The following is a 54,531-nucleotide window of genomic DNA, read 5'->3' on the forward strand; positions in this document are numbered from 1 at the left end:
AACACCAGCGGCTACGGGGAAGAGGTTCTTCTGACGGCGGAACGCCCAGGTAAACAGCCCTTCGTCGTACGCTGCCTTTTACCGTCTGCCACCGGGCACTCCACCAGCGGCGATTGCCAACGGGATGTACATATCGGCAGCGACCTGACCACTCTTTATCGATTCTCGAGCAGCCTTTTGAAGGACTGGGATCACATTGATGCCGCAGTTCACTCGTTTGTCGACGCGCGGCTTGACGCCACCGGCAGCAACTCCGCTTCGAAAGGCGACTAAAATGCTTCAAATCGAAGTAAGTGGCCGTTCATCATAAACCTCTTGGTAACGCTGTTCTCCTAGATTGCTTCACTAGCAATCCGGGGTGGGGGCACGTCCGGATCTATTGAAAAATGACAGAATCGATGAGTGCGGCAGTGTTGAAAACCATGTTCCCGGCGTATCTTCCCAAGGGTGCAGTGAAAGCGCAGGCAAAACGCCTCGGATACTTCTTCGCAATTGCGTTGTCGTTATCCGCAGTTGCGCAGCCGGCGCATGCGGATCCTAAATATGCGGGCATCGTTGTCGACGCGAAGTCGGGCAAGGTGCTTTACGGTGAAGATCCGGATGGCCTGCGCTATCCGGCATCGCTCACGAAGATGATGACCCTCTATCTCACATTCGAGGCACTTGAAGCAGGTCGCTTCTCGATCGATTCGAAAGTGCCAGTTTCGGCCAATGCCGCCAAAGAGCCCCCGTCCAAGCTCGGCGTGCGCGCCGGCGGCTCGATCACCGTAGACCAGGCGATCCGTGCCCTTGTAACTCGCTCCGCCAATGACATGGCGACGGCACTCGGTGAATATGTCGGCGGCTCGGAAGAACGTTTCGCACAGCTGATGACCAACAAAGCCCGTGCGCTCGGCATGACCCGAACGACTTACCGCAATGCAAACGGCCTGCCGAACACGGCACAGATGACGACCGCCCGCGACCAGGCCCGCCTTGGAATTGCACTGCGTCAGCATTTCCCGCAGTATTACGGCTATTTCAGCATCCGCACCTTCCAGTTCGGCAAGCAGACGATCGGCAATCACAATCGCCTCGTCGGTACGGTCAAGGGCGTAGACGGCATCAAGACGGGCTACACCCGGGCTGCTGGCAGCAACCTTGCCACTTCAGCACAGCTCGACGGACGCTCTATCGTTGCCGTCGTGCTCGGCGGCCGCTCCAGCGCCGCCCGCGATGCGACAATGCGCAAGCTGGTTGCAGAATATCTGCCCAAGGCTTCTCGCGGCGGGAGTTCCAACCTGATCGCGCAGACCGCTCCCTCCGTCCCCGCGACACCGGTTCCGCGCACCCCCGCAGTCATGGCCGAGGTATCGGAAAGCCGCCAGGTGGCTGCACTCGACCTGCCCAATAGCGGCCCGATGCCCGATGCCCGTTACGAACAGCGCGAGCAGCGTCCGACTGCACCACTTGCCGTGCCGAAAGTAGCAGCTTCCGCCTCAGCCTATGCTGGCGAAAGCGCGCAGAGCAAGTCCGCCACCCAGGCCCTCGCAGCAGTCACTCCTCAGGCATCGCTGCCGAAGCGCGAAGCCGCCGCAACCAGGCGTGACCAGCCTTCGGAACCTGTCGATCAGGTCACCACGGCTTCGACCCGCACTAGTGCATCGGCTTCCGCCATGTCCGGCTGGGTTATTCAGATTGGCGTTTCTCCGAGTGAGAAGATGGCTCTCGATCTCCTGCAGAATGCGCAGGATAAAGGCGGCAAGGTATTGCGTTCCGCCAAACCCTTTACGGTCGCCTTCAGCAACAAGGGCGAACAAATTTACCGCGCCCGCTTTGGTGGTTTCGACGATCAGAAGACCGCGGTGGATGCCTGCAACGTCTTGAAGAAGAAGGGCGTGAGCTGCTGGGCGTCCATGCAGTACCGGTGAGGGCCTATGGCCCTCGCCTCAACACCGGGCCGCAAATGGCCCGGCGAAATCTCGAAATGTAATGTGTAAACGGGGTTTCCGATGGGAATGAATGAAAACAGCGCCAATCTCGGAACGGCTCATTTGTCCAGGGCCAGGGGCGTGGCACTCAATCCGCTTCACGAAGCGGCTATGCGGCTGGCCGGTCTCGGCCTGACCCGCTCGAAGGAAAAGACCCGGGATCTGGTCTCTCTTCTCCTGAGCCATGGCGCACGTGCCTGGCGCCAGTCGCAGCCGGAAGCAGGTATCCACCTGCATGTGGCAGCACATTCCGGCCGTGTACCGGTCAGAATGAGGCTTCCGGCTAAAACTGAAGTTTAAAGCAAACCCAGATCAGACAGTTCGCGGCGCAGGTCTTCGGGAAGCGCCGCGACATCGTCGCCCAGCGCACCGAGATCGCGCGGCTTCTCCTCATCCTTCAGATAACGCCAGCCCTGAAACGGTCGCTTCGGCTGCGACGCGGTCTCTATCACTTCCGGGCCTAGAACCAATTCGCATCTCTGAATGCCGTCACCACCGGTAAAGGTGCGCAGGTCGAGCAAATTTTGCCGGGCGGAAACCTGCCCCTTGATGACCCAATAGAGAGAACCGCCGTCGAGCAGTTCTTCCACGCGCTTGGGAACCATGCGGGTCGTATGTATGCTGTGCGGCTCGAGGCCGGCAGCCATCGCGGTCAGGGATCGCTCGGAAACCCAGTCTCTCAGATCCTGGATACTGTCGGCGCCGACGCAGAGCTTGATGAGATGAAGAGCCATAATTGGCTTGAAGACCCGCCAAGGCCGCCAGTCAAGTCAAATCCCGACCGGGTCCACAGCGATAAGCGCGTTCAGCACTCCACCACATTGACGGCAAGGCCGCCGGTAGACGTTTCCTTGTACTTCTCGCTCATGTCGTTGCCGGTCTGGCGCATCGTCTCGATACAGGCATCAAGCGGCACGAAATGCGTGCCGTCGCCCTTGATGGCAAGCGAAGCGGCGGTCACGGCCTTGACCGCACCCAGCGCGTTTCGCTCGATACAGGGAACCTGGACAAGACCGGCGATCGGATCGCATGTCATGCCGAGATGGTGTTCGAGCGCGATCTCGGCGGCGTTCTCGATCTGCTCCGGAGAGCCGCCCATCACGGCGGCCAGCCCCGCTGCGGCCATGGCCGCCGCAGACCCCACCTCGCCCTGACAGCCGACTTCGGCGCCGGAGATCGAGGCATTATGCTTGATGATGCCGCCGATCGCAGCAGCCGTCAGCAGGAATTCGCGGATATCGTCTTTCGTCGCATCCTCGTGGAAATGCAGGAAATATTTGAGCGTTGCGGGAATGACGCCGGCAGCGCCATTGGTCGGCGCCGTCACGACGCGACCGCCGCCGGCATTTTCCTCGTTCACCGCCATGGCGTAAACCGAGAGCCAGTCATTGGCGAGGAGGGGATTAGGCCTGTTGCTGCGCCATTCCTCGTTGAGACGATCATGGATCGCCCTCGCCCGCCGCTTGACCTTGAGTCCGCCCGGCATGATGCCATCGACCTTGAGGCCACGATCGATACAGCCGTTCATCGCCTCCCAGATCGCGTCTATACCCTCGTCCAGCGCCTGCGCGCTCGTGTGGGTCAATTCGTTGGCCCGCTTCATCTGCGCGATCGAAAGACCGGCGCCGTGGGACATATCGAGCATCTGCCGGGCAGTCGCGAACGGATAGGGCACGCGATCGCCGCCGCCTGCGTCCTTCGTTGCGCGCATTGCCTCAAGCTCGGTATCGGTAACCACGAAACCGCCGCCGATCGAGTAATAGATCCGCTTGAGAAGAAACCGGCCATCCTTGTCGAGCGCCGAAAAGCTCATGCCGTTGGCGTGTCCTGGCAGAGCCTGCTTCTTGTCGAAGATCAGGTCTGTCTTCGGTTGGAAGTAATAGGCCGGATGACCGGGTGGCGTCACGCGGTCTGTCCGCTCCACCTCTTCGATGATCGCGTCCATCCGGTCCGGATCGACAGTGTTTGGCGCTTCGCCCATCAGGCCAAGAATGACCGCCCTGCCCGTTCCATGCCCGATGCCGGTGAAGGCGAGCGAGCCATGGAGCGAAGCCTGAAGGGCGGCAACATGCGCACCGACGGGACGCGGCCAGTCGTCGGACAGGATGAGGTCGAGAAACCGGTTGGCCGCCGACATCGGCCCCATCGTGTGGGAACTCGACGGGCCGATGCCGATCTTGAAAACGTCGAAGACGGAGAGAAACATGGAAGTCTACAATCCAGATACTGGCCAGATACTGGCTGCCCGATCAAACTCGGTCTCAGCCTATGTCATATGAGTGTGCCGTCATGTTGGCGATCCGACACACTATTGGACATCAACGACATGAGGCGCGGATCACATATGCTGTCTTGTCGTAAGATGCGCAAGTCCACATAAACTCTTGGCAGCGATTGATCGCTCCCCTTGCCGCGACGGATGAAACAACGCAAAAGTCGGATGATACGATTTCGGCTTCCGGCAGTTTTCCATGATTCTGGCAGATTACATTGCGCTCGCCCTCTTCGCCTTTCTGTGGGCGGCTTACTCCTGGTTTTCAGCGGGTTCGGGAGGAAAATATCTTCCACGACAGAGCCTCAACCAGGCTATGGTCGAGCGGAGGCATCGCTGGATCTACAATTCCCTGAAGCGTGAATTGCGGATGATCGATACGCAGATTTTCGCCGGATTGCAGAACGGGACTGCATTTTTCGCCACCTCGTCGATCTTCGCGTTGGGCAGCTGTTTCGCCCTTCTCGGCTCGACCGAAAAAGTCAATGCGGTCTTCTCTCACCTGCCCTTTGTCCCTTATGGCGGACAGGCCGTCTTCGAAATGAAGGTTGGTGGACTGGCATTTCTTCTCGGCCACGCCTTCTTCAAGTTCGGCTGGGCCTATCGCCTGTTCAACTATTGCACGATCCTTTTCGGCGGCCTGCCTATGACAAGGGAGGCTGAAGCCGACCCCGAGACGGCGCGCCGGGCCGCCGATCATGTCATCAGAATGAACATGATTGCGGCTAAGCACTTCAATTCAGGTCTCAGGACGCTTTTTCTGTCGATCGGCTATCTCGGTTGGTTCGCCGGACCCTATGTGTTCATGGCAACGACGGTGATCATCATCGTGGCATTGGTCCGCCGCCAGTATTTTTCCGAGGCGCGGCTCGCCATCATGGAAGACGACTGAGGGATTTGAAGAGAGTGACTGCAGCCGACACCCAACCGCAGCCGACAAGCGAGCGAGCGCCTCGTATCCTGCTGATCGATACGCTTCGCGGCATAGCGTTGATCGCAATGGCGACCTATCACTTCACATGGGACATCGAGTTCTTCGGCTATGTCGATCCCGGCACGGCAACCCAGGGGTTCTTCCGGCTCTATGCCCGCGCGATCGCCAGTTCGTTCCTGTTTCTCGCCGGTGTGAGCCTGGTTCTGGCGCATGGTCGCGGCATACGCTGGCCTTCCTTCTGGAAACGCCTCACCATCGTGGCGGGCGCGGCCATCGCGATCAGCATCGCTACGTTTTTCATCTTTCCGCAGGAATGGATCTTTTTCGGCATATTGCACAATATCGCCCTGTCGAGCCTGATCGGCTTGGCCTTCCTGCAATTGCCACTCGCCATCGCTTTCGCGGTACCGGTCATGATCGTCGCCGCCATGATTGTCGATGCCGTTGTCATGCCCGGCATGCTGCAGTCATCGCTGTTTGAAACGCGCTGGCTGGCCTGGATCGGCTTTGCCGATTTCCCGCCGCGCTCGAACGATTACGTGCCGCTATTCCCCTGGCTGGCGGCGCTTCTGATGGGTATCGCAGTTACCCGGCTCGCCATTGTCCGCGGCTGGACCGGAAGACTGGCAAAACTGCAGTCCACCGATACGATGCTTGCAAAGGCCGGCCGCCACAGCCTGATCGTCTATCTGGTCCACCAGCCGATCCTGCTTGCGCTCGTCTATCTCTTCTCGCTTGTTTCGCCGGCTCCGGCTCCTGATCCGCGGCTCGTCTATATGAACAGCTGCCAGCCCAGCTGCCTGCGAGAGACGGGCGATCCCGCTCTCTGCCAGCGTTTTTGCGGATGCACAGCCGACAAGTTGATCGCGGAACAGTTGATGACGCCGCTGCAGAACGGCACGATCAACGCGCAGGATAACCGGGTTCAGATCATGGCGCAGGAATGCTCGATCGACGCGCAACAGCCCTGAGGCAGTAAAGCCTCAGGTGCCGACGCCGATTTCGGCGAGACGCGTAAGGCAGGCTTCTTCGACATTGTCGAGTTCGGCCAGCGTTTCGTCGATATCCTTGCGCTTCTGGCGCAATTCGTCACGCTTTTCATCGACGCGTTTCATCAACAGCTTGAGCTGGCCCATTTCGCCGGGAGGTTCACGGTAGACCTGGATGATCTCGCGGATTTCGGAGATCGTGAAGCCGATGCGACGTCCACGCAATATCTCCAGAAGCAGGCGACGATCCGCCGCCCGGAACAGACGTGTCCGGCCGCGACGTTCGGGATGAAGCAGGCCTTCGTCCTCGTAAAATCGCAATGTGCGTGTCGATACGCCAAATTCGCGGGTCAGTTCGGTTATGCTGTAATATTTGTCCACGTCACTTCCTTGCTGTGACCCGCGAAAATAATTGACTTTTACGTAACAGTCAAACCGTGCCTATTTCAGCAACCATAGTGTTGCAAGGCCGAGGAAACTCATGAAACCGGTCATATCCGTGATTGCGGTCACGAACACCGCGGACGAAACCGCCGGGTCGGTCCCTGCCTTGTCGAGCAGCAGCGGTATCATCATGCCCGCCATCGCAGCAGCAAACATGTTTATCATCATCGCCGACGCAATCACCATTCCGAGGTGAGGATCGGCGAACCACCAGCCGGCCACAGAACCGACGACGGTGCCGAACAGCATGCCGTTGATCAGACCGACGCCCGCCTCGCGGCGCACGACACGCCAGGCATTATGGATGTCGAGATCGCGGGTGGCGAGTGCCCGCACCGTCACCGTCATTGTCTGAGAGCCGGCGTTGCCGCCCATGCCGGCGACGATCGGCATCAGAATGGCAAGCGCCACGATCTCTTCGATCGTCGCCTCGAACAGCCCGATGACGGATGCCGACAGGAAAGCGGTGACGAGATTGACCATCAGCCACGGCACGCGTGAGCGTGACGTGTCCTTCACCGAGTCGGACAGTTCTTCGTCGCCGACACCGGAAAGGCGGCGAATATCCTCCTCCGCCTCTTCCTGGATCACATCGACCACGTCATCGATGGTCAGCACACCGACGAGGCGGCCATTGTCATCGACAACGGCGGCAGACAGAAGGTCATACTGCTCGAAAATCTGGGCCGCCTCTTCCTGGTCCATGTCGGCCGGGATCGGGTGGTTGGTTTCCCGCATGATCGTTTCGATCCGGATCTGCCGATTGCAGCGCAGGATACGGTCGAGATCGATGATACCGAGCAGCCGGAACGTCGGATCGATGACGAAGATCTGCGAAAAGCTGTCCGGCAGATTTTCCTCGTCGCGCAGATAGTCGATCGTCTGGCCGACGGTCCAGAACGGCGGCACGGCGACGAATTCGGTCTGCATGCGCCGGCCGGCGGAGCTTTCGGGATAATCCAGCGCACGCCGCAACCGCACCCGCTCGGTAAAAGGCAACTGCGCGAGAATCTCTTCGCGGTCCTGATGGTCGAGGTCTTCGAGAATATAGACGGCATCGTCCGAATCGAGATCGCCGATCGCAGCCGCGATCTGCTCGTTCGGCATCTGGTCGACGATCTCCATACGGATGGCTTCGTCAACTTCGGTAAGAGCCGTAAGGTCGAAATCCTTGCCGAGCAGTTTGACCAGCGCCAGACGCTGGTCCGGCAGGATCGATTCGAGCAGGTCACCAAGTTCGGATTCATGCAGCTTCGCGACATTCTGGCGAAGGAAAAGCACATCGCGGTCAGCAATAGCTGCCCCGACGCGCGCCAGAAAGTCCGACCGGATAGAACCGTCTTCGGAATAGATATCATGCTCCTCGCTGCCGGCTTTCCGGCTGATGAGCGTGTCGTTCTGGATATCACTCATCAACCGCCCTCGCCGTGCACGATTGCCACTGCCGGTACAGCGACGGAAAACATATAGTCAACAATCAGATAGCATGAAAGACTGAAGCAATTTTATCGACAGCCGCGAAACGGCTTTTTATCCGCATTTCATCATGGAGTGGCAGATCTGCCGCCATGTCACAACAAGAGAAACGACATGACCGTCCGCACCATTCTGAGCTATCCAGATCCGGGCCTTTCCATGATCTGCGAGCCGGTTTCAAGCTTCGACGAGACCCTGTCGAACCTTGCACAGGATTTGCTGGAGACGATGCGCGCCGCCCCCGGCGTCGGCATCACGGCCGCGCATATCGGCATCTTCCAGCGCCTTTTCGTGCTGGAACTCTCCGCAAGCCAGGGACCGCTTTATTACGTCAACCCGGAGATCCTGTGGGCGAGCGACGAGACAATCAGGCATATGGAAGGCAGCGTTTCCATGCCGGGAGCGACCGATGAGGTGGAGCGCCCGCGCCACGTCAGGTTTCGTTACCAGGATCTGTCCGGCAATCCCCATGAAGAAGAGGCGAAGGATTTTCATGCGGTCTGCATCCAGCACGAGATCGATCAGCTTGATGGCATTTTCTGGCTGAAGCGGCTGTCGCGACTGAAGCGCGAGCGGCTGGTGAAAAAGTGGCAGAAGGAAAAATAGAATTTTCCCGCGAACCCGTCGAGGCTTCGCGCGTTACCCGCTCATGGTTGAACGAGGAGAAAGACCATGACGGAAACATCCAAGATCGAAGACAGCAAGATCGGTAGTGATGTTGCGGCACGCATTGCCTCATTGCCGGATATCGACACATCCGCCGTCGAACCTCATGTGAAGGGCACGACCGTGGTGCTGGAAGGCGCTGTCGACACAATCATGACGGCGCGCAAGGTGATTCTCGCGGCCGAAACGGTCGATGGCGTTCACGACGTGGAGAATCATTTGACCCTGACCGGCAACAAGGCAGGTCTACCGAACTAGAAACGAGCTCCGCGGTGCGCCGCAGGAACGAGACAGGGCACGGAGGCACCATGTCACCGAAAAAAGACATAAACGACATTTCCCGCGAAGAGGATTTTCGCGATTTCGACGACCGAAACCTGGATGACGGGTGGCCCTATGCCGACAAGCCCGGCCAGGCTGCCGGTCCGGTCGACAATGCCGCCTATGGCAGCACAAGTCCCGACGTGGAGACAGGCCGCAATCCCGGCTTTCTGATCGACGAGGCAGGCTTCGACGGGCTTGAAGAACCCCAGCGTGACAGCCTGCGACCCGGCACGACTGGGCTTGAGAATTGGGATGACCTTGAGGAACGTGTGACCGACGCCATCGATGCGCTGGGGATCGTCGACATGGACCTGATCGACATCCACGTGGATCGGAACAACGTTACGATCGAAGGTCAGGCCGATGATGCTGCGACTTCACATGGCATTATTGGCGCGACCCGAAATCTCGCCGGTGTAGGTAGGATCATCAACCACCTGCGTCTCGCCGGCGTCGACAGCCGCATTCCGGATGAGGACTGAACCGGTCAGCCGACCGAAAGCGAAATTTCCGGGCGCGTCTTCAGCGTATTGCTGACCGTGCATATTTCTTCGGCCATATGAACGATCTGGTGGCGCTCTTCTTGGGTGAAATCGCCATCGATCGTGATCGCAACGATGAAGCGCTCGATCCGATAAGGTTCTTCGTCTGACTTTTGACCCGTCACATCAGCCGAAGCTCCGTCAAAGCGGTCGAGGACGGAGAGTTTGCTGGCCGCGATCCGTGCGCTCAGAACCAGGCAGGCGGAAAGCGACGCAAACATCATATCGAGCGGATTGAACCCCTCTTCGGATGCGCCGGTCACGACACCGATCTCGCCGCCGGTTCGGCTCGTCACCTGCGGGTGACCATTTCGCTGAACCCTGGCCACAGCCCCGATCGGGCGCTTCTTGATTTTCAGATCGACCATTGTCTGCTTATGCCTTTTCGATGACCGTCGGCCCAAAAATCTCTTCGAAGGCCTCGCGGAGCCGGATATCCACATCCTCCATCAGCACAAGCATGCCGAGATCGACAAGGCTCGTCACCCCGTAGGATGTCACGCCACAGGGCACGATGCCGGAAAAATGCGAAAGATCCGGATCGACATTCAGTGACAGGCCGTGAAAACTCACCCAACGGCGCAGGCGAATGCCGAAAGCTGCGATCTTGTCTTCCGCCATGCTTCCATCCGGCAGGCGAGGCTTTTCAGGCCGCTGAACCCAAACGCCGACTCGGTCTTCACGTCGTTCCCCGCGAACATTCATCAACTCTAGGGTCTGGATGACCAGCTGCTCAAGTGCCGCGACATAGGCGCGAACATCCTGACGGCGGCGCTTGAGGTCGAGCATCACATAGGCCACCCGCTGGCCGGGACCATGATAGGTATATTCCCCACCGCGACCGGTTTCATAAACGGGGAATCGGTTCGGCTCGATCAGATCGGCGGAGTTGGCGCTGGTGCCTGCCGTATAAAGCGGCGGGTGCTCAAGCAGCCAGACGAGTTCGTCCGCCTTGCCGTCGGCAATTGCGGCGACTTCGCGCTCCATCGTCTCAAGCGCTTCTTCATAGGGCACGGGACAGTCCGAGATGCGCCAGCGCACCGGCGGACAGTGCGCTGCAGGGAACATCTGGTGGTCGAGATCGGTACGTGTCTGCATGACAGGCCTTCTGACAAGAAGATTGTAAATTTGCAATGCGCCTCTGAGGCCCGCAAAACAAGGGGTTCATATCAACCGCGAAAGGCGGCGGCTGTGGACATTGTTTTTTCTTTCAAAAAACTGTCACGGCACACTTGTGCAGCCGGAATCCATTTGCTAGATGCTGCCTCGCCGAAGCAATTCGGCCTACCACGATGCGGTCGTGGCGGAATTGGTAGACGCGCAGCGTTGAGGTCGCTGTGGGGCAACCCGTGGAAGTTCGAGTCTTCTCGACCGCACCAAATCAACCCGGCTTCGGCCGGGTTTTTTGTTTTCTGGCAATGAGTTACTTGATGCGGCGTCCCGCACGCCGAATCATTGCGGGACGCCCGACCGGCTCGCCTATTTGCGACAGAGACGACGCGAAATCAGGCGTTGCGAGAGCCTTCGACGGCCAGGGACTGGATAACCAGACGGCAGTTCTCATTGCCCTGCGGAAGCAGTGTCATAGGGTCGACAAGGCCGGCGCTGACGCCAATCGCATTGGCCGCAGCCCAGCCCCAGTTTTCCTGCGCATAGCGCAACAGTTCCGGTGCCTCGACGGAAATGCAGGCCTTGCCCGCCTCGACGAGTTCCTGCGACGGCACGCCCTGCAGGCGTTGCGACAACTCAGCCTGAAGCGGTGTGACGACAAAGATGGCGAATAGATAGCTGATGAATTCCGACAACGAAGATCTCCTGATTTCGACAGGGAGATAGGTATGGCCGATCATCCGCGCCAGCGGACACGGACGATTCGGAAGCCTGTCGTGCCTAGAACTTCACGCCGATCGCCAGCCCGACATGGGTCAGACCATCGTTCGGCCCGTCGCAAAGGTTTGCGTGAGACGAATGATCCGCCGTCGCCATGAGATTGACGGTGTCGTTCAGGCGCATGCCGAGCGCCACATGCTCGCGAAATAGAAAACGACATCCCAGCAGCGGCCCGTCACCGGTATCAAGATTGCCGTTATGGACAGTCCCGCCAATTCCCGCCTCGGCGAAAAACGTCTCGCCGAGCGGCACATGCCAGTTCAGCCCGGCATAGGCCTGATCAGTCGCGTCCGGCCCACCCGAGACGCCAAGCTGGATTCTCGGCTCGAGAAGCACCGCCGCCGCCCCGGTGCGGGAGGTTTCGAACGGGGCGAGATAGATTTCTGCGGATCCGACCGCGCCCTTGTCCTTCGAGCCGTCGCTCTGGAGCAGGCCGCCGGCTCCGATACGGACTTCATCGACGAGATCGCCGGAAAATACCGGTTGGGCAAACGCAATGCCAAGAACAAGTGCAAGCGGCGATATGAATTTCATCGGCTTCCCTCGAATCAATGCTGAAACTGTCGAGGCAAAACCGCTGGGTGTATAGAGGTGAAAGACAACACTCTGACTTCTGTACGGTAGCGTAGACCCGCCACCGTAGGATACGTCTTTCAAATGAAGGCCCCAGCTTGAAGGCGGTTGCCGGCTATGGTTCAACAACCGCATCATCAAGAGTGCTGCCATGTCCGATTCTCATCCGCAAAATCCGATCAAGGGCATGGCCATCATGGCGGCCTGCATGGTCGTCCTGCCGATGATGGATGCGATCGCCAAATACATGGCGACTTTCGAGACCATGTCGCCGGGCCAAGTGACCTTCTACCGGTTCTTTTTCCAATTTCTGGCGCTGCTGCCGATCGCCTTTTTCGTGCCCGGCGCGATCCGTGGCGGCAAGCGACCCTGGATGAACCTTCTGCGCGGCGCGCTGCATGCCGCAGCCAGCCTGATGTTCTTCATGGCGGTCAAATACATGCCGCTGGCAGACGTTTTCGCCATCTATTTCGTCGAGCCCTTCATGCTGACGATGATGTCGGCGCTGTTCTTAGGCGAGAAGGTCGGATGGCGGAGGTGGCTCGCCATTGCCATAGGCTTTGGCGGTGCGATGATCGTCATTCAGCCGAGTTACGAGATCTTTGGCTGGACGGCTCTACTGCCTGTCCTCTGCGCCTTTCTCTACACGCTCTACCTTTTTCTCAATCGCGCGATCGGCGATGCCGACTCACCGTTGACCATGCAGTTCGTCGCTGGCGTCGGCGGAACCCTGTTCATGACCGCTGCGCTTTTCGCCGGGCACTTTGTTTATCCGGTGGAATTCGAAGCCTCCCTGCCATCATCCGGCCTTGGGCTCGTTCTGCTGATAATCCTCGGCAGCCTGTCCGGTTATGTTCACCTTCTGGTGGTCCGGGCCTTCCGCATGGCGCCGCTGTCGCTTCTTGCACCGTTCCAGTATTTTGAGATCATCTCGGCGACTGTGCTCGGATATCTGCTGTTTGCCGACTTCCCGACGGCGTCGAAATGGCTCGGTATCGCCATCATCGTCGCCTCCGGCCTGTTCATCATCTGGCGCGAACGTATCAGGGTGAAACAGATTTCGGCCGAACCGCAAGTTGGCTAGTCTTCGTTAACCGCCCTTATTGTCTGGCTCTCAACTTCTCCAAACTAAGAGCAATATCAGTTTCATGATGAAACGGAGAAAGAGATGAGCGGCATACGCTTTTCTTTTCCGGCATGTGTCATCGCCGGAAAGGGCCGCATCGACAGGCATGACCTGTTGATTCTGCGAAAATACGCCTTCACGAACGGAATCCGTGGTTACGACGACGCACTTCTGCTTCTTGCCTTGAACGACATGTGCCCGGTTCATTGCGAAGAATGGCCGAGCTATTTCGTCGAACAACTGGCGGTATTCATCGTCGACACAGCACCACCTCGCGGACGCCTGGACGCCGCGAAAGCCGCATGGCTGATCCGTGCATTGGCGCTTGAGGGCCGGATCGAGCATCCGTTGCAGCTCGAAACGCTTCTGCACGCGATCGAACGTGCCGAAAGCTGTCCGGATATCCTGTCGGCCTTCGCGCTCGACCAGTTGCGACATAAGCTTCTGGCTCCTCCGGAGTTATCCTATGGCGTGCCGGCACCTCGTCATGCGGGGATCACTGCCGATGACATGGCCTATGTCTGGCGGCTCTTGCGGTGCCGGGTCGATGGCGGGCGCCTCTTCATTTCTGCGCTGGAAGCATCCAGCCTTGCGATGATCGACGACGTCATAAGGCATCGGGACAACCATCCCGGCTGGCAGGAAGTGATGGACTATGTGGCAGGCGAAGAGCGCCATATAGAGAGCCTTCGCTCCCATCCCTGGCTTCTGACCGATGACGACATCGCGACCTGCGACGAACGCGTGGCTTGAAGCTGAATTTTCCTTGGCAACGGTTGACATGCGTCGGGCAAAACAGTCCAAGGGCGCATGCAAACGTCGAACCCTACGCTCCCCTTCGGCTACTCTCCCGTCCCTGCGGGAAAGCTTGCCAACATGGTCACCTGCCTCGAAATGTTCGAGCGCCCGGCCGCCCGGCCCTTGCCGCCGGAAACCGGCCTGCGGGTCGAACGCTGGGCAGAACCTTCGGTCGCCGACTATCGTGACCTCTATCGTCGTGTCGGCGAGGATTGGCTGTGGGTATCGCGTATCGTCATGCCGGACGCGGAACTGCAAGCGATCATCACCGATCCGCTGATCGAGATCTACGTCCTGACCGACGGAAAACGTCGACTGGGACTTCTGGAGCTCGATTTCCGTCAAGAGGGCGAATGCGAGATCGCCTTCTTCGGCGTCGTGCCGGAAGCGATAGGCAATGGCGCAGGCCGCATCATGATGAATGCCGCGATCGACAACGCATGGTCGCGGCCAATCAGCCGTTTCTGGGTCCATACCTGCAATTTCGACCATCCGGCGGCGCTGGCCTTCTATCAGCGCTCCGGCTTCACACCTTATGCCTTCATGGTCGAAATCTGCGACGATCCACGGCTCGATGGCCGCATGTCGCGCGATCTTGCCCCTCACGTTCCGATCATCGAACCCCGCTGATCAAAGCGTGATCGGCACCTGTCGTTTTTGCGGCAAGCCACGTCCGGTTCCGGCTTGAGCCGGATCGCTTCAGCGTGCAAAAGTCCGCGCAGATTCTAATTCAGTAACAAGACTTTTAAATTTCAAACCAAGGGAGTGACACGATGGATGTCCGCGCCGCTGTAGCCGTTCAGGCAGGAAAACCGCTGGAAGTGATGACGGTTCAGCTCGACGGCCCGAAGGCCGGCGAAGTGCTGGTCGAGATCAAGGCCACCGGGATCTGCCACACCGACGATTTCACCCTCTCGGGCGCCGATCCGGAAGGCCTGTTTCCGGCCATTCTCGGCCATGAAGGCGCCGGTATCGTCGTCGATGTCGGACCTGGCGTCACCTCGCTGAAGAAGGGCGATCACGTCATTCCGCTCTACACGCCGGAATGCCGCGAGTGCTATTCCTGCACCAGCCGCAAGACCAACCTCTGCACCTCGATCCGCTCCACCCAGGGCCAGGGCGTGATGCCGGACGGCACTTCGCGCTTCTCGATCGGCAAGGACAAGATCCACCACTATATGGGCTGCTCGACCTTTGCGAACTTCACCGTTCTGCCGGAGATCGCGCTTGCCAAGATCAATCCTGACGCGCCGTTCGACAAGGTCTGCTATATCGGCTGCGGCGTGACGACCGGTATCGGCGCCGTCATCAACACGGCCAAGGTCGAGATCGGTTCCACCGCGATCGTCTTCGGTCTCGGCGGCATCGGCCTCAACGTGCTGCAGGGCCTGCGGCTTGCCGGCGCCGACATGATCATCGGCGTCGACATCAACCCGGATCGCAAGGAATGGGGCGAAAAATTCGGTATGACCCACTTCGTCAACCCGAAGGAAGTCGGTGAAGACATCGTTCCTTATCTGGTCAACATGACCAAGCGTCATGGCGACCTGATCGGCGGTGCTGACTACACGTTCGACTGCACCGGCAACACCAAGGTCATGCGCCAGGCGCTGGAATCGTCGCATCGCGGCTGGGGCAAGTCGGTCATCATCGGCGTTGCAGGAGCAGGCCAGGAGATCTCCACCCGTCCGTTCCAGCTGGTCACCGGCCGCAACTGGATGGGCACAGCCTTCGGCGGCGCCCGCGGCCGCACCGACGTGCCGAAGATCGTCGACTGGTACATGGAAGGCAAGATCCAGATCGACCCGATGATCACCCACACCATGCCGCTCGAAGATATCAACAAGGGTTTTGAGCTGATGCACAAGGGTGAGTCGATCCGCGGTGTGGTGGTCTATTGACCGCCCTGCCCTCATACACGGTTGATGTGCGGAGGCTCGACGAGTTCTCCGCACTCGATCTCTACGCCATGCTGAAAATGCGCGTCGACGTCTTCGTCGTCGAGCAGACATGCCCCTATCCCGAGCTTGACGGCAACGATCCCGACTGCCTGCACCTGCGGCTGATCGATGGCGAAGACCTGCTCGCCTGCGCCCGTCTGTGGCGACCGACAACAGATCACCTGCCCCGTATCGGCCGCGTGGCCGTATCGCCGAACCACCGCGGAAAAGGTCTCGGTGACGCGCTGATGCGCGAGGCGATCATCGAATGCGAAAAGGCCTATCCCGGCGAGGCGATCGAGATTTCCGCCCAGGCGCATCTGCAGAAATTCTACGCTTCGTTCGGCTTTGAACGGACATCCGAGGAATATCTGGAAGACGGCATTCCGCATGTGGATATGATACGGCCATTGCGATAGTTTGGCCCTTTCAAAAGTTGATTGGGTATCGCTTTGGAAGCTGAGAAGAATTGGAAGCTCAAGCTAAGATACGGGAAACTGCAAACGCCTTTCCAGCATTTCACGATGATGGCGGAAGGCGAAATAGTCGAGACTAATGCGGACTTCGATATCCAAGTTGGTACGCCAGCATTTTTCAGAATGAATGTATGGGCGCTGGACGCAGAGCAAGCGGTCGACATGATCATCACAATCGGTCGACATATCGGATTCGAGACGACAGGTCGGGTATACACATATTCGACGGAGGCCAAAGAGCCCCCGAATGAAAATCCAAGAGCGTATGACTTGAATTTCACGCCGTTTGAAAAGGACTAGGTCAAAGCTCTGAGACTAGCTCGCAATCCTATGACGCAGAACTACTGTCGATATTGCCAGGATTGATTACGTCCATATACCTCATAGTCGATCTGCAGTGCTTGCTTTTCCTTTGCCCCGATCTATCATCCATGACGGGAAGAAGAGAGAGGAAGCAACCATGTACAAATTCGAAGTCTACAAGGATAAGGCAGGCGAGTTTCGTTTCCGTTTCAAGGCCTCCAACGGCCAGAGCATGTTTTCCTCAGAAGGTTATGCAGCCAAGGCCTCTGCCATAGCCGCCATCGAATCCATCAAGAAAAACGCGCCCGGCGCAACCGTCGACGACCAGACGACAGCGGTGGCGTGATCTGCTAAGTCGCTTCTTTGTTGAATCTGTCTACGAGGAAGCGAATAGCCTTGATCTATGTCGATGCCGATGCCTGCCCGGTGAAGCCGGAAATTCTGAAGGTCGCAGAGCGCCACGGCCTTGAGGTGACGTTTGTCGCCAATTCCGGCCTGCGCCCGTCCCGTGATCCGATGGTCAAGAACGTCATCGTTTCGGGAGCCTTCGATGCCGCCGATGACTGGATCGCCGAACGCGCCACGACTGGCGACATCGTGGTGACCGCAGACGTGCCGCTTGCGGGGCGGTGCGTTGCCGCAGGTGCATTGGTGACCGGCCCGACCGGACGCCTGTTCGACAAGAGCAATATCGGCATGGCGACCGCGATGCGCGACCTCGGCGCTCATCTGCGCGAGACGGGTGAAAGCAAAGGATACAATGCCGCCTTCTCACCGCGCGATCGCTCGGCATTTCTGGAAACCCTCGACAGGCTCTGCCGCAGGGCAAAATCGGCCGGCTGAACGATACGGGTGAATTGGGCATGGCAAGAAGCGAGGGCGGCAAAGTCAAACGGCATTGGCGCCATCGCCGCCATGGCCCCTTCTTTGCGGCGGCAATTACTGCAATCATCGCCCTGCCCGTCCTGATCTTGCTGCTGCCTGAACTCGCGGCAGCTCTGACCGCGATCGTCTTCTTCGTGGTCTATCTGATCCTGATCGGCTTGCGCATCCGCCATCTCGATGCAGACCGCCTGCAGGCAAGCGGCCAGAATACCGATGAACCCGCGCCGATCATCCTTGCCGTTACCCTGCTCGCAGCCGTCGTGGCACTCGTCACGCTCTTCGAAGCCTTGAACCAGAAACAACCGTTGGGACTGGCGGACGTGGCAGTCGGCTTTGCAGCGGTCATTCTTGGATGGTTCTCCATCCATACGATGTTCTCACTGCACTACGCTCATCTCTACTGGCGACCGGGTAACAAACAAGACGGCAAATCGGTCGGCGGACTGGATTTCCCTCAGACGGATCGTCCGGGTGCCTGGGATTTCCTTTATTTCGGTTACGTCATCGGCATGACTGCACAGACCTCCGATGTGGCGATCACGGCTACCGACATGCGCAAAATCAACCTGCTTCATGCCGTCGTATCTTTCTTTTTCAACACGATACTGGTAGCCGCTGCGGTCAATGCCGTCGTCTCGCTGGCGACCTGAGGACGCCAACACAGCAAGCCCGAAAGGACCATTTCCATGAAGATCATTTCGCAAAATACCGCCTTTGGCGGCATGCAGGGCGTTTTCAGCCATGATTCGGATGCTTGCAAATGCGAGATGACCTTTGCGGTCTTCGTGCCGCCGCAGGCCATAGAAGAGCCGCGCCCGGTGCTCTGGTATCTTTCGGGCCTGACCTGCACCCATGCGAACGTCATGGAAAAGGGCGAGTATCGCCGCCTTGCAGCGGAACTAGGCCTGATCATCGTATGCCCGGATGTCAGCCCGCGCGGCAATGACGTGCCCGACGAACTGACCAACTGGCAGATGGGCAAGGGCGCAGGATTCTATCTCGATGCGACCGAAAAGCCCTGGGCTGAAAACTACCAGATGTACACCTACATCACGCAGGAACTACCGAAACTCATCAGCGAGCAGTTCCGCGTCGACATGGCAAGGCAGGGTATCTTCGGCCATTCGATGGGCGGCCACGGCGCCATGACAATCGCGTTGAAGAACCCGGACCGCTTCAAGAGCTGCTCGGCCTTCGCGCCGATCGTCGAGCCGTCGACAGCAGACTGGTCGGCACCGGCTTATGAAAAATATCTCGGCGCAGACAAGGCCCAGTGGCGCCAGTATGATACCTGCGCGTTGGTCGCAGATGGCGCGCGCTTCCCCGAATTTATGATCGATCAGGGCAAGGCGGACGGCTTTCTGGAAAACGGCCTGCGGCCATGGCTGTTCGAGGAAGCCGTGAAGGGCACTGATATCGGCCTGACGCTCCGCATGCACGAGCGTTACGACCACTCTTACTATTTCATCTCCACCTTCATGGACGACCACCTGCGCTGGCATGCCGAGCGGCTTGCGTGATTTCATGAACTGATTGCGAAAATGAAGAAAGCCGACGAAATCGCCGGCTTCCTGCTTTTGGGGTTCAGATCTTCTTGCGGTTATCGACCGAAAACGCGCCCGCGCCTGCAAAGAACAGGTAGATGAAGATGAACGAGAACAGGATGGCTGCCTCGCCATTGTTCAGCGCGGGCCAGAAGCCCCTTGATGCATGCGCCATGAAATAGGCGACAGCCATCTGTCCGGAAAGAATGAACGCGACCGGACGAGTGAGGAAGCCGACGGTGATGAGGATGCCGCCGATAAATTCCAGGAGTGCCGCAGTCAGCATTAGCGGCGACAGATGATCACCGCCCTGAGCTACCGGGAAGGAAAAGAGTTTCATGGTCCCGTGCTCAAGGAACAGTAAACCAGTCATGATTCTTAGGGCAGCGAGACCTTGCTCTCTATAGACTGCCAAACGATCGAAAAGCGCCATCGGATATCTCCCCGGATGAATAAAGCGGCACAGCGTTAGTTCACGGCCATTTTTGCCAGAAATCAATTTTCCGACACCATCCCTAGAAGTTGCAAATCCGATTTAAGCAAGCGGTTATGGAGTGCCGCCACTCGCAAGGGATGTAAGCAGTCCGGCACGATGCGGCCGCCCGAGCTGGAATTCCGAGGCGATTCGAGTGGCAATCTTTTCCGCGAGAGGACTGTCGGCAGGCTCCTTGCCGAAGCTCATGACCGATGTCTCGAATTCGCCCTCGGCAACCGGTTCACCCGATCCGACCGAGATGACCTTGACCGTAACTCTTGCGGAATAACGCTGGCCGAAAAGAAAAAGTGATCGGCGCGTATCGGACAACCTCACCGTCAGAATGGTCCGCGGCAGCATCATCGAACGCGATGTGGCGCGGATCGCGGAATCAACCAGAATATCGGTGCCGGTGATCAAATCGCGGGGAACATCCGGCTGGGCCGTCACGAAAGCGCCTCGCACATCATACAGCATGCGCTCCGCCTGCTCTTCTGCCGCCGGCATGCGAAAGCCGGCCAGCATCAGCACGGCAAGCGGAATAGCGATGATACGGACAGATTTCAGGAACATGCTGGCATCCGGAATGACGAGCCCGCATGTTCCCCGTTTAGGGTTAGTGAAGCCTTAAACCGAAGGCTTCAGAGCCTCAAAAACCGCCACGGCAGCCTGAAATTCCGCGTGGCGCTTTTCGCGACGGTTCTGCGCTTCCGCATCCTCGCCCCAATGCTCGGCCGTCCAGTCCTCTTCGAGATGGGCAAGCTTCCAGATATCCTCGGCCACAAGGTGCCCCTCGGCAAAGGCAAGCGCCAGAATGGCGGAGCCGGTCAGCGTTGTTACCGTATGGAGAACCGCGAGCTCGATCGGTGCGTCGTATTTTCTCAATACAGCGGAAAACGCCGCCGTTGCATCACGCGGCTGCTCCCTGGGCATCACGCCTTCGATCAGTTCGAAACACGCACCGTGCTGGTTTGCCGCCCAGTCGAGGACCGGATCCCATTGTTGCTGCTGACGAAGAACGAGGTTCTCCGGGCTTTCGGCCCGGTAGCAGAGCATGTCGCTGGACGAGAAACGGAGGATATCCTCGAACACCGCCTGGGCTTCGACGGCAACACCGTCGATGGCGGTATTGATCAGGCGCGTCACCGGCATGGTCCGCGGATCGATGACCTCCACCTGGTTCGCCCATTCGTCACGCAGCAATTCCGCAAGCCGGGACGTCGGCACAGCGAGTGCGGCCTTGGCCGGCGTTTTCACCGGGCGACCGTCGAGATGCACGGCATGCCCGCCCTCGCTTCCGACGATCGAGACCTCGGTGTAGAAACGCTTCGGCAGAGGCTTCTGCATCTGAATCTGCGCCCGCCGTGTCGGGTCCGGATGGCTCATCGCTTCTGAAGGATCGGGGAAAAGTTCGCGCATGTCTTGTTCCTCAGCCGATATGGGCCAGTATCTCGCTCGGGTGGCTGACGATCACGTCGGCACCGGCCTCCTTGAGTTCGGCTACAGAAGCGTAACCCCAGGAAACACCGATCGCGGTCGCACCGGCAGCCTTTGCCATCTGCATGTCGTAGATGGCATCGCCGATCACAAGCGTGTCAGCCGGCCGCATCCCGGTCTCGTCGCAGCATTCCGTCACCATGGCAGGATGCGGCTTGGACGGGCAATCGTCGGCGGTGCGCGATGCGACGAACTTGAAGCCGTGCGTCTCCCTGACGGAATCCAGACCGCGACGGGACTTGCCGGTGACGGCACCGAGAATGATCTCATCACGGCCCTGAAGCGTGTTCATCAGTTCGAGAATGCCGGGAAACAGCGGTTCGCGGTAATCGAGATCGCTGCGAACGAGGGAAAACAGCGACTTGTAATAGGCCATCATGTCGATGTCCTCCTGGTCCGCATGCTGCTTGCCCTGCATCCGCGCGATCGCAATATCGAGCGTCAGCCCGATGATCGATTTCGTATCCTCGAATGCCGGCTCCGGCTTGCCGAAATGCAGGAACGTGCGGCGCATGGTTTCATGGATCAGGCCCGCGCTATCGATCAGCGTACCGTCGCAATCAAACAGAACCAGTTTCATTGTATCTCTTTGCGTTTAAGGTCGATGTATTGGCGCAGAACCTCGGTGTGCTCGCGAACGGCAAGCGTATTTTCCCTTACTGCAGCAGTATTCTCATTCCCTACCCGCTTAATTTCTCCACGACCTCGCAATGCAAAAATCATGAAAAAGACCAGCGGCGAAAATATAACCACGTAAGGCAAGACATCCATTGCCACATCCCCTGTTACTCGTCGTCGTCCCTTGCGCCGTTTTCCATGTCGAAGCCGAGCAGGTTCCAGCTCTGGACCATATGCGGCGGCAGCGGCGCGGTAACCTTCAGGCGACCGCCATTCGGATGCGGAATGTCGATATGGCGCGCATGCAGATGCAGCTTTTTCTGAATGCCGCCGGGGAAAGGCCAATTGATATCGTCGTCGTAATATTTCGGATCGCCGATGATCGGATGGCCCATGGAAAGCGCATGGACGCGCAACTGGTGGGTACGGCCGGTATACGGCTCCATCTCGAGCCATGCGAGCGACTGCGCCGCGGTTTCAAGCACGCGGTAATAGGAGATGGCGTGATCCGCCCCCTCCTCGCCATGCTTGGCGATCCGCATCTTGTCACCATCCGGTGTCTGGATCTTGACCAGCCATGACGACAGCTTGTCCTCGCGCTTGCGCGGCACGCCTTTCACCAGCGACCAGTAGGTCTTCTTGGTGTCGCGCTCGCGAAATGCTGCAGTCAGTTTCTGGGCGGCACCGCGTGTACGGGCGATCACCAGAACGCCGGACGTATCGCGGTCGAGACGATGGACAAGACGTGGTTTCTCGCCCTTGGGGCTGATCCAGGATTCGAGCATCTGGTCGATATGGCGCGTCACGCCCGAACCGCCCTGCACGGCAAGGCCGGCAGGCTTGTTCAAAACGATCACCTTGTCGTCTTCATGCAGAACCATGCGCTGCAGCAGCTCGTAATCGCCGGCGTGCTTCAGGTCCTTGGATGCGATAGGGCCCTTCTTGGAATCCGTATCCATGGGCGGCACGCGGACCGTCTGGCCGGGCTCGACGCGCGTGTCGGTCTTGACGCGACCACCATCGACGCGCACCTGACCGGAACGCAGCAATTTCTGCAACGGACCGAATCCAAGACCCGGATAGTGAATCTTGAACCAACGGTCGAGGCGCATGCCTGCCTCGTCCGCCTCGACGCGGATATGCTCGATGCCTGCCATCAACGCTCTTTCTTATATCTTCTTGAGGGCCGCTCTTTAGAGCATTGCCCGCCCGAGCGCCAGCCCGGCAAAGACGGCGGCGAACGAAACCACGAGGCTGCCGATCACGTAAGCAGCCGCAGCAGTGATCGCACCGCGCTCGAAAAGCACCATCGTATCGAGGGAAAAGGACGACCAGGTGGTAAAGCCGCCGATAATTCCGGTGACGATGAACACACGCAATTCCATCGAAGCTTCGAAACGGCGCGCGATCATTTCCACCGACAAGCCGATAATGAAGGATCCGATGACGTTTACAGTAAGGGTTCCCCAGGGAAAACCCGGCCCGAACCAGCGGACAGAAAATACACCCACCAGATAACGAAGAACTGAACCGATTGCCCCGCCCAATGCGGCCAATAGAATATTCGTCATGACTTCAACCCTTGACTGCGTGACTAAAAGCCCACATCGTTAAAAAGCAGTGGTTCGGCTTAAGCATCGAAGAACACCCCTTCTCGTAAGGGTGGAAGATCGAAGGTGAGGCAAATGACCCAGATCGTGACCATTTCTGCAAATACGGCGGCTTTGAATATCGAAGCGCTCCGCACGCCACGCCGCGTTTCCGTGAAGGACCAGGTGGCCGATGTCAAGGCTGACGCTGATCGGAACGCCAAGGCCCTGGAGAATGTCAGCGATCCGGAAGCCATTGATAACATGATCCCCGCGATAAAAGTCGGCATCGACGTCCTGACCACCGGAAAACAGCCGCAGCAGCAATATTCCCTGCAGCAGGTCGAAGCGGCCTATCGCGACCTCGAGGACTGAGTGTTTTGAACTGAACGGCCAGTCTGCTGCACGCGAGCCGAAGTCCCGCCTCGACATTCCAATGCCTCCTTCAGATAGACAAGATCGTCGAAGCGAACCCGGCGCGGGTCTCCGCCGGAGCAGGTTGTCATTGAACCAGATCAATCCATACAGATCATGCGACAGAAATCGTGCTGGTTTCGACATGCGGCCCTTGCCAAAAGGTATGCCGCAACGATAATGAGCGCGACCCGTAGGGAGAAGCCGCTTCAATGCGGTGCCGAAGGAGCAACCGCCCCGGAAACTCTCAGGCAAAAGGACCACGGGTAGACTGCAGGAACTCTGGAGAGAAGCAACCGTTAACCGGGGGCTCGCCGAAGGGATAACAATCTCAGGCGAAAGGGACAGAGGGGGCTCGAAACCGACAAGGGAAACCCTTTGGGGCAGACCCGCGTCCTAATCTGAGCCGGCGTGCGAGCTGATTTTCGTTCAGCGCGCGCCAAAAACCTGGAGGCGTCTTTTGGACGATCAAGCAGTTCTGCGCACTACTCCGCTCCACGCATTGCATATCTCGCTCGGCGCAAAAATGGTGCCGTTCGCCGGATACGATATGCCCGTTCAGTATCCGCTCGGCGTGATGAAGGAACACCTTCATACCCGCACTGCAGCCGGCCTGTTCGATGTGTCCCACATGGGCCAGGTCATCGTGAAGGCGAAGTCGGGCGAATATACCGACGCGGCGCTGGCGCTCGAAAAGCTAGTCCCGGTCGACATTCTGGGTTTGAAAGAGGGCCGCCAGCGGTATGGCTTCTTCACCGAAGCAAACGGCGGCATCCTTGACGACTTGATGATTACCAATCGTGGCGACCACCTTCTCGTCGTCGTCAACGCCGCCTGCAAGGATCAGGACGTCGCCCATATGAAGGCGAACCTCGCCGACTGCGACGTCACACTTCTGGAAGACCGTGCACTGATTGCCCTTCAGGGTCCCCGTGCGCAGGCGGTTCTGGCGGAACTCTGGGCAGGCGTATCGGCCATGAAGTTCATGGACGTGCGCGAAGTACCACTTCACGATGTGCCCTGCATCATCTCCCGCTCTGGTTATTCTGGCGAGGACGGATTTGAGATTTCCGTACCCGAAGCCCATGCCGTCGAAGTCGCCAAGGCTCTGCTTGAGCACCCGGACTGCGAAGCCATCGGCCTCGGCGCGCGCGACAGTCTTCGTCTCGAAGCCGGCCTGTGCCTTTATGGAAACGATATCGACACCACCACCTCCCCGATCGAAGCCTCGCTCGAATGGGCGTTGCAAAAGGCCCGCAAGGCCGGCGGCGACCGCGAAGGCGGTTTTCCGGGCGCAGAACGCATCCTCGGCGAACTGGCCAATGGCACCACCCGCCGCCGCGTTGGCCTGAAGCCGGAAGGCAAGGCACCGGTTCGCTCGCATGCAAAACTCTACGCCGATGCGGAAGGCAAGACCGAACTCGGCGAAGTCACATCCGGCACATTTGGCCCGAGCGTCGAAGGGCCGGTTGCCATGGGTTACCTGCCGATTAGCCACACCGATGCTGGCACACAGGTCTATGCGGAAGTCCGCGGCAAATACTTGCCCATGATCGTCACCGCCCTTCCCTTCATCACACCCACCTATAAACGCTAAGAAATCCTCCGGAGAGAACTAAAATGTTGAAATTCACCGCTGAACACGAATGGCTGAAGCTTGAAGGCGATGTCGCCACTGTTGGCATCACCCAGCACGCCGCCGACCAGCTTGGCGACCTCGTTTTTGTCGAGCTTCCGGAAGTCGGCGCAGAACTGACCAAGGACGGCAATGCCGCCACCGTCGAAAGCGTCAAGGCTGCGTCTGACGTCTACTCCCCGCTCGATGGCGAAGTCACCGAAGTCAACCAGGCGATCGTCGACGACCCGTCGCTGGTTAATTCCGATCCGCAGGGCGCCGCCTGGTTCTTCAAGCTGAAGTTGAAGAACGTTTCCGACGTCGATGCCCTGATGGACGAAGCCGCCTACAAGGACCTGATCGGATGACCGAAAACACCGATTTCCACTTCACCGACTATAATCCGTATGACTTCGCCAACCGGCGTCATATCGGCCCCTCGCCGGCTGAAATGACCGAAATGCTGAAGGTCATCGGTTACAAGTCGCTCGACGCGCTGATCGATGCCACCGTGCCTTCCTCGATCCGCCAGCAGGCACCGCTCGCCTGGGGCGCAGCACTCTCCGAACGCGAGGCGCTCGACAAGCTGCGCGAGACCGCCAACAAGAACCAGGTCCTGACCTCGCTGATCGGCCAGGGCTATTACGGCACCATCACGCCGCCGGTCATCCAGCGCAACATTCTGGAAAATCCGGCCTGGTACACGGCCTATACGCCTTACCAGCCGGAAATCAGCCAAGGTCGTCTCGAAGCGCTGCTGAACTTCCAGACGATGATCGCCGACCTGACCGGTCTCGACGTCGCCAACGCGTCGCTGCTCGATGAAGCGACCGCTGCTGCCGAAGCCATGGCGCTCTGCCAGCGCCAGGCAAAGACCAAGGCGAGCGCCTTCTTCGTCGATAAGGCCTGCCACCCGCAGACCATCGCGCTGATCGAAACCCGCGCCGCCCCGCTAGGCTGGAGCGTCATCATCGGCGACCCGATGACCGATCTCGATCCGGTCGACGTTTTTGGTGCGATCTTCCAGTATCCGGGCACCAATGGCGAAGTTCGTGACTTCACCGGCCTGATCTCCCGCCTGCACCAGACCGGCGCTCTTGCCGCCGTTGCTGCCGACCTTCTGGCGTTGACGCTGCTGAAGTCCCCGGGCGAAATGGGCGCCGATATCGCCATCGGCTCTTCGCAGCGCTTCGGCGTTCCGGTCGGTTACGGCGGTCCGCACGCAGCCTACATGGCCGTCAAGGATGCCCACAAGCGCGCCATGCCCGGCCGTCTTGTCGGCGTTTCGGTCGATGCCCGCGGCAACCGCGCCTATCGCCTGTCGCTGCAGACCCGCGAACAGCATATCCGCCGCGAAAAGGCGACATCGAACATCTGCACCGCGCAGGTGCTGCTTGCCGTCATGGCCTCTATGTACGGCGTCTTCCACGGGCCTCAAGGGTTGAAGGCAATTGCCCAGCAGGTTCACAAGAAGGCCGTGCTGATGGCCAAGGGCCTCGAAAAGCTCGGCTACAAAATCGAGCCGGAAACCTTCTTCGACACGATCACGGTCGAGGTCGGCCACATGCAGGGCCTGATCCTGCGTGCAGCCGTTGCCGAAGGCGTCAACCTGCGCAAGATCGGCGAGACGAAGATCGGCATGTCGCTCGATGAGCGCACCCGCCCGGTCACGCTCGAAGCCGTCTGGCGCGCATTCGGCGGCAATTTCAAGGTCTCCGACTTCGAAGTCGAATACCGCCTGCCGACGGCGCTTCTGCGGAAATCGGATTACATGACCCATCCGATCTTCCACATGAACCGTGCCGAAAGCGAGATGACCCGCTACATCCGCCGCCTGTCCGACCGCGACCTCGCGCTCGACCGTGCGATGATCCCGCTCGGCTCCTGCACGATGAAGCTGAACGCCACGGCGGAAATGCTGCCGATCACCTGGCCGGAATTTTCGGATATCCATCCGTTTGTCCCGCAGGAGCAGGCGCTCGGCTACAAGGAAATGATCGACGACCTGTCGGAAAAGCTTTGCCAGGTTACCGGTTACGACGCCTTCTCCATGCAGCCGAATTCGGGCGCGCAGGGCGAATATGCGGGCCTGCTCACCATCCGCAATTACCACATTGCCAATGGCGACACGCATCGCAACGTCTGCCTGATCCCGACATCCGCGCACGGCACCAACCCCGCCTCGGCACAGATGGTCGGCATGAAGGTTGTAGTCGTCAAGGTTCGTGACAATGGCGATATCGATATCGACGACTTCCGCGCCAAGGCCGAAGAACATGCCGCAAATCTTTCGGCTTGCATGATCACCTACCCGTCCACGCATGGCGTGTTCGAGGAAACGGTCAAGGAAATCTGCGATATCACCCACAAGCACGGCGGTCAGGTCTATCTTGACGGCGCCAACATGAACGCCATGGTCGGCCTCGCCCGCCCCGGCGACATCGGCTCCGATGTGTCGCACTTGAACCTGCACAAGACCTTCTGCATCCCGCATGGCGGCGGTGGTCCCGGCATGGGGCCGATCGGCGTCAAGGCGCATCTGGCAGCTTATCTGCCCGGTCACCCGCAGTCGGATGGTCGTGAAGGTGCGGTTTCGGCTGCTCCGTTCGGCTCGCCGTCGATCCTGCCGATCTCCTGGTCCTACTGCCTGATGATGGGCGGCGAAGGCCTGATGCAGGCAACCAAGGTGGCGATCCTCAACGCCAACTATATCGCAGCACGCCTGAAGGGTGCCTACGACGTTCTCTACAAGTCGGAAGCTGGCCGCGTGGCGCATGAATGCATCATCGACACCCGCCCGCTCAACGCCTCTGCAGGCGTGACGGTGGACGATGTCGCCAAGCGCCTGATCGACTGCGGCTTCCACGCACCGACCATGAGCTGGCCGGTTGCGGGCACACTGATGATCGAGCCGACGGAGTCGGAAACCAAGGCTGAACTCGACCGCTTCTGCGAAGCGATGCTGGCGATCCGCGAGGAAGCCCGCGACATCGAGGAAGGCCGTGCGGACAAGCTCAACAACCCGCTGAAGAACGCTCCGCACACGGTGGAAGACCTCGTCGGCGAGTGGGATCGTCCCTACTCCCGCGAACAGGCCTGCTTCCCGCCCGGCTCGTTCCGCGTCGACAAGTACTGGTCCTCGGTCAACCGTATCGACAACGTCTATGGTGACCGCAACCTCGTATGCTCCTGCCCTCCGCTGGAGGATTATGCGGAAGCTGCCGAGTAATCGACCACGTACAAAACGATTGGAAAAGGCGGCCACGAGCCGCCTTTTCTGTATCAAAATGAACCATTTGCGCCGTCGTGCGTTATAAGCCCAAGGCCGGATGCATTGAGGATGATCAGATGTATCCGATGGGTGCCATGTCCTAAAGGCACTCTCCTGCTTCCGAACCAGCAGCAAGTGCATGCTCTTTCGGAAACTCCAGCATGGTTGTGAGGACAGAAATGTTTAGGGATAAGGTTTCGTCTAGCATCGTACTCGGATCGGATGATCTCGAGCTGCTCCAGCGATTTCTGGAAGCCTGGTGCGAGGAGAACGATGTATCGCCTGAAAGCGAGCAGGCCCAGGCTATCGCATCGGGGCTGATGAACTGGTATCAGTTCGAACTCGGCGATCGCAATAACCTGAAATCCGATCTTTCGACGCCGCTTCCCGAGTCAGAGGAACTGGAAACTCTTCTGCGGAAATTGAAGGCCGCCTGAAGTGGTCGTCAGGCCTGCCTAACGCGCGGCGTTCTCCACCCCACCAGCATGTTCACCAGTGACGTGATCCGGGCCTGCATCCATTTGACGACGGCTGCCAGCGTGCCGCCCCGGCGCACTTCCCGATCGAACATGTAGCTGAGCAGCGTGATCGCGATGCTGATCAGAACCGCCTGGAGAACGGCAGACTGAAGAGTATTCGGCTCACCGGGCCAGCCGTAGAGGATCATGTTGCCGAAGGCGAAGGTGAAGAGACTGGTGCGCCCAAAGAAGACCGGCTTCTCCAGCCGCTGCTTCACTTCGGGTGACAGACGCTGGGTGAGAAGCACCGCAAGGCTCGTCATGGCAATCGCACCGCATAGGCCGGCCGCGAAATAGAGCGGATCGCTATCCATCCGCAGCGACATGTCCCCGAGTTCCGCCAGGGATTTTTCATCATAGAACAGGACCCCGAGAGCGATCACCAAAGCCGAGCCGGCCAGCAGGTAGGACGCCCGTGTAACGACTCCGATGGGTGGCTTCTCTGATTGAACGGTCCTGTCTCCCGCAATCAGCCGCCCGAACGCCATTCCGGCGATGATCAGGCTTGTTCCATGCAGGATCGACGGACCGCCGAGCTTGGCATCGCCAACACCGAAGAGGAAGGTCACGACCCGTTCGGCATACATGCCCAGATGGAAATCGAGCGGGCCCGGAAGCCCACGAATGACCGGATGGGCGGCATGGACGATCAGCGCCAAAACCACGAGCGGCAGCAAGCCAACCCTACAGCGCAGCCACAAAAGGAAGGGTGCCAGGAAAAGCACGACGGCATAGAATTTGAGGATATCGGTAAAAGGCGTGACACCGATCAGCATCATGGTCGCCAGCGAAAATTTCAGCGAATAGCCATCGGCAAACAGGTAGAGAACGAAGACCGAAACGCAATAGAGAAGCCAGCACTGTATCGCGCGGGAAAACAAACGCACAGCGACCCGCTCCTGTTCACCGGCAACGAATCTCGGCCGATAGACGATCTCGAGCATCGTGCCGAACAGCAGGATGAATGTGGGGGTGGCGAGCGCCATAAGCGCGCGCAGGAAATCGGCCGAAGCACCGCTCCAGAACGTGTCCATATTAGTGACGACCCAGACATGGCTGAGCATGGCGAAAAAGATGGCGACCGACCGGGTCAGATCTATTCCGATAATTCTCGGAATTGCTGCTTTACCCGCCATGAACAGCTCCTTCAGCCGGCATCGGAAATATTGCAGTGCAATACCGACATAGGCTCATGCGTTTTTAGGGCAATCCCTAAATCTGACACTTCTCCCGATTTCCGATCGAACCATGTGGTCGATCGGATCGGCATGAGCTGGATGTTTTGGCCAGGAATGCGGCCATTATGGGGACCTCTCCTCATCGGGAACAAGTGACCATGAGACGGATGTCCCTGATCGACACAGGAAACGGGGTAAACAATGACGGGACTTAACCCTGTCCCTTCACCCTTCATTCGCGCCTGTCCTTCATAACGATGGCGAACGATGATGAAGGCAAGGCCATGACGATTTCTGCAGCAATGAGCACTTCCGTCGCCGGCATGCAGACGCAATCCCAGCGTCTGAATACGGCTGCGAATAATATCGCCAATGCCTCAACGCCCGGATACGACGTCGATCCGGCAGGGGAAATGATCGATGTGATGACAGCCGAACAAGGCTTTGCCGCCAACGCTGCCGTCTTCGAAACCGGTGCGGACATGTGGGATCTGCTGCTGACGATCAAGCGGGATTAACGCTGGCAAAGATTTCGACCTGATCGCACGCGATCAAAATCGCGTCAGCCGGTCGGTCTGGGCGGTTGAGTTGGGCGGCGAACTCGAAGAAGAGAGGGTTCCTTATCCCAAGACCCAGAGCATCCCGCCTTGTTTCATCTCTTCAAAGCCATCCTTTGCTTCTATGTCGTTGCCCGTTTCATCTATCCGCTGCCTTGGCCGAACTGGCTGAAAGGTTTTCTCGCCGTCATCCTGATGGTGGTGTTCCAGCACAGCCTGATCAGCCTTCTCGTCTTCGGCACGATGTTCTCGCCGGAAGTGCCGAGGTTAGCGATGATCATGGCGAACTGGCTGTCAGGCTTCATACTGCTGACTGCCGTCTGCCAGCTCGCAATCGACATCGGTGCATCGGTGATCGCGGCCTTGAAACGCCGGCGCATCTCGATCGCACCGAAACTGCGCTACAGCGTCGGCATCGTCACCATGTCGCTGGCGGCCTTTGCCGTTTCCCAGGCAATCCGCGTTCCGCCGGTGAAAGAAGTCGAGATCAGGATCCGCGATCTCCGGGCGGAATTCGACGGCTACCGGATGATCCAGCTCACCGATCTGCATATCAGCCGCCTGTTCCAAGCGCCCTGGGTCGAAGAGACTGTTGCAAAGGCTAATGCCCAAAATGCCGACCTGATCGTCATCACCGGTGACTTGATCGATGGCGACCTTCAGGCCCGAACGCGTGACGTTGCACCGCTGGCAAAGCTGAGGGCAACGGATGGCATTTACACCATTCCGGGCAATCATGAGTATTACTTCGGCCATGATGGCTGGATGGCGAAATATCAGGAGCTTGGCCTCAAAACCATCTCCAACGGCCATGTTCTGTTGTCGCGCGGAGACGCGAAGCTAACGCTTGCAGGCGTCAACGATGTCAACGCGACCCGTTTCGGCCTCGAAGGGCCGGATGTCGCGAAGGCATTGGCCGGCGCACCGCCGGAAGCCCCCATCATCCTCCTGGACCACCAGCCGCGCAATGCACGGGTATCAGCACAAGCCGGTGCCGATCTGCAGCTTTCCGGCCATACACATGGCGGCATGATCCTTGGTATGGACCGGTTGGTCGCACGCTTCAACAACGGCTTTGTGTCCGGCCGTTACGACGTCGGCGACATGCAGCTTTACGTCAACAACGGCACGGCTTTGTGGATCGGTTTTGCGCTGCGGCTTGGCGTGCCATCGGAGCTGACCGTCATCACGCTTCGGCCCGCCTGAAACGGCGCCTAAAGCTCCTCGAGCCCGATCCGCTTTATCGGGCTGAGGAAATCGCCTGTGACCAGCCGGCTGACAAGCTGCCGCACCAGCGGCATTCGCGTCGTCGGGCCGATCGCGATATCGCGCATGGCCGGCAGGATGCGGCTGTCGGACTGATAAAAAGGCGTTAGCACGACGCTGAGCGTCTGGTAGAGCCAGACATGCGGCCCGCGCTGGCGCAGATGTAGCGCAAAGGCCTCATCAATCGACGGTGCGCGGGCAAGAGCCGAGAGCAGCGAGGCTGCATCGATCATCGCCATATTGGCGCCTTGGCCCAGTTGCGGGCTTGTCGCATGCCATGCATCGCCGATGCGGATGACACCGCGCCCCGCAACCGGCTTTCGCGTGTGGTGACGATAGCGGGCATGGACAGGCTCGGCGACTTCGGCAAGCGGCACGGCTTGCGGCCAGAGCGCGTTCACTCGTTCCAGCCACGCCTCCCGGCCGGCATTGCGCCACGCCTCGATGTCGCGGTTACGCAGGCTCCAGAAGAAGGTCGCCATCGGCGCCGCGCCGTCCCTCGCCGTCCCGACCGGCAGGACACCGGCCATATGGCTCGCCCGCTCGTAACGCTGCTCCAGCTCGTGGGGATGAAACGGTCCGTTCTCCGGCCACGGCACCGTCGCCCAGAGCGCGCCATAGTTCAGCTCCTTCGCCGGATCGTGGCCGATCGGTGAACTCGCACCCATCGCGTCGACGACGAGATCTGCCGAAGGCGTTGCACGACCGCCATCGAGCGTCAGCGCCGGTCTTTTGCCTTCTATGATGCCAGTCGTTCTTGCATTCGTCTCAAACCGGACGCCTGAGGCAATTGCCGCGGATAGCAAAAGATCGAACAAGGCCACGCGCTGGATGGCGATGCCGTGACCATCACCCGGATAACTGATCTCCAGCACCGTCTTGCCCGGCCCGGACGATCCGCCGGCCAATGCTCCGTGCATGCGGGTAATGACCTGTCCGCGAGCTGCGATCGCATCGAACAGGCCCATCGCCTTTAGGATTGCCAGACCCGTCGGCTGCAGCACGAAACCCGAGCCGACAGGCTGCGGCGCTTCCATCTGGTCGTAGACCACGACTTTCGCGCCACCACGGGCGAGCATGGTTGCCAGCGACAACCCGCCGATGCCGGCACCGGCGATTGCGACTTCCAGCCCATCGATCTTCATGGCACGGTCCTGTCGGTGGCGTTCACGCGCTCAACCCAGCTGCCGCTCGATGGCTTTGGCTGCCTGCCACAGGTCTTCCATTCGCTCGAGAGATGCGGCCTCAAGGCTCTCGCCTGATTTTTTAAGTTCCGTCTCTATATGATTGAACCGACGCCGGAATTTCGTATTCGTTCCGCGCAGCGCATTTTCCGGATCCGTGCCGACATGACGGCCGATATTGACCATCGCGAAGATCAGATCACCAAGCTCATCGGACACTTTTTCCGGATGGCCTGCCTGCAGCGCCTCACGCAACTCCCGCACTTCTTCCTCGATCTTGTCGAGGATCGGTTCCGGCTGCGACCAGTCGAAACCGACCTTGGCAGCGCGCTCCTGCAGTTTCAACGCTTCGGTCAGCGCCGGCTGGCTGCGATGCACGGATCCGAGAAAACCGGCCTTGAAGTCCTCGGTGATGCCGCGGCTCAAGCGCCGTTCGGCCCGCTCGCGTTTCTCCTCCTGCTTGATCTCGTCCCACTGGATTTTCACCGCACCGGGCGTATCGGCATCGGAGCGGGCCCCAGGGGGAACAAAGACATGCGGATGGCGGCGGATCATTTTTCTCGTCACCACTTCCACCACGTCGCCAAAGGCAAAGTCGCCCGCCTCTTCCGCCATGCGGGCGTGAAAAACCACCTGCAGCAGCAGGTCGCCCAACTCCTCGCAGAGATCGTCCATGTCCTTGCGTTCAATCGCGTCGGCAACCTCATAGGCCTCCTCGATCGTATAGGGCTTGATCGACGCGAAATCCTGCTCCAGATCCCAGGGGCAGCCGGTGACAGGCGTGCGCAGCGCCGCCATGATCTCGATCAGCCGCGAAATATCCTTTGAAGCTTCCATCATGAAATATCCTTGGGCGCTCAGTTGAGCGGTATGTCGTTTTCGCCCTTGCCGGACTGGTAGCTGTCCGAAAGGCGCTGATAGGTCTGTTTGATCCGGGCGGTCTGTTCGCGCAATTGCTGTCGCAGCGGGTTCTGCTCTGTCTCCACCAGATCGGCAATGAAGTAGGAATTCCAGAACGCATTCGACCGGCGATAACCGCCTGGCTCCAACCCGAATACCTCCTTGAGGATCTTCAAATCATGCGGGATCGCAAACGCATCGCGCGAATCCTCGTGGCTGAAGAAGGAATAAAAATTGTCGAAACCGGCCCATGTGATGGCCGACATACACATCGTGCAGGGTTCATGAGTTGACAGGAAAATCAGATCCTTGGTAGAAATTCCTGAAGTCTTTTCATAGAAGCGCTTCAGCGTGTGGACTTCACCGTGCCAGAGCGGATTTTCGAGCTCGTTATTGGTCTCGGCAATCACCAGCGAAAGATCGGATTTTTTCAGTATCGCTGCGCCGAACACCTTGTTGCCGGCAGCGACACCCGCTTGGGTAAGCGGCAGGATATCGTGTTCGATGACGTCGAGAAGCCGTGGGGCGAGTGTGGCGGCAGTGGTCATGGAGGCTCTTTATGGCTGGTATGTCTAGGCAATTTATAACGAGGAACGGACCGATCGAGGTAAAAACCTGGTAATCTACAGAAATACTGGGGAAATATCCTCTGCGGTGGCTTTTGCTCAAGAACAGGTTGATTGCGAAACAGAAATACCCGCGGTCAATCCACTTCGCATATCCATTTCTTCAAAACCTGCGTCCGATTGTGGATATTCCTGTCATATGTTTCAGGATAACCGCATGTCAGCCAGCCATCAACGTCTGTCAGCCTTCCCCGCCTTTTTCCGTGTGCATGGAAAAACCGTGGCAGTCTTCGGCAACGGCGACGAAGCCTATGCCAAAGCTCGTCTCTTGAGAAATACCGACGCCGAGATCGTCGCCTATGCCGACGAGCCGGAAGCGGATTATGCTGCCTGGCTTGATATACAAGGCATCGAGGTCATCCGTGCCGAATTCTCAGCCGAGCAGGTAAAGGGCGCGGTGCTGGTTTTCGCCGCAACCGGCGAAGCCGAGCAGGATCAGGCAATCGTCACAGCCGCCCGTGCGCAAAAAATCCCGGCCAATGCGGTGGATCAGCCCGACTATTGCGATTTCTTCACCCCCGCTCTCGTCAACCGTGCACCGGTCGCCATCGCCATCGGCACGGAGGGTGCAGGCCCGGTTCTGGCGCAGATGATCCGCGCCCGCATCGACCAGATGCTGTCGCCGTCTCTCGGCCGCCTCGCAAGCCTTGCCGCCGATTACCGCGATGCCGCCGAACGGCTTGTTCCGCGCGGTGTTTCCCGTCGCATTTTCTGGCGCCGCTTCTTCTCGGGCGATGTCGCCGATGCGATTGAAGCAAACGACCACGCCTCCGCCCGTCGCGCCGCCAATGTGCTTCTGTCGACCTCTGGACAGGCCGAGGGCAAGATCTGGCTGGTCGGTGCCGGCCCCGGCGCAGAAGACCTGCTGACGTTACGGGCACAGCGTGTGCTGATGGAAGCCGACGCGATCGTTTATGACGCGCTTGTACCGCAGGCGATCGTCGACATGGGCCGCCGCGATGCCGAACGTCTTTCCGTCGGGAAGCGCAAGAACTGTCACTCCAAGAGCCAGGACGAGATCAACCGCCTGCTGGTCGATCTCGGACGCCAGGGCAAGCGCGTCGTAAGACTGAAATCCGGTGATCCGCTGGTCTACGGTCGTGCCGGTGAGGAAATGGCAGCCCTTCGGGAAGCCGGCATCGCTTACGAGATCGTGCCCGGTATCACGTCGGCTTTCGCTGCAGCCGCTGATTTCGATCTGCCGCTGACCTTGCGCGGTGTTGCCTCCTCGCTGATCTTCACCACTGGCCACGACCTGACCGGCGATGTATTGCCGGACTGGGCAAGCCTTGCCATCTCCGGCGCCACCATCGCCGTTTATATGGGCCGCACGGTCGCCGCCTCGGTCTCCGAACGCCTGATGGATGCAGGTTTGAGCCGCGACACGACGGTTGCCGTGATCGAAAATGCCAGCCGCATCGACCGCAAACTCTTCCATGGCGTGCTGAGCGAGCTGCCGTCACTGGAAGCGCGTGATGACCTCGATGGTCCGGTCATGGTGATCATCGGCGAAGCCGTCGCCGGCGCGAATTTCGACAAATCCGAACCGCTCTCCGCCTTCAGAAAATCTGTCCGTAGCCACGAATATGCGGACCAAGAACAAGGCCAGGAAAAAGGAATGCAGCAATGACCGACAAGGTTCTGACCGCCAACCGCCTTTCCGATGGTATCGCCGTCTGGCTGGATGCCGCAGGCCACTGGACGGAAAACCTGCAGGATGCGCTGGTCGCTCGTCATGCGGAAGCCGCAGCCTCGCTCGAAGCGATCGGCAAGCGCGACTTCGCCGACAACAAGGTCGTCGATGTCGCCGTGATCGATGTCGAGGAAACCAATGGCGTCCTCTGGCCGACCCGCCTTCGCGAGCGTATTCGCGCCGCCGGCCCCACAATGAATTACGCGAGTGGCTACGGCAAAGCCGACGCAGCCTTCATCGCAGTCTGACACTTAGAGTTCCGGGACACACATGTATCGTTACGATGAATTCGACCACGCCTTTGTTTCGAGCCGCGTGGAACAGTTTCGCGATCAGGTCGAGCGCCGGCTTTCCGGTGAACTCGCCGAGGATGCGTTCAAGCCGCTGCGCCTGATGAACGGCGTCTATCTGCAGCTTCATGCCTATATGCTTCGCGTCGCAATCCCTTATGGCACGCTGAACTCCAGGCAAATGCGGATGCTGGCGCATATCGCCCGCAAATATGACCGCGGTTACGGCCATTTCACCACCCGCCAGAACATCCAGTACAACTGGCCGAAGCTTTCCGACACGCCCGATATCCTGGCGGAGCTGGCAAGCGTCGAAATGCACGCGCTGCAGACATCAGGCAACTGCATTCGCAATGTCACGGCAGATCATTTTGCCGGCGCGGCAGCAGACGAAGTGGCCGACCCCCGCCCCTATGCTGAAATTCTGCGCCAGTGGTCTTCCGTCCACCCGGAATTCTCCTTCCTGCCGCGCAAGTTCAAGATTGCCGTGACCGGCGCCGAGCGCGACCGTGCCGCAATCCAGGTCCACGATATCGGCTTGCATCTGAAGAAGAACGACAAGGGTGAGATCGGTTTTGCCGTCTATGTCGGCGGCGGTCAGGGCCGCACGCCTCTGATCGCCAAAAAGATCAAGGACTTCCTGCCCGAGCAGGATCTCCTGTCCTACATCACCGCGATCATGCGCGTGTACAATCTGCATGGCCGTCGTGACAACAAGTACAAGGCGCGCATCAAGATCCTCGTCCACGAAGCCGGCGTCGAGGAACTGACCCGCCAGGTGGAGGAAGAGTTCTCTCACCTTCAGGAAACCGAGCTGAAGCTGCCGGAGGCCGATGTGGCGGCAATCACCGCCTATTTCGCACCGCCCGCCCTGCCCGACCGTGGAGAAGGCTGGGCGCAGCTTGCCGGCTGGAAAAAGCAGGACGAGGCCTTTGCCCGCTGGGTTAACCAGAACGTCCAGCCGCACAAACATCCCGATTACGGCATGGTGACGATTTCGCTCAAGCCGATCGGCGGCATTCCGGGCGACGCATCCGACGTGCAGATGGATGTGATCGCCGATCTGGCGGAGGAATTCGCCCATGACGAAATCCGCATCAGCCACGAGCAGAACGTCATCTTCCCGCATGTGGCGCTGGCTGATCTTGAGCCGCTCTATCGTGCATTGACTGCGCATGGGCTGGAAACGGCAAACTCCAACCTGATCACCGATATCATTGCCTGTCCCGGCCTGGACTATTGCGCACTCGCGAACGCCCGTTCGATCCCTGTAGCCCAGGAAATCTCCACCCGCTTCGGCGCGCCCGAGCGTCAGGCCGAAATCGGCGAATTGAAGATCAAGATTTCCGGCTGCATCAATGCCTGCGGCCATCACCATGTCGGCCATATCGGCCTTCTGGGCGTGGAAAAGAAGGGCGCCGAACTCTATCAGATCACGCTCGGCGGTTCGGGCGACGAACATACATCAATCGGCGAAATCATCGGCCGTGGCTTCGAGCCGGCCAAGGTGACGGACGCGATCGAAACCATCGTCGATACCTATCTCGGCCTACGTACGGGCAAGGAAGAAACCTTCTTGGCCGCCTATCGCCGTGTCGGGCCGCAGCCTTTCAAGGATGCGCTCTATGGTGAAGCCAAGGCGGAGGCTGCTTGATGACGAAGATCTGGAGAGAAACCGGTTTCGTCGAGAACGATCCGTGGGTGATCGAAACAGACGAGGCGAAGGCCGAAGGCGAGCAGAAGGCGCTTCTGCCGCTCGATCAGTTTATCGAGAAAGCGGAGGCCAGCAACGATGTCGGCCTCGGCGTGCTGATCAGGCCCGCCGACGACGTCACGAAGCTGGAGCCCTATCTCTATCGCATCGAAATCGTCGCGGTGGATTTCCCGGCCTTCAACGACGGTCGCGCCTTCAGCCATGCCTCGCTGCTGCGCGACCGGCTTGCCTATCGCAACGAATTGCGGGCTGTCGGCGATGTGCTGATCGATCAGGTGCCACTGATGCTTCGCTGTGGTATAGACAGCTTTGCAGTCACCAACGCCACTGCGCTGAAGCGTCTGTCGGAAGGGCGCCTGCCCGGCATTGCCGTGCATTACCAGCCGACATCCCGCCATGCGGAAGCAGGCGAAGGTTACAGCTGGCGTCGCCGCTCGGCCTGAAGCTCTCCCTGAATTGGAAGGCTTAAAGGTGACTTTCGTACACATATTTTCTATGCTTTCCGCGACAATGAGCGGGGATGCCTTCAAATGAGCAGCTTGATAGTATATCTCGCTGTCAGAACGATGAGACTGGAAGACCGATCGCGATGAATGCTCCCACGAAGACCGAAGACTTTGCCGTAAAGATTCCGGATGGCGTCTATGCCGAGACGGTGCTGGATGTGCAGCACTATACCGACCGGCTGTTCCGTTTCCGCATGACGCGCCCGGCAGGTTTTCGTTTCCGCTCGGGTGAATTTGCAATGATCGGCCTGATGGTCGGCGAAAAGCCGATCTACCGCGCCTATTCGATCGCAAGCCCGGCCTGGGACGAGGAACTGGAATTCTTCTCGATCAAGGTGCCGGATGGCCCGCTGACCTCACACCTGCAGAAGATCAAGCCGGGCGATACCGTGCTGATGCGCAAGAAACCGACAGGTACGCTGGTGCTTGATGCGCTCACACCGGGCAAGCGTCTCTACATGTTCTCGACCGGCACCGGCATTGCGCCTTTCGCAAGCCTGATCCGCGATCCGGAAACCTACGAAAAATTCGAGGAAGTCATCCTCACCCATACCTGCCGCGAAGTGTCCGAACTGAAATATGGCCAGGACCTGATGGAAGAGATCAGGAACCACGAGTTCCTCTCCGAACTGGTGGGTGACAAGCTGAAACTCTATTCGACGGTCACCCGCGAAGACTACCCGTTTACGGGTCGCATCACCGACCTGATCGAGAACGGCAAGATGTTCTCCGACCTCGGCGTGCCTCCGCTCGACCCGGCGGTCGACCGCGGCATGATCTGCGGCTCGGCTGCGATGCTGAAAGACACCAAGGAACTGCTCGAAAAGGCAGGCCTGACCGAAGGCGCCAACAACAAGCCGAGCGAGTTCGTCATCGAACGCGCGTTTGTGGGGTGAGGAACGGTCGGGCGTAGCCCGAGCGATCAATCCAGTGAATCGATTGCAGTGACGAATGCCCTGAGCCAAAGCGAAGGGCCGGGTTAGCCATGATTGCCGTCATGCTCGGGCTTGTCCCGAGCATCTGCTTTGATAGTGACATTGGCGACGTGAATAGATCCTCGGGACAAGCCCGAGGATGACGGCAGCAATCAGGTTACCGCTCCCAGTCTTCCTTCTCGCGCTTCGGCCCGTTGCCGAGCCGGCGTTCGATCTCTGTCGCCTGCGCTTCCGACATGCGTACATCGAGCGTCACCGAACCATCCTCATTGTCCTCGCGGCCGTCGACGATCGAATTGCCGTAGACCCAGGAGACCAGCGAAAGCTTGTCCGCGGGAATGGTGATCGAGGTTTCGGTGAGCACGCCGGAAAGCCGCTTGGCGATCTCGTCCATCAGCGGATCGAGACCCTCGCCGGTAATCGCCGATAGCGCCATGATATTGTCGCGGCCCTTGGCGCGCTCGAACAGCGCGTCATGTGTTTCCGGGTCGAGCCGGTCGATCTTGTTCCAGACCTCGATAATGCGCTCGGAGCTTTCCTTCTCGTCGATCCCGAGATCGGCGAGAATGCGCAGCACGTCATGCGACTGGGCGGCATTGTCTGGATCGGACATGTCACGCACATGCAGGATGAGATCGGCTTCCAGTACCTCTTCCAGCGTCGCACGGAAGGCGGCGACGAGATGGGTCGGCAGGTCGGAAATGAAGCCGACGGTGTCCGACAGGATGACGGTGCGGCCATGCGGCAGCTTCATCCGGCGCAATGTCGGGTCGAGCGTCGCAAACAGCATGTCTTCAGCGAGAACGCCGGCGCCGGTAATGCGGTTGAACAATGTCGACTTGCCGGCATTGGTATAACCGACCAAAGCCACGATCGGATGCGGCACCTTGCGGCGCTTGGCGCGATGAAGCTGGCGGGTGCGCACCACCTGCTCTAGCTCGCGCTCCAGCTTGACGATACGGTCCTGCAACAGACGACGGTCGGCTTCGATCTGGGTTTCACCCGGACCGCCCATGAACCCGCCACCGCCGCGCTGGCGCTCAAGGTGGGTCCAGGACCGGACCAGACGGCCCTTCTGGTAATTGAGATGCGCCAGATCGACCTGCAGCGTGCCTTCCTTGGTGGAGGCACGGCGACCGAAAATCTCGAGGATCAGGCCGGTGCGGTCGATGACCTTGGCGTTCAGTTCTTTTTCGAGATTGCGCTGCTGCACTGGCGTCAGCGGATGATCGACGATGACGAGGCCGGCATCCCTCTCGTCGAGAAGCGCCTTGATTTCCTCGATCTTGCCGGTTCCCATCAGGGTCGCTGGACGCGGCTGATTGACGGAAACGATCAAGCCCTGAACCACGTCGAGATCGATGGCGCGGGCAAGACCTGTCGCCTCTTCCAATCGTGCTTCGTTGGATCTCTTGGGAGCGGCGACAATCGGCGTGTCGCTCTGGCTGCCGCGGGCGCGCGCCTGCTTGAGCACCGGCACAACCACCACGGCGCGCATATCGTCCCGGTGCTTTTCGGCTTCCGGGACGAGCGATTCGTTAGACGTATCTCGGGTAGAAATCTGTCTCTGTCCTTAGGCTGCGTTTTCTTCGGTCTCGAACATCTGCATCGGCTGACCCGGCATGATGGTCGAGATAGCGTGCTTATACACGAGCTGGGAGTGCCCGTCACGACGAAGAAGCACGCAGAAATTGTCGAAGGAAGTTACGACTCCCGTGAGCTTGACCCCGTTGATGAGGAATATAGTCAGGGAAATCTTCTGCTTTCGGACTGTATTGAGAAATAAATCCTGCAGGTTCTGAGAACGTTCCGCCATAGCGCCGATTCTTTCTTTCTTGCCGGCAATCTGCCGGGATAATGATCTCACGTGATAAGAGATTATGGAGAAACGCCCCGTGTTTCCCTTCCCCCACAAGTCTGGTTACCAAATCGGCGTCTTTTCCGCAATCTCGAAAAAGGCGTCGCGCATATTCGATGCGACACTGCCCTTATGTCCGCTGGCGCTGTCTTCCATCGATTGAAACGATTGGAATGCAGATTTCGGCACTCTGTGTGAAGCCTTAGTCAAAAATACATGGGACCGCACGAATGCGACCCCGGTAGCTAGGCAAAGACCTCAGACGCCGAGCGATTTCAGCTTGCGGTGCAACGCCGAGCGCTCCATGCCGACAAATTCTGCGGTGCGGGAAATATTGCCGCCGAAGCGGTTGATCTGCGCGATAAGATAATCACGCTCGAACATTTCACGCGCCTCTCTCAGCGGAAGCGTCATGATGTGGACATCCCCCTTCGACGAGACCTTTGGCAGCATGTCACCGAGGTCGGTCGGCAACATATCGGCGGAGATCGCCGTATCCGGGCCATCCGTGCGCGCGAGAATCATCAGCCGCTCGATATTGTTGCGCAACTGGCGGATATTGCCCGGCCAGTCATGCGCCTGCAGGACGGCCATAGCATCGTCGCCAATCTTGCGCGGGCGGATACCCGCCTGTTCGGAAACCTGCCTCATGAACATGTCGACGAGGAAGGGAATGTCTTCGCGACGCTCTGCCAGTGCCGGGACCTTGACCGGTACGACCGCGAGACGATGATAGAGATCCTCGCGGAAGGCACCTTCGGAGATCAGGCTCTCCAGATTGTAGGCGGTCGAGGAAATGATGCGGACATCCACCTTCACCCGCTTCGACCCGCCGACGCGCTCGAACTGCTGATCGACGAGCACACGCAGGATCTTGTTCTGTGTCTCGCGCGGCATCTCGCCGATTTCGTCGAGATAGAGGATACCGCGATGCGCCTCTTCAAGCGCGCCAATCTTGCGCGGCTGGCCAGGCGTCCCCTCGGTGCCGAAAAGTGCCACCTCCATCCGGTCGGGCGTGATCGTTGCAGCGTTCAGCGCCACGAAAGGACCTGTCGCGCGCGACGACTTGCGATGGATCATCCGGGCAACGAGTTCCTTGCCTGAGCCGGAAGGGCCAAGGATCATGATGCGGCTGTTGGTCGGCGCGACCTTTTCGATCGTCTGGCGAAGCTGGGAGACGGCAACCGACGTTCCGACCAGTTCGGCCGCATCACCGGTGCGCTTCTTCAGTTCGGACACTTCGCGCTTGAGCTTGGAGTTTTCCAGTGCCCGCTCGGCGATCAGGATCAGGCGGTCGGCCTTGAACGGCTTTTCAATAAAATCGAAGGCGCCGCGCTTGATAGCCGAGACGGCCGTCTCGACATTGCCGTGACCGGAGATCATCACCACCGGCAGGTCGGGATGGCGGCTCTTGATCTCGTCCAGCAACGCCAGGCCATCGAGCTTAGACCCCTGCATCCAGATATCGAGGAAAACCAGCCGCGGCACGCGGTCGGAAATCGCCGCCAGAGCACTGTCGCTGTCATACGCCATCCGTGTCTCGTGGCCCTCGTCGGAGAGAATGCCCGAAACGATCTCGCGGATATCCGCCTCGTCATCGACGACCAGAATGTCAGACGCCATAAGCTACTTCCTTGTCTTTATCTTTCACGGGCGCGCCAACCGCATCGACGTGTGGCAAAAGCACCCTGATCATGGCGCCCTTGCCATGATCGAAATCGGCAGGGGCATCGTGCAGTTCGAGCTGCCCCCCATGTTCTTCAATGATCTTCTTGACGATGGCGAGGCCGAGCCCTGTGCCCTTTTCACGCATTGTCATATAGGGTTCGAGTATCCGGTGGCGGTTCTCGGTCGGCAGTCCGATGCCGTTGTCGATCACATCCACCACGAACAGATCGCGTGCCTTGTCAAAACTGGAGCGCACCATCACCTTGCGCCCGTCACGCTCCTCGTCGACCGGCACCATCTCGATCGCCTCGACGGCATTCTTCACGAGATTGCCGAAAGCCTGACCGAGCATCCGTCCATCGAACAGGCCGTTGAGAGGTTCGTCACCGAGTTCGCGAATGAAATCGACATGGGTCGTACCCATTTCGCGCAGGAAGATCGAATCCTTCAGGATGCCCCTGAGATCGGTGATTTCCTTCGACGGCTTGGGCATGCGGGCAAACGAAGAGAATTCGTCGACCATGCGGCCGATATCGCCGACCTGCCGGACGATCGTGTCCGTGCACTGATCGAAGACCGCCCGATCATTCTCATCGATCTGCTTGCCGTAACGGCGCTTCAGCCGCTCCGCCGACAATTGGATAGGCGTCAGCGGGTTCTTGATCTCATGGGCGATGCGGCGCGCCACATCCGCCCATGCCGTTGAACGCTGTGCAATCACTAGATCGGTAATATCATCGAGCGTGATGACATAGGAATCGTTCGACGTGCGCTGTTCTTCGCGGGTGACCTGAACTGACAATGTCCGTTCCTTGCCGTTGCGCATCAGGTTGACTTCCTTGCGGAAATCCCCGCGGGATCGTGTTGTGGCTTCGGTCAGAACATGGTCGATCTCGGGTGCGATCTCCTGCAATGTTCTACCGATAAGGCCCTGCTGCTCAACGCCGAGCATCTCTTCGGCGGACGGATTGACGATGCTGATCCTCCGGTCGTCGACGCCGATGACAGCCGCCGTTACACCAGAAAGCACGGCTTCGATGAAGCGGCGACGATCATCGACTTCGTCCTTGGCCTCCAGAATCTCGTCCTGCTGCGTGCGGATTTCGGAGATCATCTTGTTGAATGTGCGTGACAGACTGCCGACGTCGCCATCTGCAGCACGAACGGGAACTACAACATTGAGGTTGCCGCTGCCGACAGCGTCAGCAGCACTGATCAGCAGTCGGATCGGCCGCACGATACGGTCGGCAACCGCGATTGCCGCCCAGATTGCCGCCAGAAGAACGATAAGTGCGAACCCGAGATAGAGCACGGCAAAGGCAAACTGGAGCGACGAGCGGCCCGCTTCCATCGCCTTGTACTCGGCAGTGTTTTCCTCCATCAGCCGCATGGCGTTCATGACCTTCGGGTCGACGGCGCGGATCGTGTAGAGGAATGTTCCCGATATAGCCTCCGTCTTCATCACCGCCCCCACAAGATTGGTGATGCCGGGCGGAATTAGTGTCGGCTGGCCGCCCGCGGCGGACTTGAGCGCATCGGCTGGGATAGCCGGCAGCGGTCGCTCGGTCTTTATATCGGCCTGCGCAATCGCCTGACCATCCTCCTGAACGAGGAAGGCTCCGAGCATGCCGCGCCCACGCGCCTGACGGGTCATCAGGTCCAGAAAGCCGGTGCGATCGAGATAGAACATCGCACGATTGCGTTCGAGGTCGTTGGACATCGAGACCGTCTGGCCCTGCAGATAGCTCGCATTCTCCATCATGTAAGCGCGGGCGATATCCTGCGACGACTGCACGATCGACTGCGTGCGCAGTGAAAACCAGCGGTCAAGGCCGACATTCAGCGTCAGGCTGGCAAAGATCGCCACCAGCACCGCCGGCGTGATGGCAACGATGGAAAACAGAACGACGATTCGCACGTGGAGGCGCGCCGCGGCCCTACCCCGGTTCCGGGCACGCAGCAGCCGCGTCACCTCGCGCCCAATGAGATACATCAGGCCGATGATGAACAGCGAATTGATGACGGCCGACGCAATCACCACGTTTCCGGTCGGCGCAATCGGCGTCAGTCCGAGGAGAACAAGCAGGGTTAGAATGGCGCAGACCAGCGCACCACCAGCCAGAAGAATACCCGGCAAGGCAAAGGAGGCGCGACGATCCTGAATGAATGTCGCTGATTGAGCGTCGGCAAGGGGTGCCGTCCCGCCGTCCACCATCATATCCCTCCCGCTCTGGGACCAACCACATTGTCGCCTGACCAAATATGGAAAGACGCTTCAAAATCACCGAATTTGGATGTCCGGGTGTTTGACCGAAAAATGCCGCCGGTCTCACTAGGCCACCTGCGTGACCTCTAAGCAACGCATTGTGGCGAAAATGCAACGATCATCTCCAACTGTCAAGCAGCCAGTGATTTGGGCACATCACAATGAGCGGATGTCCACTGAAATAGCCAACCGCAAAAGTCGTATTTAATACACTTGAGAAAAAGACGCTTCTTGCTGATGGAGGCGGAGCGTGACCCGCACAATTTAATCGCACCGGTGACTTTATCTTCGGCCTGTGGCATGGAGATATCATGAAGGCGATCCGGCAAATCCTATCGGACAGGATTCTGGCTACAGCACTGGCCGTAGCCCTTGGCTACCTATTGGCGCTTCAGGGATTCACCGGAAATATGGCAAGGGCGTCGACAGCGATCGTCGCCCAAGATCAGCTTCACGTCCTTTGCGGCTCAAATGGCGTTTTTGACGCACAGCCTGACAGTTCAGATAAACCGCTGAAACGAAGTGCAGACTGCCCCTGCGCAAGCCTGTGCCGACTGACGCATTCTGTCACATCTGCGATCCTGTCTGCCGGCCTTGCCTTGCAAGTATCTTTGGCACAGGCGCCGGCGAATATCGTTTTCGCAGTCTTCCCGACACAGGAACCAACGCGTCGGGGTCTATTGCCTGACGCCAGAGCACCTCCCTCGCTCGCCTGATCGTCCGCCGATACGGCAGGAACATCAATCTATCATTTCAAAGCAGTTTTAGCCGCTTTGCCCTTCATCATTAGTTGGCCGTCACCGGAGCGCGCGCTCTCCTTCGGCAGGCAAAAGCCAACAGGAACACTCCCTCGGAGACACTCATGTTCATCAGGAACATCGCCACCTATGCCGTGCTCGGCACCATGCTCGCATTCGGCTCTGCCCAGGCGCACGGCTTCAAGCTCGGCCAGATCGAAATCGGTCACCCCTATTCCCGGGCAATGTTGCCCATGGCAAAGGTTGGCGGCGGCTATTTCAAGATTACAAATAACGGACCGGCAGACCGCCTCGTCAGCGTCACATCCGATCGCGCCGGCAGTGTTGAGCTGCACGAGATGAAGATGAACGGCGCCGTGATGCAGATGCGCGAGCTTGAAGCCGGCATCGCGATACCGGCCAACACGACGGTCGAACTCAAGCCCGGCAGCTACCACCTGATGTTCATTAACGTGCCGCAGCCCTTCAAGGAAGGTGAGATGATCAAGGCGACGCTGGTGTTTGAGAAAGCAGGGTCCGTTGATGTCGAATTTGCCGTTGGCCCGGTAGCCGGCGACAAGGGCAGTGATGCACACGCTGAACACGGGAAATGACGATGAAAAATCCGTTCATGCTGATCGCCACGACGATCTGCGCGGCCTTCTTCTGTGTGCTGATCGGCATACTGTTCTTCACCTTCAAGGACGAGCCGCGTAACAGCAAGTTCGGCACCGCCTTCTCCCTGGTCAACGACAAGGGTGAAACGGTCGACCAGTCGATCTTCAAGGGCAATCCGTCACTGGTCTATTTCGGCTATACGCATTGCCCCGAGGTTTGCCCGACAACGCTTTTCGAGGTGGCGGGATATCTGAACCAGCTCGGAGAAGAAGGCGCTCCGATCAAGAGCTACCTGTTCACGGTCGATCCGGAACGGGATACGCCCGAGATCATGAACGGATATGTCACCGCGTTTTCAGACCGGATCACCGGCGTGACCGGTACGCCTGAAGAAATGAAGCGGGTAATAGCCGGCTGGAAGGCATTTGCGGAAAAGGTGCCGAACAAGAGCGGCGGCTATTCATGAGCCATACAATGGACCTTTTCCTCATCGGCGCCGATGGCCGCCTGAAAGGCCTTATCCCATATGGTGCGGACTCCGACGATGCGGTTGAAAAAATCCGCAGCAGACTCCTGTAACAACGCAGAGCGTTACTGGATCGGACGCCGGACAGTAATCCGGCGTCCGCAAAGGATCATGCTGAACGCGAACTGCGATAGACCGACACGCCGAGTTCACGGATCTTCTTGCGAAGCGTGTTACGGTTGAGACCGAGCAGGTCAGCCGCCTTGATCTGGTTGCCACGGGTTGCAGTCAGCGCAGCAAGGATCAGCGGATATTCCATTTCGGTCAGGACACGATCGTAAAGGCCAGGCGGCGGCAGGTTGTCGCCGAACCCTGCAAAATAGGTCCGCATGTTTTCTTCCACCGCCTGAGCGATGGTCAGTGAACCGCCGCGTGGACTTACCTTGTCGATGGGGCTGTCGGGCACGTCCGACCGCAATTCCGTATCGATGATCTCCCTCGTGATCACCTCTTGCGGATAAAGCGCCATCAGGCGGCGCACCAGGTTTTCCAGTTCGCGCACGTTGCCCGGCCAGGCATAGGACTTCATCACGTCCAGCGCCTCGCTGTCGAAACGCTTGCCGTCAAGCCCTTCTTTTTCCGCCATCTGCATGAAGTGCCGGACGAGATCGGGAATATCTTCCGCGCGGTCGCGCAACGGCGGCAGGCGAAGCGGCACGACATTGAGGCGATAATAGAGATCTTCGCGGAAGAGCCCCTGATTGATCAGGTGCTTCAGATCCTTGTTGGTGGCAGCAACGATGCGCACGTCGGTGCGGATCGGCGTGCGCCCGCCGACCGTCGTATATTCGCCCTGCTGCAGCACGCGTAAGAGACGCGTCTGGGCATCCATCGGCATGTCGCCGATTTCGTCGAGGAACAGCGTGCCACCCTCGGCCTGTTCGAAACGACCGGTCGAGCGGTTTTGCGCACCGGTAAAGGCGCCCTTCTCGTGACCGAACAATTCCGATTCGATCAGGTCGCGCGGAATGGCGGCCATGTTGATCGCCACGAACGGACCGTTGCGACGCTTGCCGTAATCGTGCAGCGCGCGCGCGACCAACTCCTTGCCGGTACCCGATTCACCGGTGATCATCAGCGTCAGGTCCGTCTGCATCAGACGGGCAAGAACGCGGTAGATTTCCTGCATCGCGGCAGAGCGACCAACCAGCGGCATGCCGTCCTGCATGTCGTCATCGAGACGGGCAGGCTTGCGCTTCGGCTCGGCCAGCGCCCGGCCGATGATGGCAATCAGTTCCGTGAGGTCGAAGGGCTTCGGAAGATAATCATAGGCACCCTTTTCCGATGCCCGGATCGCCGTCATGAACGTATTCTGCGCGCTCATGACGAGCACCGGCAGATCGGGGCGAGCCTTCTTGATCCGCGGCAGAAGGTCGAAGGCGTTTTCGTCCGGCATGACGACGTCGGTCACGACGAGGTCACCCTCTCCGGCCGAAACCCATCGCCACAGCGTGGCGGCATTCGACGTGATGCGTACCTCGTAACCGGCCCGCGTCAGGGCCTGGTTCAGGACGGTACGGATGGCCGCGTCGTCGTCGGCGACAAGGATCGTGGCAGTCATTTTTCGCTTCCTGTGGAGTTCAAGGCGCGGCCGTCACCGGCTTCTTCCTTGTGCATGGGCATCAGAACACGGAATATGGTCCGGCGCGCCTGGCTGTCGCATTCGACAATGCCGCCATGGCCGCCGATGATCTTGGCGACCAGCGCCAGCCCGAGGCCGGAACCGTTGGTCTTTGTGGTGATGAACGGGTCGAAAAGGTTGGGAACAAGGTCCGCCGGCACACCGGGGCCATTGTCGATAACGCAAAATTCCAGCGGCAGAGAAATCTTCTCACGCGTGCCCGCGACAGAAAGGCGAATACCGGGACGATAGGCCGTCGTCAGCATGATTTCTGCGTCAGCCTGGCCATCCACGGCTTCGGCCGCATTCTTGATCAGGTTGAGAAACACCTGAACCAGTTGATCGCGGTTGGCATAGACCGGCGGCAGCGACGGATCGTACATTTCCGAAATCTTGATCTCGCGGGCAAAGCCCGCCTTGGCGACAGCCTTAACATGATCGAGCACGGAGTGAATGTTGAGCGGCACACGATCGACCGGGCGCTCGTCGGAGAACACTTCCATACGATCGACCAGAGATACGATCCGGTCGGTCTCGTCGCAGATCAGCCGCGTCAGCGGGCGGTCGTCATCCGGCACGACCGATTCGAGCAACTGCGCCGCACCGCGGATGCCTGACAGTGGGTTCTTGATCTCGTGCGCCAGCATCGAGGCAAGTCCCGTGACCGAACGGGCTGCCGCGCGATGGGTCAGCTGGCGATCGATCTTGTCCGCCATCGAGCGTTCCTGGAACACCACGACGACAGAACCGGGTTCGCTCACCACCGGTGCGACATACAAATCGACCAGCTTTTCCTGACCGAGTTTTGGCGAGGACAGGTCGACGCGATACTCGTTGACCGGCGCTTTGCGCTCCCGCACCTGATCGATCAGCGCCAGAAGCGGGCTGCCGAACGGAATGAAGCTCGAAATCTTGTATTTGGCCAGATGCGGTGCGCTTGCCCCGAAAAAGGCTTCCGCCTCCCAGTTGGCAAACGCGATCTTCCCCGCCTGATCGACCAGAATGACCGGGTTCTGCACGGAATTGAGGACGGCCATGGCCAGCGCCTGCCCATGGGCAGCATCCTGAACGGCGGACTTTGTCATGCAGCCTCCTTGCGGGCCGGTATTGATGCGCCGTTTTCGAAAACGGATGTAAGGCGGCGGATAACATCAGCGGGGTCACGAGACATCATGATGGCGGCCTTGTCCTCTGCCGAAATGTCGCAATCCTGACGTTCGATATACCAGCCGAGTTGTTTGCGGGCGTGCCTGAGCCCGGCCTCGACGCCGTAAAACTCGAGCATCGCCTCATAGTGTTCGATGACGATGGCGCAGATTTCGTTTGCCGCCGGTGCCGCATGGCCGGCGAGCCAGCCGATATGCCAGGGGCGCCCCTGCGCGCCGCGACCGACCATGACTGCATCCGCACCCGACCGGCGCAGGATTTCCGTCGCATCTTCAGGCGTCTGCACGTCACCATTGGCAATCAGCGGAATGGAGAGCACGTCGCGCACGGCGTGAATAGCGTCCCAATCCGCCTTGCCTTCGTAGAACTGCATGCGGGTACGTCCATGCACGGTGACAAGCTGAACACCCGCCTCCTGCGCCCTCTGCGCAATCAGTGGAGCGTTGAGACTGTCATGATCCCAGCCCAGCCGCATCTTCACCGTGACCGGGACGGAAACGGCCTTCACCGTTGCCTCGATCATCGACAGCGCATGGTCCGGATCCCGCATCAGGGCCGATCCGGAATAACCGCCGGTTACCTTCTTGGCGGGACACCCCATATTGATATCGATGATGTCGGCGCCATTGTCGGCGGAAATCTTCGCAGCCTCAGCCATCCAATAGGCTTCGCGACCTGCCAGTTGCACCATATGCGGCGTCATGCCGGCATTCTTCAGTCGCGCCCAGGATTCACCCTTGTTCATCGCAAGCTCGCGGCTCGCCACCATTTCGGTAACGACAAGGCCCGCCCCGAAGCGCCATGCAAGCTTACGGAAAGCAAGGTCGGTTACTCCCGACATCGGCGCAAGCACCGCCCGATTGCGGACAGTGACCGATCCGATCTGAAATGGTCTGGCGAGGTCGCTGCAATGCAATTGATGATCTTTCAGGCAAGTCCGCATTATGCACTATTTTTATTCAGCTCTTGAGCGTTTGCCAAGAGCAATTCCGGAACTGCGTTATTTTTAAGCGACGTGCTGGAAATACGGCTTTTGAGGCTATAGTTCTCGCCCTGTCAATCCAAATCGATATTGAAGAAATCCACTACAGGACGGGAACAGCAACTCCATGACAATCGGCATCGTCATCGTCGCGGCAGGACGAGGGGAAAGAGTTGGCTCACCGGACGAGGGGCCGAAGCAATATCGTCCGATCGGCGGCCGGCCGGTTATCGCCCATACGCTCGACACCTTTCTGAGCTGGCAAAGACGCGGACCGATCGTCGTCGTCATCCATCCGGATGACGAGGAACTGTATGCGGCGGCGACAGTCGGGCTTGCGGCGTCAGACATCACTCTCGCCTTCGGCGGAAACACGCGGCAACGCTCTGTTTATGAGGGCCTCAAAGCTCTTTCCGCCACCGAAGCAACCCATGTAATGATCCATGATGCAGCACGCCCCTTCGTCGATCACGCAATGCTCGATCGAATTGCTGAAGCATTCGACAACGGCGTCGATGCCGTCCTGCCGGCCGTCGCCGTCACCGACACATTGAAACGCAGCGGCAGTGATGGCCTCGTGCACGAAACGGTTCCGCGCTCAGGACTTTATGCCGCCCAGACACCTCAAAGTTTCCTGCTGTCGGAAATCCGCTCTGCGCATGAAAAGGCTGCGGCGCTTCGCCGCGACGATTTTACCGATGACGCAGCAATCGCCGAATGGTCCGGACTGTCGGTTTCAATCGTCGAAGGCTCCGTCGACAATATCAAGCTTACCGTGAAACGGGACATGACCATGGCCGATGAAAGGCTTACAGCAAACGCCCTCCTCCCTGACGTCCGAACAGGCAACGGCTATGACGTGCACCAGCTCGTACCGGGTGATGGCGTGACGCTTTGCGGCGTCTTCATTCCCCATGACCAGAAACTGTCCGGCCATTCGGATGCGGACGTCGCGCTGCACGCCCTGACCGACGCGCTGCTCGCCACATGCGGCGCCGGCGATATCGGCGACCATTTCCCGCCCTCCGACATGCAGTGGAAAGGAGCACCTTCAAAGATCTTCCTCGACCACGCGGCAAAAATCGTGCGCGAAAAAGGCGGCACAATCATGAATGCCGACGTATCGTTGATTGCCGAGGCACCGAAAGTCGGCCCTCACCGCGACAAGATGCGCGAGAACATGGCGGCAATTCTCGGTATTTCGCTCGACCGTTGCTCGGTAAAGGCAACGACCAACGAGACGATCGGCTTTGTCGGCCGCCGCGAAGGAATAGCCGCCATCGCAACCGCGACCGTCGTTTATCGCGGATCGCAGGCATGAGCCTTTTTCCGATAGACATAGAGGATGATGCACGCCGGATCGTCTGGGCATTTTCCGAACGCGGATTGATGATCTCCACAGCCGAATCCTGCACAGGCGGCCTCATTGTCGGCGCGTTGACGGATATCAGCGGCTCCTCCGCCGTGGTCGACCGCGGCTTCGTCACCTATACCAACGAAGCCAAGATGGATCTGCTGGGTGTCAATGCCGCGACGTTGAAGGCTTATGGCGCCGTATCGGAGCAGACCGCGCTTCAGATGGTTCAGGGAGCCCTCTTCCGCTCACGCGCCGATATTGCGGTCGCCGTGACAGGAATCGCCGGACCCGGTGGCGGATCGGCGGAAAAGCCTGTCGGCCTCGTACACATCGCGGCGCGCAGCCGCGCTGGTACGATCCTGCATCGGGAAATGCGCTACGGCGATATAGGCCGCAACGAAGTGCGCCTTGCAACCCTGCGCACGGCCTTTGAGATGCTGATCGAAGTGGCAGGCGTTTGAGCGGCTCTCAGGCCGCGGCATAAATCTTGTCTGCGCGGCTCTCGAAAGCATCGGTAAACATGCGAAAAGCACGATCGAACATCGAGCCCATCAGCGCGCCGAGAATCATGCTTTTGAACTCGTAGTCTATGTAGAAATGCACGACACAACCGTCACCGCCATCGGTCGGCGGCTCGAAACGCCAGCGGTTGTCGAGATACTTGAACGGCCCCTCGATATACTTGACGTCGATCGCCTGTTCGGCCGGATTGAGGAGCACCTGGGTGGTGAAGGTTTCCTTGATCGCCTTGTAGCCCACCGTCATGTCGGCCAGGAGCAGGGTCTTGCCGTCCCGCTCCTTGGAACTGCGAATGCTGAGCGCCTCGCATAGCGGCAGGAATTCCGGATAGCGCTCGATATCCGCAACGAGGGCGTACATCTTTTCGGGGCTGTGCTTGACCGGGCGGCGAATGTCGAACTTTGGCATGACGTGGAGTTAAGCTGAGGTCTTTGGAAGATCAAGCCCCGACAAGGGAGAGAAGCTGCCGCATCTGACCGCGGGAGGTCAGGATCAATACGGGACAGTCAGGACTGAAACGCCGAACCCCGTCCACGATCCTCGGTGTCGTCTGCCGCTCGAAATTCCAGACGAAGGACAGGAATTCGCGATCGAACAGTCTCTCCGGACATCCCGGCGCCATGTCCGGCCGCGTTTGCCCCAGATGGCGAAGGCTGCGGGAAATTACACCCCATAGGCAGAGCCAGCGCGGCATCCGCACCCAGATGATCGCATCGGCGCGCGGCATTCTCAGTTCGAAACTGGATGAACCCGTGCCATCCATGATCCAGCGATCTCGGGACACCGCTTCCGAAATCAAGGCCCGCGTCGCCTCACGATCCCGCTTCACCCAGCCCGGTAGCCAGTAAAATTCTCTGTCCATCGAGATATAGGGCAGCCGCAATCTGTCGCTCAGCTTCCGCGAAAGCGTCGACTTGCCGCCTCCCGAACAGCCGATCACAAGCACGCGCTCGCAAGCATGAAGCACTCGTGCCGCGTCCTCCGGATTGACAATATGCAACTGATTTCCCACCTGTTATGTGTCCGCTGCAACGCACATCTTCGGTTTGACGATTTTCAAGTTAAAGAAAATTAATGTAGTTTGAGGGGAGTTGTAATATTCCCTCGTCGCAATCCCGCCTATATTGGTGCATTGCAACATTCTAAAATCTATCGATCCGAAAGACGCATACCCATGGACGATTTCGCACAGATGATAAAGCTGCTCGAATCCG

62 protein-coding genes, 1 tRNA gene, 1 pseudogene and 1 riboswitch (2 of these 65 only partly in view) are annotated in these 54,531 nt (G+C 59.0%); of the genes and pseudogenes, 36 read left to right on the forward strand and 28 right to left on the reverse strand.

Features of this window, described 5'->3' with window-relative positions; genetic code table 11:
- The 3 genes from JZX87_RS12270 to JZX87_RS12280 all read left to right on the forward strand — a co-directional run.
- Positions 1-273: the final stretch of a hypothetical protein gene (locus JZX87_RS12270; RefSeq protein ID WP_206825809.1), read on the forward strand. The gene continues 489 nt to the left of window position 1, outside the view; the window shows 273 of its 762 coding nt (coding positions 490-762); the start codon falls outside the window, past its left edge; the stop codon is at positions 271-273.
- Positions 274-386: 113 nt separating this feature from the next.
- Positions 387-1,910, forward strand: a complete 1,524-nt coding sequence (locus JZX87_RS12275; protein WP_286194538.1) for a D-alanyl-D-alanine carboxypeptidase — start codon at positions 387-389, stop codon at positions 1,908-1,910.
- 81 nt (positions 1,911-1,991) lie between these two features.
- Positions 1,992-2,270 (forward strand): hypothetical protein, encoded by a 279-nt coding sequence (locus JZX87_RS12280; RefSeq protein WP_183821584.1) that lies wholly within the window; start codon positions 1,992-1,994, stop codon positions 2,268-2,270.
- Here JZX87_RS12280 and JZX87_RS12285 read toward each other — a convergent pair.
- Both JZX87_RS12285 and JZX87_RS12290 read right to left on the reverse strand, forming a co-directional pair.
- The gene (locus JZX87_RS12285; RefSeq protein ID WP_148144827.1) at positions 2,267-2,704 is read right to left on the reverse strand and encodes a DUF1489 family protein; all 438 of its coding nucleotides are present in this window, start codon (positions 2,702-2,704) and stop codon (positions 2,267-2,269) included. The genes JZX87_RS12280 and JZX87_RS12285 overlap by 4 nt on opposite strands.
- 71 nt (positions 2,705-2,775) lie before the next feature.
- Positions 2,776-4,176, reverse strand: a complete 1,401-nt coding sequence (locus JZX87_RS12290; protein ID WP_206825813.1) for an L-serine ammonia-lyase — start codon at positions 4,174-4,176, stop codon at positions 2,776-2,778.
- Positions 4,177-4,441: 265 nt separating this feature from the next.
- Between JZX87_RS12290 and JZX87_RS12295 the strand changes: the two genes are divergently transcribed.
- Positions 4,442-5,134, forward strand: a complete 693-nt coding sequence (locus JZX87_RS12295; protein ID WP_148144829.1) for a DUF599 domain-containing protein — start codon at positions 4,442-4,444, stop codon at positions 5,132-5,134.
- A gap of 14 nt (positions 5,135-5,148) precedes the next feature.
- Complete coding sequence (locus tag JZX87_RS12300; RefSeq protein WP_206825814.1) at positions 5,149-6,147, forward strand: acetyltransferase domain-containing protein; 999 nt, start codon at positions 5,149-5,151, stop codon at positions 6,145-6,147.
- Between the two features lie 12 nt (positions 6,148-6,159).
- Here the strand turns inward: JZX87_RS12300 and JZX87_RS12305 are convergent, their stop codons facing one another.
- Together JZX87_RS12305 and mgtE are read right to left on the reverse strand one after the other, a co-directional pair.
- Positions 6,160-6,546, reverse strand: a complete 387-nt coding sequence (locus JZX87_RS12305) for a MerR family transcriptional regulator (protein ID WP_148144831.1) — start codon at positions 6,544-6,546, stop codon at positions 6,160-6,162.
- A 60-nt stretch (positions 6,547-6,606) separates the two neighbouring features.
- Positions 6,607-8,022 carry a magnesium transporter gene (gene mgtE / locus JZX87_RS12310; protein ID WP_148144832.1) on the reverse strand — a complete coding sequence of 472 codons (1,416 nt, stop codon included), beginning with the start codon at positions 8,020-8,022 and terminating at the stop codon, positions 6,607-6,609.
- Between the two features lie 177 nt (positions 8,023-8,199).
- Here mgtE and JZX87_RS12315 point away from each other — a divergent pair, with 177 nt between their 5' ends.
- The 3 genes from JZX87_RS12315 (at position 8,200) to JZX87_RS12325 (ending at position 9,557) form a co-directional block, all read left to right on the forward strand.
- On the forward strand, positions 8,200-8,691 hold the full coding sequence (locus JZX87_RS12315; RefSeq protein WP_206825815.1) for a peptide deformylase: 492 nt from the start codon (positions 8,200-8,202) through the stop codon (positions 8,689-8,691).
- A gap of 66 nt (positions 8,692-8,757) precedes the next feature.
- Entirely contained in the window at positions 8,758-9,009 is a 252-nt protein-coding gene (locus JZX87_RS12320; RefSeq protein WP_206825816.1) for a BON domain-containing protein, read from the forward strand.
- A 50-nt stretch (positions 9,010-9,059) separates the two neighbouring features.
- On the forward strand, positions 9,060-9,557 hold the full coding sequence (locus JZX87_RS12325) for a BON domain-containing protein (protein WP_206825817.1): 498 nt from the start codon (positions 9,060-9,062) through the stop codon (positions 9,555-9,557).
- A 5-nt stretch (positions 9,558-9,562) separates the two neighbouring features.
- Here the strand turns inward: JZX87_RS12325 and JZX87_RS12330 are convergent, their stop codons facing one another.
- Positions 9,563-9,985 carry an OsmC family protein gene (locus JZX87_RS12330; protein ID WP_206825818.1) on the reverse strand — a complete coding sequence of 141 codons (423 nt, stop codon included), beginning with the start codon at positions 9,983-9,985 and terminating at the stop codon, positions 9,563-9,565.
- Positions 9,986-9,992: 7 nt separating this feature from the next.
- On the reverse strand, positions 9,993-10,715 hold the full coding sequence (lipB, locus tag JZX87_RS12335; protein WP_206825819.1) for a lipoyl(octanoyl) transferase LipB: 723 nt from the start codon (positions 10,713-10,715) through the stop codon (positions 9,993-9,995).
- A gap of 196 nt (positions 10,716-10,911) precedes the next feature.
- Here lipB and JZX87_RS12340 point away from each other — a divergent pair.
- Positions 10,912-10,996, forward strand: a tRNA-Leu gene (locus JZX87_RS12340).
- Between the two features lie 126 nt (positions 10,997-11,122).
- Here the strand turns inward: JZX87_RS12340 and JZX87_RS12345 are convergent.
- Both JZX87_RS12345 and JZX87_RS12350 read right to left on the reverse strand, forming a co-directional pair.
- The gene (locus JZX87_RS12345) at positions 11,123-11,422 is read right to left on the reverse strand and encodes a hypothetical protein (protein ID WP_148144838.1); all 300 of its coding nucleotides are present in this window, start codon (positions 11,420-11,422) and stop codon (positions 11,123-11,125) included.
- 85 nt (positions 11,423-11,507) lie between these two features.
- On the reverse strand, positions 11,508-12,041 hold the full coding sequence (locus tag JZX87_RS12350) for an acyloxyacyl hydrolase (protein ID WP_206825820.1): 534 nt from the start codon (positions 12,039-12,041) through the stop codon (positions 11,508-11,510).
- A 190-nt stretch (positions 12,042-12,231) separates the two neighbouring features.
- Here JZX87_RS12350 and JZX87_RS12355 point away from each other — a divergent pair, with 190 nt between their 5' ends.
- The 10 genes from JZX87_RS12355 (at position 12,232) to fghA (ending at position 19,128) form a co-directional block, all read left to right on the forward strand.
- A complete protein-coding gene (locus JZX87_RS12355; RefSeq protein ID WP_206825827.1) occupies positions 12,232-13,164 on the forward strand; it encodes a DMT family transporter in 933 nt (310 codons plus the stop codon).
- 84 nt (positions 13,165-13,248) lie between these two features.
- Positions 13,249-13,959 (forward strand): hypothetical protein, encoded by a 711-nt coding sequence (locus JZX87_RS12360; RefSeq protein WP_206825829.1) that lies wholly within the window; start codon positions 13,249-13,251, stop codon positions 13,957-13,959.
- Between the two features lie 57 nt (positions 13,960-14,016).
- On the forward strand, positions 14,017-14,634 hold the full coding sequence (locus tag JZX87_RS12365) for a GNAT family N-acetyltransferase (protein WP_206825831.1): 618 nt from the start codon (positions 14,017-14,019) through the stop codon (positions 14,632-14,634).
- 143 nt (positions 14,635-14,777) lie between these two features.
- The gene (locus JZX87_RS12370; protein WP_183828115.1) at positions 14,778-15,905 is read left to right on the forward strand and encodes an S-(hydroxymethyl)glutathione dehydrogenase/class III alcohol dehydrogenase; all 1,128 of its coding nucleotides are present in this window, start codon (positions 14,778-14,780) and stop codon (positions 15,903-15,905) included.
- Positions 15,902-16,363, forward strand: coding sequence for a GNAT family N-acetyltransferase (locus JZX87_RS12375; protein ID WP_206825833.1), 462 nt, complete (start codon positions 15,902-15,904; stop codon positions 16,361-16,363). The genes JZX87_RS12370 and JZX87_RS12375 overlap by 4 nt, the downstream gene beginning before the upstream one ends.
- A gap of 21 nt (positions 16,364-16,384) precedes the next feature.
- The gene (locus JZX87_RS12380) at positions 16,385-16,720 is read left to right on the forward strand and encodes a hypothetical protein (RefSeq protein WP_206825835.1); all 336 of its coding nucleotides are present in this window, start codon (positions 16,385-16,387) and stop codon (positions 16,718-16,720) included.
- Between the two features lie 160 nt (positions 16,721-16,880).
- On the forward strand, positions 16,881-17,069 hold the full coding sequence (locus JZX87_RS12385) for a YegP family protein (protein WP_183821573.1): 189 nt from the start codon (positions 16,881-16,883) through the stop codon (positions 17,067-17,069).
- Positions 17,070-17,119: 50 nt separating this feature from the next.
- On the forward strand, positions 17,120-17,566 hold the full coding sequence (locus JZX87_RS12390) for a YaiI/YqxD family protein (RefSeq protein ID WP_183821572.1): 447 nt from the start codon (positions 17,120-17,122) through the stop codon (positions 17,564-17,566).
- A 20-nt stretch (positions 17,567-17,586) separates the two neighbouring features.
- Complete coding sequence (locus JZX87_RS12395) at positions 17,587-18,258, forward strand: DUF1345 domain-containing protein (protein WP_206825836.1); 672 nt, start codon at positions 17,587-17,589, stop codon at positions 18,256-18,258.
- A 36-nt stretch (positions 18,259-18,294) separates the two neighbouring features.
- On the forward strand, positions 18,295-19,128 hold the full coding sequence (fghA, locus tag JZX87_RS12400) for an S-formylglutathione hydrolase (protein WP_206825839.1): 834 nt from the start codon (positions 18,295-18,297) through the stop codon (positions 19,126-19,128).
- 64 nt (positions 19,129-19,192) lie between these two features.
- Here fghA and JZX87_RS12405 read toward each other — a convergent pair whose 3' ends face one another.
- The 7 genes from JZX87_RS12405 to crcB all read right to left on the reverse strand — a co-directional run bounded on the left by JZX87_RS12405 (position 19,193) and on the right by crcB (position 23,313).
- Positions 19,193-19,585 (reverse strand): DoxX family protein, encoded by a 393-nt coding sequence (locus JZX87_RS12405; protein ID WP_148144849.1) that lies wholly within the window; start codon positions 19,583-19,585, stop codon positions 19,193-19,195.
- A gap of 114 nt (positions 19,586-19,699) precedes the next feature.
- Positions 19,700-20,200 (reverse strand): hypothetical protein, encoded by a 501-nt coding sequence (locus tag JZX87_RS12410; RefSeq protein WP_206825840.1) that lies wholly within the window; start codon positions 20,198-20,200, stop codon positions 19,700-19,702.
- Positions 20,201-20,254: 54 nt separating this feature from the next.
- A complete protein-coding gene (locus JZX87_RS12415) occupies positions 20,255-21,046 on the reverse strand; it encodes an ATP12 family chaperone protein (RefSeq protein WP_206825842.1) in 792 nt (263 codons plus the stop codon).
- A 10-nt stretch (positions 21,047-21,056) separates the two neighbouring features.
- Positions 21,057-21,704 carry an HAD-IA family hydrolase gene (locus tag JZX87_RS12420; RefSeq protein ID WP_206825843.1) on the reverse strand — a complete coding sequence of 216 codons (648 nt, stop codon included), beginning with the start codon at positions 21,702-21,704 and terminating at the stop codon, positions 21,057-21,059.
- Positions 21,701-21,895, reverse strand: coding sequence for a hypothetical protein (locus tag JZX87_RS12425; RefSeq protein ID WP_148144853.1), 195 nt, complete (start codon positions 21,893-21,895; stop codon positions 21,701-21,703). Before JZX87_RS12425 ends, JZX87_RS12420 begins: the two co-directional genes overlap by 4 nt.
- Positions 21,896-21,909: 14 nt before the next feature.
- Positions 21,910-22,899, reverse strand: coding sequence for an RluA family pseudouridine synthase (locus JZX87_RS12430; RefSeq protein WP_206825844.1), 990 nt, complete (start codon positions 22,897-22,899; stop codon positions 21,910-21,912).
- Positions 22,900-22,935: 36 nt separating this feature from the next.
- Positions 22,936-23,313 carry a fluoride efflux transporter CrcB gene (gene crcB, locus JZX87_RS12435; protein ID WP_206825845.1) on the reverse strand — a complete coding sequence of 126 codons (378 nt, stop codon included), beginning with the start codon at positions 23,311-23,313 and terminating at the stop codon, positions 22,936-22,938.
- Positions 23,314-23,427: 114 nt separating this feature from the next.
- Here crcB and JZX87_RS12440 point away from each other — a divergent pair, with 114 nt between their 5' ends.
- The 5 genes from JZX87_RS12440 to JZX87_RS12460 all read left to right on the forward strand — a co-directional run bounded on the left by JZX87_RS12440 (position 23,428) and on the right by JZX87_RS12460 (position 29,068).
- Positions 23,428-23,706: a hypothetical protein gene (locus tag JZX87_RS12440; protein WP_148144856.1), complete on the forward strand. Its 279-nt coding sequence runs from the start codon at positions 23,428-23,430 to the stop codon at positions 23,704-23,706.
- 223 nt (positions 23,707-23,929) lie between these two features.
- A riboswitch (glycine riboswitch) is annotated at positions 23,930-24,018 on the forward strand.
- Positions 24,019-24,205: 187 nt separating this feature from the next.
- Positions 24,206-25,342: a glycine cleavage system aminomethyltransferase GcvT gene (gene gcvT / locus JZX87_RS12445; protein ID WP_206825846.1), complete on the forward strand. Its 1,137-nt coding sequence runs from the start codon at positions 24,206-24,208 to the stop codon at positions 25,340-25,342.
- Positions 25,343-25,365: 23 nt separating this feature from the next.
- Positions 25,366-25,728: a glycine cleavage system protein GcvH gene (gene gcvH, locus JZX87_RS12450; RefSeq protein WP_206825847.1), complete on the forward strand. Its 363-nt coding sequence runs from the start codon at positions 25,366-25,368 to the stop codon at positions 25,726-25,728.
- Complete coding sequence (gcvP, locus tag JZX87_RS12455; RefSeq protein ID WP_206825848.1) at positions 25,725-28,589, forward strand: aminomethyl-transferring glycine dehydrogenase; 2,865 nt, start codon at positions 25,725-25,727, stop codon at positions 28,587-28,589. Before gcvH ends, gcvP begins: the two co-directional genes overlap by 4 nt.
- 221 nt (positions 28,590-28,810) lie before the next feature.
- Positions 28,811-29,068 carry a hypothetical protein gene (locus tag JZX87_RS12460; protein WP_206825849.1) on the forward strand — a complete coding sequence of 86 codons (258 nt, stop codon included), beginning with the start codon at positions 28,811-28,813 and terminating at the stop codon, positions 29,066-29,068.
- Between the two features lie 8 nt (positions 29,069-29,076).
- Here the strand turns inward: JZX87_RS12460 and JZX87_RS12465 are convergent, their stop codons facing one another.
- A complete protein-coding gene (locus tag JZX87_RS12465) occupies positions 29,077-30,285 on the reverse strand; it encodes an acyltransferase family protein (protein WP_206825857.1) in 1,209 nt (402 codons plus the stop codon).
- Positions 30,286-30,611: 326 nt separating this feature from the next.
- On the opposite strand from JZX87_RS12465, the gene JZX87_RS12470 reads away from it, so the two are divergent.
- Together JZX87_RS12470 and JZX87_RS12475 are read left to right on the forward strand one after the other, a co-directional pair.
- Positions 30,612-30,845: a flagellar basal body protein gene (locus JZX87_RS12470; RefSeq protein ID WP_206825859.1), complete on the forward strand. Its 234-nt coding sequence runs from the start codon at positions 30,612-30,614 to the stop codon at positions 30,843-30,845.
- A gap of 129 nt (positions 30,846-30,974) precedes the next feature.
- On the forward strand, positions 30,975-32,090 hold the full coding sequence (locus tag JZX87_RS12475) for a metallophosphoesterase (protein WP_206825863.1): 1,116 nt from the start codon (positions 30,975-30,977) through the stop codon (positions 32,088-32,090).
- An 8-nt stretch (positions 32,091-32,098) separates the two neighbouring features.
- Here the strand turns inward: JZX87_RS12475 and JZX87_RS12480 are convergent, their stop codons facing one another.
- From JZX87_RS12480 to JZX87_RS12490, 3 genes are read right to left on the reverse strand one after another with little or no spacing between them, the layout of a single operon-like run.
- Positions 32,099-33,295: an FAD-dependent oxidoreductase gene (locus JZX87_RS12480; protein WP_206825865.1), complete on the reverse strand. Its 1,197-nt coding sequence runs from the start codon at positions 33,293-33,295 to the stop codon at positions 32,099-32,101.
- A gap of 30 nt (positions 33,296-33,325) precedes the next feature.
- Complete coding sequence (gene mazG, locus JZX87_RS12485) at positions 33,326-34,171, reverse strand: nucleoside triphosphate pyrophosphohydrolase (protein WP_206826124.1); 846 nt, start codon at positions 34,169-34,171, stop codon at positions 33,326-33,328.
- Positions 34,172-34,191: 20 nt separating this feature from the next.
- Positions 34,192-34,782 carry a deaminase gene (locus tag JZX87_RS12490; protein ID WP_206825867.1) on the reverse strand — a complete coding sequence of 197 codons (591 nt, stop codon included), beginning with the start codon at positions 34,780-34,782 and terminating at the stop codon, positions 34,192-34,194.
- Between the two features lie 235 nt (positions 34,783-35,017).
- Between JZX87_RS12490 and cysG the strand changes: the two genes are divergently transcribed.
- From cysG to JZX87_RS12515, 5 genes are all read left to right on the forward strand, one after another.
- The gene (gene cysG, locus JZX87_RS12495) at positions 35,018-36,490 is read left to right on the forward strand and encodes a siroheme synthase CysG (protein ID WP_206825869.1); all 1,473 of its coding nucleotides are present in this window, start codon (positions 35,018-35,020) and stop codon (positions 36,488-36,490) included.
- Positions 36,487-36,801, forward strand: coding sequence for a DUF2849 domain-containing protein (locus JZX87_RS12500; protein WP_148144867.1), 315 nt, complete (start codon positions 36,487-36,489; stop codon positions 36,799-36,801). The genes cysG and JZX87_RS12500 overlap by 4 nt, the downstream gene beginning before the upstream one ends.
- A gap of 22 nt (positions 36,802-36,823) precedes the next feature.
- Positions 36,824-38,497: a nitrite/sulfite reductase gene (locus tag JZX87_RS12505; protein WP_206825871.1), complete on the forward strand. Its 1,674-nt coding sequence runs from the start codon at positions 36,824-36,826 to the stop codon at positions 38,495-38,497.
- A complete protein-coding gene (locus tag JZX87_RS12510) occupies positions 38,497-39,000 on the forward strand; it encodes a DUF934 domain-containing protein (protein ID WP_206825873.1) in 504 nt (167 codons plus the stop codon). Before JZX87_RS12505 ends, JZX87_RS12510 begins: the two co-directional genes overlap by 1 nt.
- Before the next feature lie 146 nt (positions 39,001-39,146).
- Complete coding sequence (locus JZX87_RS12515) at positions 39,147-39,959, forward strand: ferredoxin--NADP reductase (protein ID WP_206825875.1); 813 nt, start codon at positions 39,147-39,149, stop codon at positions 39,957-39,959.
- 196 nt (positions 39,960-40,155) lie between these two features.
- Here the strand turns inward: JZX87_RS12515 and hflX are convergent, their stop codons facing one another.
- The 4 genes from hflX to JZX87_RS12535 all read right to left on the reverse strand — a co-directional run bounded on the left by hflX (position 40,156) and on the right by JZX87_RS12535 (position 45,739).
- Positions 40,156-41,496 carry a GTPase HflX gene (gene hflX / locus JZX87_RS12520; protein WP_210349032.1) on the reverse strand — a complete coding sequence of 447 codons (1,341 nt, stop codon included), beginning with the start codon at positions 41,494-41,496 and terminating at the stop codon, positions 40,156-40,158.
- A 75-nt stretch (positions 41,497-41,571) separates the two neighbouring features.
- On the reverse strand, positions 41,572-41,814 hold the full coding sequence (gene hfq / locus JZX87_RS12525) for an RNA chaperone Hfq (protein ID WP_007757453.1): 243 nt from the start codon (positions 41,812-41,814) through the stop codon (positions 41,572-41,574).
- A gap of 300 nt (positions 41,815-42,114) precedes the next feature.
- A complete protein-coding gene (ntrX, locus tag JZX87_RS12530) occupies positions 42,115-43,479 on the reverse strand; it encodes a nitrogen assimilation response regulator NtrX (RefSeq protein ID WP_183821553.1) in 1,365 nt (454 codons plus the stop codon).
- On the reverse strand, positions 43,469-45,739 hold the full coding sequence (locus tag JZX87_RS12535; protein ID WP_206825878.1) for a sensor histidine kinase NtrY-like: 2,271 nt from the start codon (positions 45,737-45,739) through the stop codon (positions 43,469-43,471). The genes ntrX and JZX87_RS12535 overlap by 11 nt, the downstream gene beginning before the upstream one ends.
- A 913-nt stretch (positions 45,740-46,652) precedes the next feature.
- Here JZX87_RS12535 and JZX87_RS12540 point away from each other — a divergent pair.
- Entirely contained in the window at positions 46,653-47,141 is a 489-nt protein-coding gene (locus JZX87_RS12540) for a copper chaperone PCu(A)C (RefSeq protein WP_148144874.1), read from the forward strand.
- Between the two features lie 17 nt (positions 47,142-47,158).
- Positions 47,159-47,724: pseudogene (locus tag JZX87_RS12545) on the forward strand (SCO family protein).
- Between the two features lie 56 nt (positions 47,725-47,780).
- On the opposite strand, the gene ntrC reads toward JZX87_RS12545, so the two are convergent.
- Genes ntrC through dusB form a run of 3 tightly spaced genes read right to left on the reverse strand, consistent with a single transcriptional unit; the run spans position 47,781 to position 51,402 of the window.
- On the reverse strand, positions 47,781-49,232 hold the full coding sequence (ntrC, locus tag JZX87_RS12550) for a nitrogen regulation protein NR(I) (RefSeq protein ID WP_148144876.1): 1,452 nt from the start codon (positions 49,230-49,232) through the stop codon (positions 47,781-47,783).
- On the reverse strand, positions 49,229-50,377 hold the full coding sequence (locus tag JZX87_RS12555) for a two-component system sensor histidine kinase NtrB (protein ID WP_148144877.1): 1,149 nt from the start codon (positions 50,375-50,377) through the stop codon (positions 49,229-49,231). Before JZX87_RS12555 ends, ntrC begins: the two co-directional genes overlap by 4 nt.
- On the reverse strand, positions 50,374-51,402 hold the full coding sequence (gene dusB / locus JZX87_RS12560; protein WP_206825880.1) for a tRNA dihydrouridine synthase DusB: 1,029 nt from the start codon (positions 51,400-51,402) through the stop codon (positions 50,374-50,376). Before dusB ends, JZX87_RS12555 begins: the two co-directional genes overlap by 4 nt.
- A gap of 166 nt (positions 51,403-51,568) precedes the next feature.
- Here dusB and JZX87_RS12565 point away from each other — a divergent pair, with 166 nt between their 5' ends.
- Both JZX87_RS12565 and JZX87_RS12570 read left to right on the forward strand, forming a co-directional pair.
- The gene (locus JZX87_RS12565) at positions 51,569-52,762 is read left to right on the forward strand and encodes a bifunctional 2-C-methyl-D-erythritol 4-phosphate cytidylyltransferase/2-C-methyl-D-erythritol 2,4-cyclodiphosphate synthase (protein WP_183821548.1); all 1,194 of its coding nucleotides are present in this window, start codon (positions 51,569-51,571) and stop codon (positions 52,760-52,762) included.
- Positions 52,759-53,259 carry a CinA family protein gene (locus JZX87_RS12570; RefSeq protein WP_183821547.1) on the forward strand — a complete coding sequence of 167 codons (501 nt, stop codon included), beginning with the start codon at positions 52,759-52,761 and terminating at the stop codon, positions 53,257-53,259. The genes JZX87_RS12565 and JZX87_RS12570 overlap by 4 nt, the downstream gene beginning before the upstream one ends.
- 7 nt (positions 53,260-53,266) lie before the next feature.
- On the opposite strand, the gene JZX87_RS12575 is transcribed toward JZX87_RS12570, so the two are convergent.
- Positions 53,267-53,725, reverse strand: coding sequence for a type II toxin-antitoxin system RatA family toxin (locus JZX87_RS12575; RefSeq protein WP_206825881.1), 459 nt, complete (start codon positions 53,723-53,725; stop codon positions 53,267-53,269).
- A gap of 31 nt (positions 53,726-53,756) precedes the next feature.
- Entirely contained in the window at positions 53,757-54,317 is a 561-nt protein-coding gene (locus tag JZX87_RS12580; protein ID WP_206825883.1) for a P-loop NTPase family protein, read from the reverse strand.
- A 174-nt stretch (positions 54,318-54,491) separates the two neighbouring features.
- Between JZX87_RS12580 and JZX87_RS12585 the strand changes: the two genes are divergently transcribed.
- Positions 54,492-54,531: the start of a hypothetical protein gene (locus JZX87_RS12585; protein WP_148144882.1), read on the forward strand. 146 nt of this gene lie beyond the right edge of the window; only the first 40 of its 186 coding nucleotides appear in the window; its start codon is at positions 54,492-54,494; the stop codon falls past the right edge of the window.

It is taken from the genome of Agrobacterium sp. Ap1 (assembly GCF_017313375.1).
GTDB lineage: Bacteria > Pseudomonadota > Alphaproteobacteria > Rhizobiales > Rhizobiaceae > Neorhizobium > Neorhizobium cellulosilyticum.

Excerpts from the sequence above, each read along its gene's own strand:
- JZX87_RS12290 (WP_206825813.1), bottom strand. The coding sequence starts at position 4,176 with ATGTTTCTCTCCGTCTTCGACGTTTTCAAGATCGGCATCGGCCCGTCG.
- lipB (WP_206825819.1), bottom strand. The coding sequence starts at position 10,715 with ATGCAGACACGTACCGATCTCGACCACCAGATGTTCCCTGCAGCGCAC.
- JZX87_RS12395 (WP_206825836.1), top strand. The coding sequence starts at position 17,587 with ATGGCAAGAAGCGAGGGCGGCAAAGTCAAACGGCATTGGCGCCATCGC.
- JZX87_RS12370 (WP_183828115.1), top strand. The coding sequence starts at position 14,778 with ATGGATGTCCGCGCCGCTGTAGCCGTTCAGGCAGGAAAACCGCTGGAA.
- JZX87_RS12365 (WP_206825831.1), top strand. The coding sequence starts at position 14,017 with ATGCAAACGTCGAACCCTACGCTCCCCTTCGGCTACTCTCCCGTCCCT.
- JZX87_RS12540 (WP_148144874.1), top strand. The coding sequence starts at position 46,653 with ATGTTCATCAGGAACATCGCCACCTATGCCGTGCTCGGCACCATGCTC.
- hflX (WP_210349032.1), bottom strand. The coding sequence starts at position 41,496 with ATGCGCGCCGTGGTGGTTGTGCCGGTGCTCAAGCAGGCGCGCGCCCGC.
- dusB (WP_206825880.1), bottom strand. The coding sequence starts at position 51,402 with ATGCGGACTTGCCTGAAAGATCATCAATTGCATTGCAGCGACCTCGCC.
- JZX87_RS12515 (WP_206825875.1), top strand. The coding sequence starts at position 39,147 with ATGAATGCTCCCACGAAGACCGAAGACTTTGCCGTAAAGATTCCGGAT.
- JZX87_RS12315 (WP_206825815.1), top strand. The coding sequence starts at position 8,200 with ATGACCGTCCGCACCATTCTGAGCTATCCAGATCCGGGCCTTTCCATG.
- JZX87_RS12405 (WP_148144849.1), bottom strand. The coding sequence starts at position 19,585 with ATGGCGCTTTTCGATCGTTTGGCAGTCTATAGAGAGCAAGGTCTCGCT.
- JZX87_RS12465 (WP_206825857.1), bottom strand. The coding sequence starts at position 30,285 with ATGGCGGGTAAAGCAGCAATTCCGAGAATTATCGGAATAGATCTGACC.
- JZX87_RS12575 (WP_206825881.1), bottom strand. The coding sequence starts at position 53,725 with ATGCCAAAGTTCGACATTCGCCGCCCGGTCAAGCACAGCCCCGAAAAG.
- JZX87_RS12355 (WP_206825827.1), top strand. The coding sequence starts at position 12,232 with ATGTCCGATTCTCATCCGCAAAATCCGATCAAGGGCATGGCCATCATG.
- JZX87_RS12415 (WP_206825842.1), bottom strand. The coding sequence starts at position 21,046 with ATGCGCGAACTTTTCCCCGATCCTTCAGAAGCGATGAGCCATCCGGAC.
- JZX87_RS12320 (WP_206825816.1), top strand. The coding sequence starts at position 8,758 with ATGACGGAAACATCCAAGATCGAAGACAGCAAGATCGGTAGTGATGTT.
- JZX87_RS12295 (WP_148144829.1), top strand. The coding sequence starts at position 4,442 with ATGATTCTGGCAGATTACATTGCGCTCGCCCTCTTCGCCTTTCTGTGG.
- gcvH (WP_206825847.1), top strand. The coding sequence starts at position 25,366 with ATGTTGAAATTCACCGCTGAACACGAATGGCTGAAGCTTGAAGGCGAT.
- JZX87_RS12360 (WP_206825829.1), top strand. The coding sequence starts at position 13,249 with ATGAGCGGCATACGCTTTTCTTTTCCGGCATGTGTCATCGCCGGAAAG.
- JZX87_RS12440 (WP_148144856.1), top strand. The coding sequence starts at position 23,428 with ATGACCCAGATCGTGACCATTTCTGCAAATACGGCGGCTTTGAATATC.
- JZX87_RS12430 (WP_206825844.1), bottom strand. The coding sequence starts at position 22,899 with ATGGCAGGCATCGAGCATATCCGCGTCGAGGCGGACGAGGCAGGCATG.
- JZX87_RS12330 (WP_206825818.1), bottom strand. The coding sequence starts at position 9,985 with ATGGTCGATCTGAAAATCAAGAAGCGCCCGATCGGGGCTGTGGCCAGG.
- JZX87_RS12280 (WP_183821584.1), top strand. The coding sequence starts at position 1,992 with ATGGGAATGAATGAAAACAGCGCCAATCTCGGAACGGCTCATTTGTCC.
- hfq (WP_007757453.1), bottom strand. The coding sequence starts at position 41,814 with ATGGCGGAACGTTCTCAGAACCTGCAGGATTTATTTCTCAATACAGTC.
- JZX87_RS12460 (WP_206825849.1), top strand. The coding sequence starts at position 28,811 with ATGTTTAGGGATAAGGTTTCGTCTAGCATCGTACTCGGATCGGATGAT.
- crcB (WP_206825845.1), bottom strand. The coding sequence starts at position 23,313 with ATGACGAATATTCTATTGGCCGCATTGGGCGGGGCAATCGGTTCAGTT.
- mazG (WP_206826124.1), bottom strand. The coding sequence starts at position 34,171 with ATGGAAGCTTCAAAGGATATTTCGCGGCTGATCGAGATCATGGCGGCG.
- JZX87_RS12555 (WP_148144877.1), bottom strand. The coding sequence starts at position 50,377 with ATGACAAAGTCCGCCGTTCAGGATGCTGCCCATGGGCAGGCGCTGGCC.
- JZX87_RS12410 (WP_206825840.1), bottom strand. The coding sequence starts at position 20,200 with ATGTTCCTGAAATCTGTCCGTATCATCGCTATTCCGCTTGCCGTGCTG.
- ntrX (WP_183821553.1), bottom strand. The coding sequence starts at position 43,479 with ATGGCGTCTGACATTCTGGTCGTCGATGACGAGGCGGATATCCGCGAG.
- JZX87_RS12500 (WP_148144867.1), top strand. The coding sequence starts at position 36,487 with ATGACCGACAAGGTTCTGACCGCCAACCGCCTTTCCGATGGTATCGCC.
- JZX87_RS12470 (WP_206825859.1), top strand. The coding sequence starts at position 30,612 with ATGACGATTTCTGCAGCAATGAGCACTTCCGTCGCCGGCATGCAGACG.
- JZX87_RS12490 (WP_206825867.1), bottom strand. The coding sequence starts at position 34,782 with ATGACCACTGCCGCCACACTCGCCCCACGGCTTCTCGACGTCATCGAA.
- ntrC (WP_148144876.1), bottom strand. The coding sequence starts at position 49,232 with ATGACTGCCACGATCCTTGTCGCCGACGACGACGCGGCCATCCGTACC.
- mgtE (WP_148144832.1), bottom strand. The coding sequence starts at position 8,022 with ATGAGTGATATCCAGAACGACACGCTCATCAGCCGGAAAGCCGGCAGC.
- cysG (WP_206825869.1), top strand. The coding sequence starts at position 35,018 with ATGTCAGCCAGCCATCAACGTCTGTCAGCCTTCCCCGCCTTTTTCCGT.
- JZX87_RS12570 (WP_183821547.1), top strand. The coding sequence starts at position 52,759 with ATGAGCCTTTTTCCGATAGACATAGAGGATGATGCACGCCGGATCGTC.
- JZX87_RS12535 (WP_206825878.1), bottom strand. The coding sequence starts at position 45,739 with ATGGTGGACGGCGGGACGGCACCCCTTGCCGACGCTCAATCAGCGACA.
- JZX87_RS12385 (WP_183821573.1), top strand. The coding sequence starts at position 16,881 with ATGTACAAATTCGAAGTCTACAAGGATAAGGCAGGCGAGTTTCGTTTC.
- fghA (WP_206825839.1), top strand. The coding sequence starts at position 18,295 with ATGAAGATCATTTCGCAAAATACCGCCTTTGGCGGCATGCAGGGCGTT.
- JZX87_RS12565 (WP_183821548.1), top strand. The coding sequence starts at position 51,569 with ATGACAATCGGCATCGTCATCGTCGCGGCAGGACGAGGGGAAAGAGTT.
- JZX87_RS12285 (WP_148144827.1), bottom strand. The coding sequence starts at position 2,704 with ATGGCTCTTCATCTCATCAAGCTCTGCGTCGGCGCCGACAGTATCCAG.
- JZX87_RS12420 (WP_206825843.1), bottom strand. The coding sequence starts at position 21,704 with ATGAAACTGGTTCTGTTTGATTGCGACGGTACGCTGATCGATAGCGCG.
- gcvP (WP_206825848.1), top strand. The coding sequence starts at position 25,725 with ATGACCGAAAACACCGATTTCCACTTCACCGACTATAATCCGTATGAC.
- JZX87_RS12510 (WP_206825873.1), top strand. The coding sequence starts at position 38,497 with ATGACGAAGATCTGGAGAGAAACCGGTTTCGTCGAGAACGATCCGTGG.
- JZX87_RS12480 (WP_206825865.1), bottom strand. The coding sequence starts at position 33,295 with ATGAAGATCGATGGGCTGGAAGTCGCAATCGCCGGTGCCGGCATCGGC.
- JZX87_RS12350 (WP_206825820.1), bottom strand. The coding sequence starts at position 12,041 with ATGAAATTCATATCGCCGCTTGCACTTGTTCTTGGCATTGCGTTTGCC.
- JZX87_RS12325 (WP_206825817.1), top strand. The coding sequence starts at position 9,060 with ATGTCACCGAAAAAAGACATAAACGACATTTCCCGCGAAGAGGATTTT.
- JZX87_RS12275 (WP_286194538.1), top strand. The coding sequence starts at position 387 with ATGACAGAATCGATGAGTGCGGCAGTGTTGAAAACCATGTTCCCGGCG.
- JZX87_RS12425 (WP_148144853.1), bottom strand. The coding sequence starts at position 21,895 with ATGGATGTCTTGCCTTACGTGGTTATATTTTCGCCGCTGGTCTTTTTC.
- JZX87_RS12505 (WP_206825871.1), top strand. The coding sequence starts at position 36,824 with ATGTATCGTTACGATGAATTCGACCACGCCTTTGTTTCGAGCCGCGTG.